52 protein-coding genes, 1 tRNA gene and 2 riboswitches are annotated in these 56,075 nt (G+C 66.8%); of the genes, 7 read left to right on the top strand and 46 right to left on the bottom strand.

Annotated features, from left to right (window positions below; translation table 11 throughout):
* Positions 1–205: 205 nt before the first annotated feature.
* The 6 genes from rplA to AC07U1_RS12140 all read right to left on the bottom strand — a co-directional run bounded on the left by rplA (position 206) and on the right by AC07U1_RS12140 (position 4,730).
* Positions 206–904, bottom strand: coding sequence for a 50S ribosomal protein L1 (gene rplA, locus AC07U1_RS12165; RefSeq protein WP_056348398.1), 699 nt, complete (start codon positions 902–904; stop codon positions 206–208).
* A gap of 4 nt (positions 905–908) precedes the next feature.
* Positions 909–1,340 (bottom strand): 50S ribosomal protein L11, encoded by a 432-nt coding sequence (gene rplK / locus AC07U1_RS12160; protein ID WP_056348400.1) that lies wholly within the window; start codon positions 1,338–1,340, stop codon positions 909–911.
* A 156-nt stretch (positions 1,341–1,496) separates the two neighbouring features.
* On the bottom strand, positions 1,497–2,426 hold the full coding sequence (locus tag AC07U1_RS12155; RefSeq protein ID WP_492739053.1) for an acyl-CoA thioesterase: 930 nt from the start codon (positions 2,424–2,426) through the stop codon (positions 1,497–1,499).
* 40 nt (positions 2,427–2,466) lie between these two features.
* Positions 2,467–3,003, bottom strand: a complete 537-nt coding sequence (nusG, locus tag AC07U1_RS12150; RefSeq protein WP_056348403.1) for a transcription termination/antitermination protein NusG — start codon at positions 3,001–3,003, stop codon at positions 2,467–2,469.
* Positions 3,004–3,033: 30 nt separating this feature from the next.
* Positions 3,034–3,231, bottom strand: a complete 198-nt coding sequence (gene secE, locus AC07U1_RS12145; protein WP_056348406.1) for a preprotein translocase subunit SecE — start codon at positions 3,229–3,231, stop codon at positions 3,034–3,036.
* Positions 3,232–3,413: 182 nt separating this feature from the next.
* Positions 3,414–4,730: an MFS transporter gene (locus AC07U1_RS12140; protein ID WP_495176334.1), complete on the bottom strand. Its 1,317-nt coding sequence runs from the start codon at positions 4,728–4,730 to the stop codon at positions 3,414–3,416.
* A gap of 193 nt (positions 4,731–4,923) precedes the next feature.
* Here AC07U1_RS12140 and AC07U1_RS12135 point away from each other — a divergent pair, with 193 nt between their 5' ends.
* Positions 4,924–6,552, top strand: coding sequence for an alkaline phosphatase family protein (locus AC07U1_RS12135; protein WP_495176335.1), 1,629 nt, complete (start codon positions 4,924–4,926; stop codon positions 6,550–6,552).
* A gap of 251 nt (positions 6,553–6,803) precedes the next feature.
* On the opposite strand, the gene AC07U1_RS12130 is transcribed toward AC07U1_RS12135, so the two are convergent.
* Positions 6,804–6,879: transfer RNA gene (locus AC07U1_RS12130), tRNA-Trp, on the bottom strand.
* Positions 6,880–6,976: 97 nt separating this feature from the next.
* Here AC07U1_RS12130 and AC07U1_RS12125 point away from each other — a divergent pair.
* The 3 genes from AC07U1_RS12125 to AC07U1_RS12115 are packed head-to-tail and all read left to right on the top strand — an operon-like array spanning position 6,977 to position 9,339.
* A complete protein-coding gene (locus AC07U1_RS12125; protein ID WP_495176336.1) occupies positions 6,977–7,909 on the top strand; it encodes a DMT family transporter in 933 nt (310 codons plus the stop codon).
* A complete protein-coding gene (locus tag AC07U1_RS12120; protein ID WP_495176337.1) occupies positions 7,906–8,526 on the top strand; it encodes a glutathione S-transferase family protein in 621 nt (206 codons plus the stop codon). The genes AC07U1_RS12125 and AC07U1_RS12120 overlap by 4 nt, the downstream gene beginning before the upstream one ends.
* 12 nt (positions 8,527–8,538) lie before the next feature.
* Positions 8,539–9,339 carry an SDR family NAD(P)-dependent oxidoreductase gene (locus AC07U1_RS12115; protein WP_495176338.1) on the top strand — a complete coding sequence of 267 codons (801 nt, stop codon included), beginning with the start codon at positions 8,539–8,541 and terminating at the stop codon, positions 9,337–9,339.
* Here AC07U1_RS12115 and AC07U1_RS12110 read toward each other — a convergent pair.
* The 3 genes from AC07U1_RS12110 to AC07U1_RS12100 form a co-directional block, all read right to left on the bottom strand.
* Entirely contained in the window at positions 9,271–10,893 is a 1,623-nt protein-coding gene (locus AC07U1_RS12110; RefSeq protein ID WP_495176339.1) for an energy transducer TonB, read from the bottom strand. The genes AC07U1_RS12115 and AC07U1_RS12110 overlap by 69 nt on opposite strands.
* A 94-nt stretch (positions 10,894–10,987) precedes the next feature.
* Positions 10,988–11,407: a GFA family protein gene (locus AC07U1_RS12105; RefSeq protein ID WP_495176340.1), complete on the bottom strand. Its 420-nt coding sequence runs from the start codon at positions 11,405–11,407 to the stop codon at positions 10,988–10,990.
* On the bottom strand, positions 11,404–12,960 hold the full coding sequence (locus tag AC07U1_RS12100) for a fatty acid--CoA ligase (protein WP_495176341.1): 1,557 nt from the start codon (positions 12,958–12,960) through the stop codon (positions 11,404–11,406). The genes AC07U1_RS12105 and AC07U1_RS12100 overlap by 4 nt, the downstream gene beginning before the upstream one ends.
* A 281-nt stretch (positions 12,961–13,241) precedes the next feature.
* Here AC07U1_RS12100 and AC07U1_RS12095 point away from each other — a divergent pair, with 281 nt between their 5' ends.
* On the top strand, positions 13,242–14,462 hold the full coding sequence (locus AC07U1_RS12095; RefSeq protein WP_495176342.1) for a hypothetical protein: 1,221 nt from the start codon (positions 13,242–13,244) through the stop codon (positions 14,460–14,462).
* Between the two features lie 70 nt (positions 14,463–14,532).
* Positions 14,533–15,804 (top strand): hypothetical protein, encoded by a 1,272-nt coding sequence (locus tag AC07U1_RS12090; protein ID WP_495176343.1) that lies wholly within the window; start codon positions 14,533–14,535, stop codon positions 15,802–15,804.
* On the opposite strand, the gene AC07U1_RS12085 is transcribed toward AC07U1_RS12090, so the two are convergent.
* The 31 genes from AC07U1_RS12085 to AC07U1_RS11935 form a co-directional block, all read right to left on the bottom strand.
* Complete coding sequence (locus tag AC07U1_RS12085; protein WP_495177457.1) at positions 15,801–16,418, bottom strand: DUF938 domain-containing protein; 618 nt, start codon at positions 16,416–16,418, stop codon at positions 15,801–15,803. The genes AC07U1_RS12090 and AC07U1_RS12085 overlap by 4 nt on opposite strands.
* Before the next feature lie 14 nt (positions 16,419–16,432).
* Positions 16,433–16,888 (bottom strand): ABA4-like family protein, encoded by a 456-nt coding sequence (locus AC07U1_RS12080; RefSeq protein ID WP_495176344.1) that lies wholly within the window; start codon positions 16,886–16,888, stop codon positions 16,433–16,435.
* Between the two features lie 42 nt (positions 16,889–16,930).
* A complete protein-coding gene (locus tag AC07U1_RS12075; protein ID WP_495176345.1) occupies positions 16,931–17,269 on the bottom strand; it encodes a hypothetical protein in 339 nt (112 codons plus the stop codon).
* On the bottom strand, positions 17,266–18,858 hold the full coding sequence (gene gcvPB / locus AC07U1_RS12070) for an aminomethyl-transferring glycine dehydrogenase subunit GcvPB (protein ID WP_495176346.1): 1,593 nt from the start codon (positions 18,856–18,858) through the stop codon (positions 17,266–17,268). The genes AC07U1_RS12075 and gcvPB overlap by 4 nt, the downstream gene beginning before the upstream one ends.
* Positions 18,855–20,213 carry an aminomethyl-transferring glycine dehydrogenase subunit GcvPA gene (gene gcvPA / locus AC07U1_RS12065; protein WP_495176347.1) on the bottom strand — a complete coding sequence of 453 codons (1,359 nt, stop codon included), beginning with the start codon at positions 20,211–20,213 and terminating at the stop codon, positions 18,855–18,857. The genes gcvPB and gcvPA overlap by 4 nt, the downstream gene beginning before the upstream one ends.
* Before the next feature lie 118 nt (positions 20,214–20,331).
* On the bottom strand, positions 20,332–20,703 hold the full coding sequence (gene gcvH / locus AC07U1_RS12060; protein WP_056346911.1) for a glycine cleavage system protein GcvH: 372 nt from the start codon (positions 20,701–20,703) through the stop codon (positions 20,332–20,334).
* A gap of 3 nt (positions 20,704–20,706) precedes the next feature.
* Positions 20,707–21,852: a glycine cleavage system aminomethyltransferase GcvT gene (gene gcvT, locus AC07U1_RS12055; RefSeq protein WP_495176348.1), complete on the bottom strand. Its 1,146-nt coding sequence runs from the start codon at positions 21,850–21,852 to the stop codon at positions 20,707–20,709.
* 56 nt (positions 21,853–21,908) lie between these two features.
* Positions 21,909–22,015: riboswitch (glycine riboswitch) on the bottom strand.
* Positions 22,016–22,117, bottom strand: a riboswitch (glycine riboswitch). It lies immediately after the preceding riboswitch.
* Positions 22,118–22,174: 57 nt separating this feature from the next.
* Positions 22,175–22,834: a Rossmann-fold NAD(P)-binding domain-containing protein gene (locus tag AC07U1_RS12050; RefSeq protein WP_495176349.1), complete on the bottom strand. Its 660-nt coding sequence runs from the start codon at positions 22,832–22,834 to the stop codon at positions 22,175–22,177.
* An 11-nt stretch (positions 22,835–22,845) separates the two neighbouring features.
* A complete protein-coding gene (locus AC07U1_RS12045; RefSeq protein WP_495176350.1) occupies positions 22,846–23,418 on the bottom strand; it encodes a hypothetical protein in 573 nt (190 codons plus the stop codon).
* Between the two features lie 36 nt (positions 23,419–23,454).
* A complete protein-coding gene (locus tag AC07U1_RS12040; RefSeq protein WP_495176351.1) occupies positions 23,455–24,630 on the bottom strand; it encodes a deoxyguanosinetriphosphate triphosphohydrolase in 1,176 nt (391 codons plus the stop codon).
* Positions 24,631–24,789: 159 nt separating this feature from the next.
* Entirely contained in the window at positions 24,790–26,700 is a 1,911-nt protein-coding gene (locus AC07U1_RS12035) for a tetratricopeptide repeat protein (protein ID WP_495176352.1), read from the bottom strand.
* A 65-nt stretch (positions 26,701–26,765) separates the two neighbouring features.
* A complete protein-coding gene (gene ftsZ, locus AC07U1_RS12030; RefSeq protein ID WP_187138934.1) occupies positions 26,766–28,220 on the bottom strand; it encodes a cell division protein FtsZ in 1,455 nt (484 codons plus the stop codon).
* Between the two features lie 150 nt (positions 28,221–28,370).
* The gene (gene ftsA, locus AC07U1_RS12025; protein ID WP_056346903.1) at positions 28,371–29,627 is read right to left on the bottom strand and encodes a cell division protein FtsA; all 1,257 of its coding nucleotides are present in this window, start codon (positions 29,625–29,627) and stop codon (positions 28,371–28,373) included.
* A gap of 4 nt (positions 29,628–29,631) precedes the next feature.
* Positions 29,632–30,570: a cell division protein FtsQ/DivIB gene (locus AC07U1_RS12020; RefSeq protein ID WP_495176353.1), complete on the bottom strand. Its 939-nt coding sequence runs from the start codon at positions 30,568–30,570 to the stop codon at positions 29,632–29,634.
* The gene (locus AC07U1_RS12015; protein WP_495176354.1) at positions 30,567–31,490 is read right to left on the bottom strand and encodes a D-alanine--D-alanine ligase; all 924 of its coding nucleotides are present in this window, start codon (positions 31,488–31,490) and stop codon (positions 30,567–30,569) included. The genes AC07U1_RS12020 and AC07U1_RS12015 overlap by 4 nt, the downstream gene beginning before the upstream one ends.
* Entirely contained in the window at positions 31,487–31,975 is a 489-nt protein-coding gene (locus AC07U1_RS12010; protein ID WP_495176355.1) for a DUF4262 domain-containing protein, read from the bottom strand. Before AC07U1_RS12010 ends, AC07U1_RS12015 begins: the two co-directional genes overlap by 4 nt.
* Positions 31,972–32,871, bottom strand: a complete 900-nt coding sequence (gene murB, locus AC07U1_RS12005) for a UDP-N-acetylmuramate dehydrogenase (RefSeq protein ID WP_495176356.1) — start codon at positions 32,869–32,871, stop codon at positions 31,972–31,974. Before murB ends, AC07U1_RS12010 begins: the two co-directional genes overlap by 4 nt.
* A 115-nt stretch (positions 32,872–32,986) precedes the next feature.
* Entirely contained in the window at positions 32,987–34,420 is a 1,434-nt protein-coding gene (gene murC, locus AC07U1_RS12000) for a UDP-N-acetylmuramate--L-alanine ligase (RefSeq protein WP_495176357.1), read from the bottom strand.
* A complete protein-coding gene (murG, locus tag AC07U1_RS11995; protein WP_495176358.1) occupies positions 34,420–35,604 on the bottom strand; it encodes an undecaprenyldiphospho-muramoylpentapeptide beta-N-acetylglucosaminyltransferase in 1,185 nt (394 codons plus the stop codon). The genes murC and murG overlap by 1 nt, the downstream gene beginning before the upstream one ends.
* 10 nt (positions 35,605–35,614) lie before the next feature.
* Positions 35,615–36,853, bottom strand: a complete 1,239-nt coding sequence (locus AC07U1_RS11990) for an FtsW/RodA/SpoVE family cell cycle protein (RefSeq protein ID WP_492739074.1) — start codon at positions 36,851–36,853, stop codon at positions 35,615–35,617.
* Complete coding sequence (gene murD / locus AC07U1_RS11985; protein ID WP_492739075.1) at positions 36,850–38,166, bottom strand: UDP-N-acetylmuramoyl-L-alanine--D-glutamate ligase; 1,317 nt, start codon at positions 38,164–38,166, stop codon at positions 36,850–36,852. The genes AC07U1_RS11990 and murD overlap by 4 nt, the downstream gene beginning before the upstream one ends.
* Positions 38,163–39,233 carry a phospho-N-acetylmuramoyl-pentapeptide-transferase gene (gene mraY / locus AC07U1_RS11980; RefSeq protein WP_495176359.1) on the bottom strand — a complete coding sequence of 357 codons (1,071 nt, stop codon included), beginning with the start codon at positions 39,231–39,233 and terminating at the stop codon, positions 38,163–38,165. The genes murD and mraY overlap by 4 nt, the downstream gene beginning before the upstream one ends.
* Complete coding sequence (locus tag AC07U1_RS11975; RefSeq protein ID WP_495176360.1) at positions 39,233–40,612, bottom strand: UDP-N-acetylmuramoyl-tripeptide--D-alanyl-D-alanine ligase; 1,380 nt, start codon at positions 40,610–40,612, stop codon at positions 39,233–39,235. Before AC07U1_RS11975 ends, mraY begins: the two co-directional genes overlap by 1 nt.
* A complete protein-coding gene (locus tag AC07U1_RS11970; protein WP_495176361.1) occupies positions 40,609–42,048 on the bottom strand; it encodes a UDP-N-acetylmuramoyl-L-alanyl-D-glutamate--2,6-diaminopimelate ligase in 1,440 nt (479 codons plus the stop codon). The genes AC07U1_RS11975 and AC07U1_RS11970 overlap by 4 nt, the downstream gene beginning before the upstream one ends.
* Positions 42,048–43,739 (bottom strand): peptidoglycan D,D-transpeptidase FtsI family protein, encoded by a 1,692-nt coding sequence (locus AC07U1_RS11965; RefSeq protein WP_056346884.1) that lies wholly within the window; start codon positions 43,737–43,739, stop codon positions 42,048–42,050. Before AC07U1_RS11965 ends, AC07U1_RS11970 begins: the two co-directional genes overlap by 1 nt.
* Positions 43,736–44,338 carry a hypothetical protein gene (locus tag AC07U1_RS11960; RefSeq protein WP_495176362.1) on the bottom strand — a complete coding sequence of 201 codons (603 nt, stop codon included), beginning with the start codon at positions 44,336–44,338 and terminating at the stop codon, positions 43,736–43,738. Before AC07U1_RS11960 ends, AC07U1_RS11965 begins: the two co-directional genes overlap by 4 nt.
* Positions 44,332–45,324 (bottom strand): 16S rRNA (cytosine(1402)-N(4))-methyltransferase RsmH, encoded by a 993-nt coding sequence (rsmH, locus tag AC07U1_RS11955; RefSeq protein WP_495176363.1) that lies wholly within the window; start codon positions 45,322–45,324, stop codon positions 44,332–44,334. Before rsmH ends, AC07U1_RS11960 begins: the two co-directional genes overlap by 7 nt.
* A complete protein-coding gene (locus tag AC07U1_RS11950; protein WP_492739082.1) occupies positions 45,321–45,842 on the bottom strand; it encodes a division/cell wall cluster transcriptional repressor MraZ in 522 nt (173 codons plus the stop codon). Before AC07U1_RS11950 ends, rsmH begins: the two co-directional genes overlap by 4 nt.
* A gap of 285 nt (positions 45,843–46,127) precedes the next feature.
* Positions 46,128–47,291 carry a Gldg family protein gene (locus AC07U1_RS11945; protein WP_495176364.1) on the bottom strand — a complete coding sequence of 388 codons (1,164 nt, stop codon included), beginning with the start codon at positions 47,289–47,291 and terminating at the stop codon, positions 46,128–46,130.
* Positions 47,288–47,668, bottom strand: a complete 381-nt coding sequence (locus AC07U1_RS11940; RefSeq protein ID WP_495177458.1) for a hypothetical protein — start codon at positions 47,666–47,668, stop codon at positions 47,288–47,290. Before AC07U1_RS11940 ends, AC07U1_RS11945 begins: the two co-directional genes overlap by 4 nt.
* A gap of 2 nt (positions 47,669–47,670) precedes the next feature.
* Positions 47,671–48,642 (bottom strand): cysteine synthase A, encoded by a 972-nt coding sequence (locus tag AC07U1_RS11935; protein WP_495176365.1) that lies wholly within the window; start codon positions 48,640–48,642, stop codon positions 47,671–47,673.
* A 363-nt stretch (positions 48,643–49,005) separates the two neighbouring features.
* On the opposite strand from AC07U1_RS11935, the gene AC07U1_RS11930 reads away from it, so the two are divergent.
* On the top strand, positions 49,006–51,084 hold the full coding sequence (locus AC07U1_RS11930; RefSeq protein ID WP_495176366.1) for a TonB-dependent receptor: 2,079 nt from the start codon (positions 49,006–49,008) through the stop codon (positions 51,082–51,084).
* 70 nt (positions 51,085–51,154) lie between these two features.
* Here the strand turns inward: AC07U1_RS11930 and AC07U1_RS11925 are convergent, their stop codons facing one another.
* The 5 genes from AC07U1_RS11925 to fabD form a co-directional block, all read right to left on the bottom strand.
* Positions 51,155–51,694, bottom strand: a complete 540-nt coding sequence (locus AC07U1_RS11925; RefSeq protein ID WP_056346868.1) for a hypothetical protein — start codon at positions 51,692–51,694, stop codon at positions 51,155–51,157.
* 44 nt (positions 51,695–51,738) lie between these two features.
* On the bottom strand, positions 51,739–52,482 hold the full coding sequence (fabG, locus tag AC07U1_RS11920; protein WP_187138950.1) for a 3-oxoacyl-[acyl-carrier-protein] reductase: 744 nt from the start codon (positions 52,480–52,482) through the stop codon (positions 51,739–51,741).
* Positions 52,483–52,488: 6 nt separating this feature from the next.
* Positions 52,489–52,959 carry a GxxExxY protein gene (locus AC07U1_RS11915; RefSeq protein ID WP_495176367.1) on the bottom strand — a complete coding sequence of 157 codons (471 nt, stop codon included), beginning with the start codon at positions 52,957–52,959 and terminating at the stop codon, positions 52,489–52,491.
* A 46-nt stretch (positions 52,960–53,005) separates the two neighbouring features.
* On the bottom strand, positions 53,006–54,958 hold the full coding sequence (locus AC07U1_RS11910) for a beta-propeller domain-containing protein (protein WP_495176368.1): 1,953 nt from the start codon (positions 54,956–54,958) through the stop codon (positions 53,006–53,008).
* Between the two features lie 71 nt (positions 54,959–55,029).
* Positions 55,030–55,968, bottom strand: coding sequence for an ACP S-malonyltransferase (gene fabD / locus AC07U1_RS11905; protein ID WP_495176369.1), 939 nt, complete (start codon positions 55,966–55,968; stop codon positions 55,030–55,032).
* Between the last annotated feature and the right edge of the window lie 107 nt (positions 55,969–56,075).

Raw genomic sequence — 56,075 nt, 5'->3', positions numbered from 1 at the left:
GCAGCGGTGGTGGAGGGGCTGCGGCCTTGCGCCAGCCTTTGACGGCGTCGGCCCCTCCGTCAGCGCTTCGCGCTGCCACCTCCCCATCGCCGCGCGACAGGGAGGATCGGCAAAGTCCGCTTTCCACCCCAAAGCGGCCTTTCGCGCATAAGAAAAGGGCCGGAGTTTCCCCCGGCCCTTCCCTAAATCGTTGCGGTGCCTGAAATCAGGCGCCGGTGACGTCGGCCGTATCGACCTTGACGCCCGGACCCATCGACGACGACAGCGCGATCTTGCGGACGTACTTGCCCTTCGCGCCGGCCGGCTTGGCCTTGACGATCGCGTCGACGAAGGCGTCGAAGTTCTGGCGGAGCTTTTCCTCGCCGAACGACAGCTTGCCGAGGCCGGCGTGGATGATGCCGACCTTTTCGACGCGGAATTCGATCTGACCGCCCTTGGCGGCCTTCACGGCTTCGGCGACGTTCGGGGTCACGGTGCCCAGCTTCGGGTTCGGCATCAGGCCCTTCGGACCCAGCGTCTTGCCGAGGCGGCCGACGATGCCCATCATGTCCGGCGTCGCGATGACGCGGCCATAGTCGAGGTTGCCCGCGAGCATGTCTTCCATCAGGTCTTCGGCACCGACCTTGTCGGCGCCGGCGGCGAGCGCCTTGTCGGCATTGTCGCCGCGCGCGAACACGGCGACCTTGACGTCCTTGCCGGTGCCGGCAGGCAGCGTGACAACGCCGCGGACCATCTGGTCGGCGTGGCGCGGATCGACGCCGAGGTTGATCGCGACCTCGAGCGTTTCGTCGAACTTGGCCGAGGCCAGTTCGCGAACGGTCTTGATCGCTTCGTCGACGGCGTGAAGCTTCAGCGCGTCAACCTTGCCCTCGAGGGCCTTCTGCTTCTTGGTCAGCTTTGCCATCGGATCAGCCCTCCGTCACTTCGAGGCCCATCGAGCGCGCGCTGCCCTCGATGATCTTCGTTGCCTGTTCGAGATCGTTCGCGTTGAGATCCTTCATCTTGATCTCGGCAATTTCGGCGAGCTTCGAGCGCGCGATCTTGCCACCGCTGATCTTGCCGGGTTCCTTCGAGCCCGACTTCAGGTTCGCGGCCTTCTTGATCAGATAGGTCGCCGGGGGAGTCTTGGTGACGAAAGAGAAGCTCTTGTCGGCAAAGACGGTGATGATGGTCGGGGTCGGGGTGCCCTTTTCCATGGAATCGGTCGCAGCGTTGAACGCCTTGCAGAATTCCATGATGTTGACACCGCGCTGGCCGAGTGCCGGCCCGAGCGGCGGCGAGGGGTTTGCGGTCCCTGCCGGAACTTGCAGCTTGATGTAGCCGCTAATCTTCTTAGCCATGATGGCCTCCTATCTTTCTGTCGACTTTCCCGAGGGGAAAGCCTCAAAATTAGCGGTCAAGCAGAAGGGCATCACCCCTTCCTCCCGCGCGGAATCACGCCCGTGTCTGGCGCGAAGCGGCGCCGTTAGACGGAAACGAGCACGAAAGCAAGGTTTTTAGCCCTGCGGAACAAGGCGCAGCAGCCCCTCCTGCACCGCCGATGCGATCAGCGTGCCATCGCGGCGATAGATCGAACCGCGATTGATGCCGCGACTGCCGCCCGACCAGTCGCTGTCCATCACATAGACGAACCATTCGTCGACGCGCACATCGTCGTGGAACCACATTGCATGGTCGAGGCTGGTCGAAAACAGGCCGGGCGTCGACCAGTTGAGCCCGTGCGGCAGCATCGCCGACGACAGCAGCCCCATGTCCGAGGCGAAGGCGAGGAAACCCTGATGGACGAGCGGGTCGTCGCCGATCGGCGCGGCGGCGCGAAACCATTGATAATGCTGCGTCGCCTTCGCCGCGGCGGGCGGGCGATAGTTGCGCAGTTCGAACGGACGGCGCCGCGCCATATGGTTGAACGACTCCTCCGACACATTCGGGTCGGCGGCGATCGTTTCGAGGAAATCCTGGCACTCTTCGGGCGGCAACAGATCGGGCATCGCGACCTGATGCGCGAAGCCCGGCGTCGGTTTCTGGAACGAGGCGGTGAGGTTGAAGATCACCTTGCCGTCCTGTCGCACCACGACGCGGCGGTTGGCGAAGCTGCGCCCGTCGAAGTCGCGGTGAACACGGAAATGCAGCGGCTTGGTCTCGTCGCCGCCGCGCAGGAAATAGGCGTGCAGCGAATGGACCCGCTTGTCGGGATCGACGGTGCGCGCCGCCGCGACCATCGCCTGCGCGATCACCTGACCGCCGAAGATGCGGTCGCGCGCGGTGGTTGCGAGCGCGGGAAAGGTGAATTCGTCCTCGACCCCGGGCACGGCATCGAGGTCGAACAGACGCGCGACGGCACCCACCACGTCGCCGACATCGACGCTGGCGTTGATCGCGCGGGCACGGTCGATGCGGGCCTGAATCGCGTCGGGAGTCAGCCCCATAAACCTGTCCGTTCCTGAAGGAGAGCGACGGCGCGAGCCGTCACTTCATGCGCTCAACCTGCTCGAAGTCGAGTTCGACCGGGGTCGCACGACCGAAGATCGACACGCTGACCTTGACGCGTGCCTTTTCGAAATCGAGCTCCTCGACCAGCCCGTTGAAGCTGGCGAAGGGACCGTCGAGCACCTTGACCTGGTCGCCGATTTCGTAATCGACGCGGATTTCCTGCTTCGGACGGGCCGCGGCCTCTTCCTTGCTGTTCAGGATGCGCGCGGCTTCGGCTTCGCTGATCGCCTGCGGCTTGCCCATCGAACCGAGGAAGCCCGTCACCTTCGGGGTGTTCTTGACGAGGTGATAGACGTCGTCGGTCATCGTCAGCTTGGCGAGCACATAGCCGGGGAAGAATTTCCGCTCGGCCTGCACCTTTTTGCCGCGCTTGACCTCGGTGACGGTCTCGACCGGGACCTCGACCGATTCGACGAGTTGGGTCAGGCCCATGCGCTCGGCTTCGGCGATCACCGAATCGCGGACCTTGTTCTCGAAACCCGAATAGGCGTGAATGATGTACCAGCGCGCCATGTCTATACTATCCCTGTAAGCCTGCGCGGATCAGCGCGCGAGCGACGTCAGCCAGGTGACGATCGCGTTGAAAACCGTGTCGACGCCGAGGAAGAAGAACGCCAGGATCGTGGTCATGATCAGCACCAGGATCGTCGTCTGCATCGTCTCGCGGCCCGTGGGCCAAACGATCTTGCGCGCTTCATCCTTCACCTGATTGATGAATTGGCTCGGGCTGGTCTTCGCCATGATCGTCCTAATCCTCTAAGCGTCCGAATATCGGGCAGATGGGTTGCCGCCCGCCGCGCGTCAACCGTGCTTTGGGCAATAGTCCGCCCACCCTCCCCGAGCATGTCGGCGAAAGGCGGAAGGAAAACGGCGCATCTGTCCGAATGCTGCGGCCTTTACTTGCGCCCGGGAGCGATTGCAAGTCAAAGGCGGGGTGCGGCGTGGGACATGTGGCGGCGCATGAAAAGCAACAGCACGATCATGATCGCCCAGCTGGCCACCGGCTGGAACACGAACAGCAGATGCAGCGCGCCCGCCGATGCCCTGCCGTCCTGCGGATCGAAACCGACGAGGCCGAGCAGCGCGTAGCTGACCGCGATGGCGGCGGCGACGCCGAACTTCTGCATCAGGTTCAAAAGCGCGAACAGAAAGGCCGAGCGGCCGCGCCCGCAGCGCGCCGCGTCGCGCGGAACGAGGTCGGCGAGCATCGAATAGATGAACAGCAGGCCGACGAAGCCGGTCCCGAGCAGCAGCGAGAAGCCCGCCGCCTGCGCCAGCCCGCGCGGTTGCTGGGCCAGCGTCGCGAGCAACAAGCCCGAAATCAGCAGCGCCATCGCGATCATCGTCACCGGCTTGCCGAACCGACGCGCGAGGAAGGTCCACACCGGCGAGGCGATGGCACCGCCGATGAAGCTCGCGAACAGCAGGATCGCACTTTGCGCATCGAGGTCGAGCACCGCGGCGGCGAAAAAGACGAAGAGCGAGGTCAGGGATCCGAAAGCGAAGCTGTTGAGGAACTGGACCCCGAACAGCAGCATCAGCGGCGGAAACCCTAGCGAAACGCGAATCTCGTTTCGCCAGCCGATCCCCGGTTCGGCGACGATGGTGCGCGGCGGCACGCGCCCGATCGCGAACAGCGCGATCGGCACCATCACGAGGAACAGGCTGGCATAGGCCATGATCCGTCCCTGCAGACTGATGCCCGGCATCGCGATCTGCGCCGCCGCCGGAGCGGCAAAGGCGGCGATCAGCGCGATCTTCGCGAACCAATCGCGCATGCCATAGAGCAAGGCGCTGTCGGCGGGCGAACGCACCAGTGCCGAACCCCACGACAATTGCGCGACCTCGTAGAGGCTGTAGCTCGAATAGAAGAAGACCATCAGCAGGAACAGCGCCGCGAACGGCAGGCTGTCGCCGACCGTCACGATGGTGACGAGCAGCAGCGCCAGCGGCACCAGCGCGAGCAGCATCCAGCGCCGATGGGCGCCGAGGCCGGTGCGGACGCGGTCGATCATCGTACCGATCAGCGGATCGACCACCCCGTCCCAGATGGTGGTGAGCGAAAAGAGCAGCCCGACGAGGCCCACCGCGATCACGCCGCCTTCGGCGATATAGGGCGGCAGATAGACGCTGAACGGCAGGCTCAGGATCGCAGTCGGCCCCGCAGTTGCGGCATAGGCGGCAACGGTGCGCGGGCGCAGCGACGCCTCGGGCGCGTCGCCGGCCGGCGCGGGAATCACGGAGACGGACGGCGCCGTCGAAGCCTGCTGCTCTGCCACGTCGCCTTGTCTCCGATCCCGCCGCGAAGCTTTCAGCAATTGACACTCATGTCAACAAACGAACGGTGCCATTTTCGATTGCCGTGCCCGGCACATCGGCCCACATGTCGATGAAAATATCGGGCGCATGTGTTTCATTCCGGGGGGATCAACCATGTCCGACGCCGCCAAGGCCGCGATCACCAACATCTTCGTCCTGATGCTGGAAAATCATTCGTTCGACAATATGCTCGGCCGGTCGGGGATTCCCGGGCTGCGCGTCGCGCCGGCGGACGCCAGCAACAGCTATGACGGGCAGACCTACAAGGTCAAAAGCCCTGCCCCCTGGTGCATGACCACCGATCCCGGCCACGAATATCTCGACGCGCTGCAACAATTATGCGGCAAGGACGCGTTCGGCCGCTTCGTGAAGAAATGCGGCAGGGAGGCGCGCGGCTTCATCGAATGCGCGGGGTGCAGCTATCCGCCGGTCGACAATTCGGGCTTTGTCAGCAGCTATGCAACATCGGTGAGCGAAGACACGGGGACGCCGCAGCCCGGGAATATCGGCGACATCATGGCCTGTTTCGACACGCCGGCCCAATTGCCCGTCCTGTACACGCTGGCAACCGAATTTGCGGTGTGCGACGCATGGCATTCGGCGCTGCCCGGACCGACCTGGCCCAATCGTTTCTTCGTCCACGGCGCCTCGTCGTCGGGAATGAACATCAGCCCCAGCTTCGGCGACGAAGCCGAATGGGAGGCGTGGCGCGGACTGGGTTTCGAATATGCCAATGGCTCGATCTACGACGCGCTCGATGCCAGGCAGCATCAATGGAAGCTGTACCAGGACAAGGACAATGGTTTCAGCGACCGGCCGTCGCACTGGGATCAGGGCGGCTGGATTTCGCAGGTCGCGGCGATCAAGAACATTGGCCTCGAACGCATCGATAACCTGACCAAATTCGCGGACGACATCAACGCGCGGGATGACGACGGCAAGCCGAGCTACATCCGATACCCCTATACCTTCATCGAGCCCAATTTCGGCGCCAGCTTCTTTTCGCCGCAACCCGGCGGCGACGGCAAGGGCCCGCGCTACACGGGGGGATCGTCGCAGCATCCCGAGGATAATTGCTATGGCGGCGAGGGGCTGATCAAATATGTCTATGAGACGATCCGCAATTCGCCGGTCTGGGAGACCAGCCTGCTGATCATCGTCTATGACGAGCATGGCGGCTTCTATGACAGCGCGGGGATCCCAGAAGCGGCCGAACCCGGCGACCATATCCATGCCAAGGACCGCAAGCTCAACGAATATTGCTTCGATTTCAGCGTTCTCGGCGTCCGCGTCCCGGCGGTGATCGTGTCGCCCTGGATCGCGAAGGGTCATGTCGATCACACCCGCTATGACCATAGTTCGGTGCTCGCCACGCTGACGCGCAAATTGGGCATGGGGCCATTGACCAAACGCGATACCGCCGCCGCCGACCTGTGGCCGCTGCTGACCGAAAGCGCGCCGCGCAGCGATTGCCCGACGACGCTGCCCGACCCGGTCCTCCCGCCGCAGGGAAGCGACTATGAGACCGGCGCGGCGCCCGACAATCGGCACGAACAGCCGCTGCCGCGATCGGGCAATGCGGTCGGTTTCCTGCATGTGCTGCTCAAGACCGAGATCAAGCTCGCGCAAAAATGCGGCGGCCGCGCAGCCGAGGACATCATCGCCGATTTCCGGAAGATCGAGACCCACGCCGATGCCAGCGCCTATGTCGGCAAGGTGAAGGCGATGCTTGACGCGCTTTAACTCGGCGACGCGACCTGCATCAGCACGAGGCCGGCGACGATCAGCAGCGCCGCGACGATGGTCAACGCCGATGCGGCGGGACGCGTGAGCCGTCCGATTGCTTTATCGAAAAAGCCCAGACGATTACGAGCAGGCCGGCGATTGTCAGATAGATCCAGGCCTTGGGTGGCAGCCTATTCAACGGGCTGCCGGGCTGTTCCGGCCTTGAAGGACCGTGAACGCGGGCGAGGACGTGACCTCCGTCGGCGGCCTGGCAGGGGCAGTAGGACTCGAACCTACGACCCTCGGTTTTGGAGACCGATGCTCTACCAACTGAGCTATACCCCTAGGCCGGAGTGCGCCATTAGCGGGACAAGGCGGGCGGGGCAAGCCTTATGGCGATGCATAGCTTGCAAAGCATCGCCGCCCTGATATGCGCCCCTGCATGACCGCCGTCGCCGCATCCGATCCGCCACAACATTATCTCGGCGGTATCGCGCTCCGGCTGCTCGCGATGCTCAGCCTGTCGGTGATGTTCGTGCTGGTCAAATATATCGACGCGGCGGGCATCCACCTCGTCGAAAGCCTGTTCTGGCGGCAGGCGCTGGTGCTGCCGCTGCTTGCGATCTGGGCGATGGCGCACGGCGGACTCGGCCTGTTTCGTACCCGGCGCATCGGCATCCATGCGCGGCGCGCGATGATGGGGCTGACCGGCATGGCTCTCAATTTCGGCGGCATGATCTTTCTGCCGATGGCCGAGGCGACGACGATCAACCTGTCGGTGCCGATCATCTGTGTCTTCCTCGCCGCCGCGCTGCTCGGCGAGCGAGTCGGCTGGCAGCGCTGGGGGGCGGTGGTCGTCGGCTTCGTGGGCGTGCTCATCGTACTCAACCCGACGACCCTGCTGATGCAGGGATTCGAGGGCGACCATGGCCTCGGCACGCTGATCGCGCTCGGCGGCGCTGTGATGACCGCGCTGATCACGATCCAGGTCCGCGACCTCGGCCGCACCGAAAGCGCGATGACGATCGTCTTCTGGTTCAGCCTGATCTCGATGATCCCGCTCGGCATCGCCCTGCCCTTTGTCTTCACACCGCACAGCGCGGGCGAATGGGGCCTGCTCGTCGGACTCGGACTGCTCGGCGCGGTGGTGCAATTGTCACTGACCGGTGCGCTGCGCCTCGCGCCGGTGTCGGTGGTGACGCCGATGGACTATTCGAGCCTGCTGTGGTCGATCGCCTGCGGCTGGTGGTTCTTCGGCACCCTGCCCGCCGACACGACCTGGATCGGCGCGCCGCTGATTGTCGCCAGCGGGCTGTTCATTGCCTGGCGCGAGCATCGCCTGCATATCGAGCGACAGAAGGACATCGCCGCATGACGCTTCCGATCCTCTATCATTGCGCCGACGCGCGTTCGCTGCGCTGCCTGTGGGCGGTCGAGGAGGCGGGGATCGACGTCGACCTGCGTGTCCTGCCTTTTCCGCCGCGCGCCTTTGCCCCCGATTACCGCCCTGTAAACCCGCTGATGACGGTGCCGGGCTGGGTCGAGGACGGGCGACTGATGACCGAGTCGGCCGCCATCTGCGAACGCGTCGCGGAGGGAACACCGCTCGAGGTACGCCGCGACGAAGCGGATTATTGGGACTATCGCAACTGGCTCCACCGCAGCGACGCGACGCTGACCTTCCCGCTCGCGATCATGCTGCGCTACACGCGCGTCGAGGCCCCGGAGCGGCGGCTGGCGCAGGCGGTCGACGATTATAAGGCCTTCTTCGGTGGCCGTGCGAAGAGCATCGAGGCGGCGCTGGGCGATGGCCGCGAGTGGCTCGTCGCGGGACGCTTCACCATCGCCGATATCGTCATCGGCTATGCCGCCTTTCTCGCCACCACGCTGAAGGCCGACGATGTGCTGGGCGAGGCGACCAAGGCGTGGCTGGCGCGCTGCATGGCGCGCGACGGGTTCGTCCGCGCGCGCGAACGGCAAAAGACGGCATAGGGAAGCGCCGCGATGAATCTCGAACTGGCAGGCGAGCCGATCGTCATCGTCGGCGGGACGCAGGGCATGGGTTATGCGACCGCGCGGCAACTGGCCGAGGAAGGCGCGAAGCTGGCGCTGGTCGCGCGTGACGTCGAACGCGGCGAGGCGAAGGCTGCGGCGCTGCGTGCGCTCGGCGCCGAGGTGATCGTGCGCGGCGCCGATGCGACACGGCCGGGCGAGGTGGAGGACGCCATCGCGTCCGCCGCCGATCATTTCGGCCGCCTTTATGGTCTCGCGGTCACCGCGGGTCCGGTGCTCAGCCACGGCAGCTTCGAGGAAGACGGCGAAGCGGACTGGAACGCCAGTTTCCAGGCGGTGCTGATGACCAGCGTGCGCGCGTGCCAGGCGGCGCTGCCGATCATCGCAGCGTCAGGCGGCGGCGCGGTCGTACTCACCGCCTCCTATTCCACCCGCGCGGCGGCGGCGCATCTTTATCCCTATGTCGCGATGAAGTCGGGGATCGCGGCGCTGTCGAAGAATCTGGCGATGGCATATGGTCCCAAGGGCGTGCGCGTGAACTGCGTCGCGCCCGGCGCGGTGGCGACCGAAGCGCTGGCGTCGGCGACCGAGCAGGCGGTCGCGGCCTATGGCGGCGATCCCGAGGCGGCGCTCGACCGCTGGATGACCGAGCAATGGGGGATGAAGGTCGCGCTGGGACGCGTCGGGCGGCCGCACGAACTCGCCGACCTCTTCACCTTCCTGCTATCGCGGCGCGCTGCCTATATGACCGGCGCGATCATCAACCAGGACGGCGGCACGCAATTCTTCTGAGGCGTCGCCGGCCGTCGTCACGGACAGCGGCACGTCCTGGATTGGATGGGGGCAATAATCGCCGTCGACCATGATCGCGGCCTCTACAGCTGGCGTGCGGTCGGCGCCGGTGTCGCAATTCGGCAGGCGAAACTGGATCGACGGCAGCTTCGCGCGCACATAGTGCCCCGCAAATTCCGGCTTGTCCTTGAGGCGGAAGCGGCGAACGACGAGCCGCTGGACAATGTCGTCGAGTATCGGCGACGCCGAGCGCGTCACCACGACGTGGAGGACGCGACCATTGGGCGCGATCACGGCTTCGGCCTCGACGACACCTTCGCTTTCGTCGCGGAGGGCGCGTGCCGGATAATCGTCGGCGGTGATGAACGGCTGGAAATTTGCCGGTTGGAGTGCCCCGCCGTCGAGCAAGCCGCCCTCCCGTTCATAGGCCGCGGCCATCACCTCGGCGGCGCCCGGCTCCTGCTTCATCATCAAACGGCCCAGATTTCCCCAGCTGGCGGTCTTTTCCGCGTCGCTACCGTCACGCAACGCCGTGTCGAGCCAGCGAAGCAAGGGCGCACGGTCGGCCTCGGCCCCCAGAATCGCATATTGGGTCAGGTCGCGGGCCGCGGCTATTTGCACGTCGGGCGCGGGGGCGGAGAGCTTCTGCACCAGGCGCGGCCACAGGAGCACGCGGGTGGCCGCACCGCCTGCCTCGGTCTTGGACGCCCAGGCCTGCATCGCCTTGAGCGCGGCCTGAGCGGCGACGGGATCGGAGCCGTCGAGGCGCGGCGCCAGGATCGGCAGCAACAACAGGCGGGCCGCGTCATCATATTCGGCGGCCCGGATAAGTAGCCCTTCGGCACGCGTGGGATCGGCGGGCAACTGCTGGCCTTCGAGCAGCAGCCGCGCCGCACGCGTCCAGTCGCGGCTGTCATTCCCCTCCTCGATCATCGACACCGCACGCGCAGCGTCGTGACGCGGCGACAAGGGGTCGAGCAACGCCTCCAGCAGCATCGCCCGATGCTTCCATCCTTCGCGCCGCTCGGGACTGTCGATGAAGGCCCAAACATCGTTGCGCGCGACAAAATCGCGCTTTTCATCGGCCGACCAGGTCGGGGAATCGCCGACGCCATAATAGTCGCCGCGCACCCACATTATGCGTCGAAGCTCGGCGAGTTCGCTCAGGTCGGCGGGTTCGCCGCGCGACTGGAGAAACATGGCGAGCTGCGCGACCGTGTCGACATCGGCGGCGGTCAGCGCCTTACCGTCGATGACACGGCGCGTCACATCGATCGCCAGCGCCCGGTCCCGGCGACAACCATCCTCGCCATCCCAGAGCTGCCATGCGACTTCGGAAAGCGTGTCGCCATCGGCGCCCTTGGCGACCAGCAATTTGTCGAGGGTGTTGCGATGACGCGCGGCGCTCCGGCAGAGTGCGACCAGCCGCCGGTCGCGCCATTGCATCGCGCGAATTTCCTTGGGTGTGAGGTCGCGGACGGTGATGACCGTAACCGGAACGGCGGAGGCCGCGACCGGTGCGGTCATGAGCGCATACGCCAAGCCGATCGACATCCGACCTCCCCGCCGCCCCCTGTTCGAATGGCTGGGGCGTCTCGGCTATCCTAGGCGCGCCGCCCCTGTGTCGCAAGACGGCGGCCGGGCCGCACTAGCTCCACATATCGCGCACGCAGCGGCCATCGTCCGGCAAGTCCTCGAAGCTGTCGAGGCCGTCGAAATGGTCGATCGGAAGGCCGGCCACCGCGTCGGGTTCGGCGAGGCGGATGTTGACCGCCATGCGGCGCCGTCCATCTTCCTCCGGCCGCAAACCGCGCCAGCTCAGCAAGCAGCCGCAACTCGGGCAGAAATGGATTTCGAGTGCCGGATCGGCTTTGCCGCGGCGCGCGAAAGTAGCCGTCGGCCCGGTAATCCGAATGCGCTCATTCTCATAGTCATAGGCCCACAGCGCGCCATAGCGACGGCACAAGGTGCAATTGCAGGCCGTGATCGAACCGGGATCGCCGGTAAGCGTCCAGCCGGCATCGCCGCACAAGCAGCGGCCTTCGAGGAGGGCCTCGCCGTTGGTCAATTCACCATCCGTTCGCGCCCTTCCCAATAGGGCGCGCGCAGGTCCTTGCGCAGGATCTTACCGCTGGCGTTGCGCGGCAGCGCCTCGATCACGTCGATGCTGCGCGGCGCCTTGAACGCGGCGATGCGTTCGCGCGCCCAGGCGATGATGTCGGCCTCGTCGATACTCATGCCCGGCTTGGGCACGACGACGGCCTTCACCGTCTCGCCCCATTTCTGATCGGGGATGCCGATCACCGCGACCTCCTGCACCGCCGGATGGCCGAAGATCGCGCTCTCGACCTCGGCCGGATAGACATTCTCGCCGCCCGAGATGATCATGTCCTTCATCCGGTCGTGGATATAAAGATAGCCGTCCGTGTCGAGATAACCCGCGTCGCCGGTGTGGATCCAGCCGTCGGCGGTCATCGTTTTCGACGTCGCCTCGGGCAGGTTCCAGTATCCGATCATATTGTTCGACGAGCGGGTCACGACCTCACCCACTTCGCCCACCGGCACCGCCTGCCCGTCGTCGCCGAGGATGCGGATTTCGACTCCCGGCAGCGCCTTGCCCGCCGAGCGCATGCGCTGATTGCCCTCGGGATCATGGTCCTCGGGCGGCAACATGCAGATCGTGCCCGTCGTTTCGGTCATGCCATAGGCTTGGATGAACTGGGCGCCGAACATCTTGATGCACTGGCGCAGCAGTTCGAGCGGGATCGGCGCGGCGCCGTAGAGGATATATTTGAGCCGGCTGAAATCGGTCTCGGCGCAGCGCGGGTGGAGCAGCAGCATCTGCAGCGCCGCGGGCACGATGAAGAAGCGCGTCACCCCATGATGCTCGACCGCGTCGAACACGCCGTCGGGGTTGAATTCGGCGAGGACGACGCCGGGAAGCCCCGCCGCGAGCGCCATGATGCCGAGCCCCGTGCCGCCGATATGCGCGCAGGGCATGGCGACCAGCACCGCCTCGTCATCCTCCCATTTGGTATAGGGCAGGTCGAGGTCGCTGGAATTGCGGCGCAGCGCGAAGAGGTTGCGGTTCGACAGCACCGCGCCCTTGGGATTGCCGGTGGTGCCCGAGGTGTAGAGTTGCAGCACCGCGTCGTCGGGACCCGAGCCCTCGAAGGCCGCGCGCGGGGTCGCGGCGATCAGCGCACGGGCTTCGCCATCACCCACGATGCGCGGATCATGGTCGAGCTTGCCGGCGAGTTGCTGCGCCACCGCCTCGAAGCCGGGGCCGGTGAACAGAATCTTGGCGCCGGTGTCGTTGAGGACATAGGCCCATTCGGTGGGCGACAGGCGCCAGCCGATCGGCGCCATCACGATCCCCGCGCGCGCCGCGCCGAAGAAGAGCTGGAAATAGAGGTCGCTGTTCTTGCCGATCCACGCGATGCGGTCGCCCTTCGTCAGGCCCGCACCGATCAGCGCGCTCGCGACCCTGGCGGTCAGATCGTCGAGTTCGGCATAGCTGAACTCGCGGTCCTCCTCGCGCAGCGCAAGCCGGCCGGGACGGTCGGCCGCCCAGTGGTTGAGGAACTCGTCAAAGGTCAGAAGGTCGGCCAGCGCTTTCATAAATCTCTCCCGGATGCCGTTCTCGGCAATTCTCAAGCCTGATAACAACGTCGCGGGCGGTTTGACAAGCCGTCCGCGCGTCGCGTGTCGTCCGCCATCTTGCGGATAGTTCGCTCTCTATGCAATCCCGCACGACGTCCGGCGTTCGTCGAAGCGCGCGGTGCATTGGGCGGGCGACCATTGCATCGCGGCGCCCCCAACTTATTGCGACACCTGGGCAATCCCTCTATGGTGGATTATCAAAATAATACAGCCGGGCCATCGCCCGCACGGAGACTCATGTGACCAAGACCCGCCTGTCGATCCTGCTGCTCGCCTCGGCCTTCGCCCTTCCCGCCGCTGCGCAGACCAACGGCGACCCCGAAATCGTCGTCACCGGCCGTTCGCTCAAGGACACCGCCGACGCGCTCGCGGCATGCCTCGCGCGCAATTGCCCGCCCGACGAGGATGTCGCAGCCTCGCTCGCCCATGCCGAAAACCAGTTGCTGCAGGGCGAATACAAGGATTCGCGCACGACATTGCTCAAGTCGATCGGCCGCAACCGCAAGTTCGGGACCAAATATCCGGTCGAGGTCTCCGACCTGTTCCGCGCCAACAGCCGCGTCGCCGAACATGTCGGCGAGGCGAAGAATTTCCAGCTGTCGGTGCTCGACATGCGCAACACGCTGAAGGCCGGACTCGGCGAAAAGGACCCGCGTGTGATGGTCGCGCAGATCGAGGTCGGCGACAGCCGCGCCAAGCTGGGTTTCCCCGACGAAGCGAAACGCATCTATCAGGATGTCGAAAAGGATGCGCTGGCGGGTGGGCAGAACCGCGTCGCGATGTTCTCGCGCGTGCGCCAGGCGTTGTTGCTGCAGACCGAAGCCGAAGCCTCGGGTCTCGACGCCGACTATGCCAAGGCCCGCGCAAAGCTCGACGAGATCACGGCGCAACCGCTCGCCGGGGGCGAGGATTTCGCGCTCGTCGCGACGGTCATGCGCGCGCGCATGGACCGCAAGAAGGGCGACGCAAGCTCGACCGAGGCGATCCTGAAGGATTTCGCCGCCAAGGGCGGCGCGACGCGCCCGCTGCTGCTGTTCAGCGAACCGATCAAGCGCATCGACCTGACCCAGGATTTTGGCAACGACCAGCCGCAGGCGAACACGCTACAGCGGCTAACCGCGCTCAACAGCATCGCCAAATGGGCCGATGTCGGTTTCTGGATCAACGCCGACGGCCGCGTCGGCGATATCGAGGTGCTGCGCGGCGAAGGCACGAAGCAATGGTTGAAACCCGTGCTCAAGCAAATCCAGACCCGCGTCTATGCGCCGCTGCGCCGCACCGACAATGATGCGACCCCCGGCTTCTACATGATCGAGCGCTATACGCTGACCGCGCGCTGGACCGACGACGCGACGGGCACCAACATGCGCCGCCGCGAAGCGACCCCGCGTATCGAACGGCTCGACATCACCCCCGAAAATTACCAGCGGCCGATCATCGACGACGACAAGACGGGTTGACCGGGTCCGATTGACGAAGAGCGCCTTTCATGAGACCCTTCGCACACAATAGCGTGAAGGGAGAAGGTCGATGCGTCGCCTTGTTATTCTCGCCCCGCTCGCCGCGACCCTGTCGGTCGCGCCTGCGCTTGCCGCCGAAACCGACGGCCCCATCATCGTCACCGGCCAGCCGCTCGGCGAGACCGCCGCGGCGCTTGCCGCGTGCCTCGCCCGCGCCTGTCCGCCCGACCAGGACGTCGCGGCGACGCTCGCGCATGCCGAGAACCAGTTTCTCGCCGGCGCGTACAAGGATGCACGCTCGACGCTGTTGAAGTCGATCGACCGCAACAAGGCGCAGGCCCGGGCCTTCCCGGTTCCGGTATCCGACCTCTATCGCGCCAACGGCCGTGTCGCCGAACATGTCGGCGAAGCCCGCAGCTTTCAGTCGTCGGTGCTCGCGATGCGCGATACGCTGCGCGAAGGACTCGACCGCGACGATCCGCGGATACTCGGCGCGCAGATCGAGGTGGGCGACAGCCGTGCCAAGCTCGGCTTCCCCGATGAGGCCGCGCGTATCTATGCCGACGTCGAAGCGCAGGCGCTGGGCCGTGGGCTGAACCGCATCGCCATATATGCGCGGCTGCGGCAGGCGGTGCTCGCACAGGTCGCGGCAGAGGACAGCAATCTATCCGCCGACCGCAAGCGCGCCCGCGCGATGCTCGGCGACATCATCGCCGATCCGCTTCCGGGCACCGACGACCTGCGGCTCGTCGCGCAGGTATCGCTGGCGCGCATGGACCGGAAAGCGGGCCGGTCGGATTCGACCAGCGCCCTGCTGCGGCAATTCGCCGCCGAGGGCGGCGCCGCGCGGCCGATCCTGATCGCGGCATCCCCGATCAAGCCGCCGGGCATCGACACCATGCGCAACCCCGCCACCCAGAGCATGGCCGATAGCGTCACGAGCGCCGGCTTCCTGTCCATTGCGGCTGGCGATACGTCGCGTCGGCTGGTCGCGCTCAATTCGATCGGCAAATGGGCCGACATCGGATTCTGGGTCACGCCGTCGGGCAAGGTATCGGATATCGAGGTGTTGCGCTCGAGCGGCGGCACCCAGTGGCTGGCCCCTGTGGTGACGCATCTCGAAGGGCGCGTCTACGCTCCGCTCAAACCGGGAAGTGACGGCGTGAATCCGGGTTTCTACATGGTCGAGCGCTATTCGCTGACGGCCCGTTGGACCGACGATGCCACCGGCACCAACATGCGGCGCCGCGAATTCACGCCGCGCATCGAACGGCTGGACATCACGCCCGAGGATTATGCGCGCCAGCCACCCGAGGGGCAGGGAACGCCGCAGGGCGCCTAGGCCCGACGGAAGAGCAGCATCAGGTTGTTCGCGGGCATCGCCCGCCGCTCGGCGAAATCCAGCCCGGCATCCGCCGCTGCAGCCCGGACCGCATCGAGGTCGCGCAGCCCCCATGCCGGGTTGCGCGCCCGCAAACTGGCATCGAAGGCGAGATTGCTTTCGGCGGTCGACACAGCGGGATCGAAATAAGGTCCGTAGAGGATCAGCGGCGCGCCGGGCGCCAGCAGCCGGCCGGCACCCGCGAACAGGCCAAGCGTCGCCGCCCACGGGCTGATATGCACCATGTTGATGCACAGGATCGCATCGGCGTTCGCAATCGGCCAGCCGGCCGCCGACGCGTCGAGCGCGAGCGGCGGCGCGATATTCACGAGGCCCGCGTCGGCGCTCCAGGCGGCGATCGAAACCAGCCCGGCCGGGTCGGGGTCGCTCGGTTGCCAGTGCAGACGGGGAAAGACGGCCGCGAAATGCACCGCATGTTCGCCCGAACCGCTCGCCACCTCCAGCGCCTTTCCGGCGGGCGGCAGCCAGTCGGCGAGCACCGCGGCGATCGCGTCGCGGTTGCGGGTCGTTGCGGGGGCGTGACGCTTGGCCGCTTCGCCGCCGTCGCCCGGCATCCAGGGTCGCGGTGTCACTTCGCGGCTTTGGCGTGCGCCCGCGCGCGGCGCTCGCGAACGATCAGCCACAGGAACAGGCCGACCGGCCCCGCCATCAGCGTCAGGAACAGGAAGGGAAATTGCACGACGCGGCTGAAGCCTTTTTGGTCGGCATCGCGCGCGATCCACATGCCGGTGAACAGATCGAAGGCGAGATAATGGATCCAGCCCATCGTCGTCCCGCCGGGGGTATCGAATAGCTTCATCACCCCGGCGAGCGAGGTCAGGTTACCGTCGGTGCCCGGTCCGCCGGGATCGATCGCTCCGCTGAGAAAGCCGACGATCAGCACCGCATAGGTGAGGCACAGGAGAAAGACGCCGGCATACATCACCAGCGACAGGAGGCGCGGCCCGCGCGGCGCAAAGGCGAGGACGATCCAGCCCGCAATCGCCCAGTAATTGGCCAGCAGAAACAGTGTATCCCAACTCATCGATCGTCCCCTCGTTCGCGGTGCCCCCGTGCCTTGCCAGCGTCAGAGCAGTCCGCCAAGCCCGAAGAGCAGGATGCCCGCGAACAGCGCGATCAGCCCGGTGACGACGATCAACAAGGTCAGCCGCGCCGCCGAGAAGCGCCGGGTCGCGAAGAAGGCCGCGACGAATCCGAGGCCGGCGGCAATCAGCGGGGCATAGAGAAACACCCAGTCATAGCTGAATTCGCGCCGCACGCGCACGAGTTCCCATTGCTCGACCACCAGCCCGTAGAGGGTGATCGCGGCAAGCCAGACCGCGACGAAGACCACCGCGAACAACGCGCCGCCGATCAGGCATCCGGCCGGACCCGACGGACGCGCGCTGGCGGACGCCTCGCTCAACTGCCGCCGATCTCGCTAAGCGACGGGGTGCCGGAGGCGACGACCGGTTCGCTCCAGGTCAGGATGGGCTTGCGCGCCGCCGCCGTTTCGTCGAGCCGCGCGCGCGGGGCAAAATGCGGCGCCGATTTGAGCGCCGGATCGCCATTCTTGGCGCGCAGCGCGACGCTGCGCAGTGCCCCGACGAACTGGTCGAGTACCGCCTTGCTCTCTGTCTCGGTCGGTTCGATCAGCATCGCGCCATGGACGACGAGCGGGAAATAGACCGTCATCGGGTGATAACCCTCGTCGATGATCCCCTTGGCGATGTCGAGCGTCGAGAAGCCTTCGGCCAGGCCGTTGTCGGTGAACAGCGCCTCATGCATGCACGGACCCGAACCGCCGAACGGCGCCTCGAGCACATCGTCGAGGCTGCGCAGGATATAGTTGGCGTTGAGCACCGCATCCTCGGCGACCTGCTTCAGCCCGTCGGCACCGTGGCTGAGCATATAGGTCAGCGCGCGGGTGAACATGCCCATCTGACCATGAAAGGCGGTCATGCGGCCGAAGGTGTCGGGATGTTCGGCCCCCGCGCTTTCTTCCTCGACCAGCTTGAACGAGCCGTCGGCGTAGCGCGCGGCATAAGGAATCGGGCCATAAGGCGCGAGCGCCTCCGACAGCACGACCGGGCCCGAGCCGGGGCCGCCGCCGCCGTGCGGGGTCGAGAAGGTCTTGTGCAAATTGATGTGCATCGCATCGACGCCGAGGTCGCCGGGGCGCACCTTGCCGACGATCGCGTTGAAATTGGCGCCGTCGCAATAGACATAACCGCCCGCCGCATGCACCGCGTCCGAAATCGCCTTCATGTCGCGCTCGAACAGGCCGCAGGTGTTGGGATTGGTGATCATCACGCCGGCGACGTCGGGACCGAGGCGCGCTTTCAGCGCTGCGAGGTCGACGCGGCCTTCCGGGGTCGCGGGGATATCCTCGACGCTGAAGCCTGCGAAGGCCGCGGTCGCGGGGTTGGTGCCATGCGCGCTTTCGGGGACGAGCAGCACGCGCCGGTCCTCGCCGCGCGCTTCGAGCGCGGCCTTGATGCAGAGGATGCCGCAGAGTTCGCCATGCGCGCCGGCCTTGGGGGTCATCGCGACCCCGTGCATGCCGGTGAGCTTGATCAGCCACATCGCCAGTTCGTTGATCACCGCGAGCGCGCCCTGTACCGTTTCCTGCGGCTGGAGCGGGTGGATGTCGGCGAAGCCCGGCATCCGCGCGACCCGTTCGTTGAGGCGCGGATTGTGCTTCATCGTGCAGCTTCCGAGCGGAAAGAGGCCGAGGTCAATGGCGTAATTCTGGCGCGACAGGCGCGTATAGTGGCGGACCGTCTCGCCTTCGCTGAGTCCCGGCAGGCCGATCGGCGCCGAGCGTGCGAGGCCGCCGAGGTCGAACGCCGAGGGCGCCTCGTCGAAATCGACACCGGTGGTTTCGGTCGAACCGATCTCGAAGATCAGCGGCTCTTCGAGCATCAGCGCGCGGTTGCCGGTGAAGGTCGTGCTGTCGTCGGCGCCGCCCGCGTTCATTTCGGGGCGCCAGCCGGATGCGTTGGGCGTGCTCATGCCAGCACCTCCTTCAGCGCCGCGGCAAAGGCGCTGATATCCTCCGCCGTGCAGGTTTCGGTAACCGCGACGACGAGCCCATTTTCGAGGCCCGCATTGTCGGGATAGAGGCGGCCGAGCGAAACCCCGCCGAGGATATCGCGCTCGGCAAGCTGGTGAACGACCGGCCTTGCGGCGGTCGGCAGCAGCAAGGTGAACTCGTTGAAGAAAGTGGTGTTCAGCACCGACACGCCCGGCACCTTCGCCAGTTCGGCAGCGGCGGCCTTGGCGCGGCCATGATTGATCGACGCGAGCTGGCGCAGCCCCGCTTCGCCGAGCAGCGTCATGTGAATGCTGAACGCCAGCGCACAAAGCCCGCTGTTCGTGCAGATATTGCTCGTCGCCTTTTCGCGGCGGATATGCTGTTCGCGCGTCGAGAGCGTCAGCACGAAACCGCGCTTGCCATTGGCGTCGACCGTCTCGCCGCACAGACGCCCCGGCATCTGGCGGACATATTTCGCCTTGCACGCAAAGAGGCCCACATAAGGACCACCGAATTGCAGGCCGACGCCGATCGACTGGCCCTCGCCGACGACGATGTCGGCGCCCATCTCGCCGGGCGATTTGATCAGGCCGAGCGCGACGGGTTCGGTGACGACGGCGATCAGCAGCGCGCCCGCTGCCTGGCAGGCGCTCGCGAGCGCAGCCATGTCATCGATGCGGCCGAGGATGTCGGGATATTGCACGACGACGCAGCTGACCTCCTTGTCGACCGCGGCGGCGAGCGCGGCCCAGTCGGTGCCGGGAACCAGTTCGGGGTCGCCCTCGACCAGCGCGTCGCCGGTATATTTTGCCATCGTCCGCGCGACGCTGCGGTAATGCGGGTGGACGCCGGTCGAGAAGAGCGCTTTCGACCGTTTGGTGATGCGGCGCGCCATCACGACCGCTTCCCAGCACGCTGTCGAGCCGTCGTACATCGACGCATTGGCGACGTCGGTGCCGAGCAGACGCGCAACCTGGCTCTGGAATTCGAACAGCATCTGCAGCGTGCCCTGCGCGATTTCGGGCTGGTACGGCGTGTAGGCGGTCAGGAACTCGCCGCGCTGGATCAGATGATCGACGCTCGCCGGAACATGGTGGCGGTACGCGCCCGCTCCGAGGAAGAAGGGCCCGTCGCCCGCCGCGCGGTTGCGCCGTGCCAAGGCGCCCATATGACGCTCGACCGCGAGTTCGCTGGCATGTCCGGGCAGATCGGCAATCGGACCGTCGAGCCGCGCTTCGGCGGGGACGTCGATGAACAGGTCGTCGATCGTCGCAGCGCCGATGGTGGCGAGCATGGCCGAACGGTCAGCGGGGGTGAGCGGGAGGTAACGCATTGTCGATTCTCCCCCCTCCCGTTTGCGGGAGGGGTCGGGGGAGGGCTTGTTCGAAGGAAGGCGCGTCCCCTGACAGGCCCTCCCCTAACCCCTCCCGCTTGCGGGAGGGGGACTTGGATCAAAGATCGTCGCAGAAGGCCTTGTACGCGGTCGCGTTCATCAGCGCTTCGAGCTGGCTCTTGTCGCTCAGCGTCATGCGGAAGAACCAGCCTTCGCCTTCGGGGTCCGAATTCACGAGCGCGGGGTCTTCCTCGAGCTGACCATTGCCTTCGGTCACGGTGCCGTCGACGGGGGCGTAGACGTCGCTCGCCGCCTTCACCGATTCGACCACCGCGGCGTCGCCGCCCTGGGTAAGCTCGGCGCCGGTGTCGGGGACCTCGACGAAGACGATGTCGCCGAGCTGGCCCTGCGCGAAGTCGGTGATGCCGACGGTCGCGACATCGCCATCGACGTCAATCCATTCATGTTCTTCGGTATAATAACGCGGCATCGGTCAGCCTCCCTGTTTGCGCACATAGCGGTGTGGAATGAATGGCGTCGCGGCAACGGTGCAAGGCACGCGCTTGCCGCGGACTTCGGCGGCGACCGACGTGCCGGGGACGGCATGGTCGCGCGGGACATAACCCATCGCGATCGGCGCGCCGACACTGGGGGCGAAACCACCCGAGGTCACGACGCCGATCTCGTCCTCGCCGTCGAACAGCTTGGCGCCCTCGCGCACCGGCAGCTTGCCGTCGACGAGCAGCCCGACGCGTTTGCGCGGGCTTCCGTCAGTATAGTGGCCGAGGATGCGCGCCGCGCCGGGAAAGCCGCCTTCCTCGCGGCGGCGCTTCTGGATCGCGAAACCCAGATCGCCCTCGATCGGATCGATGGTCGGGTCGAGGTCGTGGCCGTAGAGCGGCAGGCCGGCTTCGAGGCGCAGGCTGTCGCGCGCGCCGAGGCCGATGGGTTTTACCTCGGGTTCGCCGCAGAGCAGGTCGGCGACGTACTGGACCTTGTCGGCGTCGACCGAAATCTCGAAGCCGTCCTCGCCGGTGTAGCCCGAGCGGCTGATCCAGGCATCGACGCCGCCGATCTGGTACGGACCACCCATCATGAAGACGAGGGCGTCGAGGCCCCATTTGCCGGTGGTGTGGCGCTTCAGCGCGTCGAACGCCTTGGGACCCTGCAGCGCGAGCAGCGCGCGTTCTTCGAAATGGTTGATCGTGATCGCGTCGGGAAGCGCTTCACGCAGATGCCCGATATCCTCCCACTTCACCGCGCCGTTGACGACCATATAGATGCCCTCGGGCCAGCGGCTGAGCATCAGATCGTCGAGAATACCGCCATCCTCGGCAAGCAGCAGCGAATAACGCATCCGCCCGACCGCGAGGCTCTTCACATCGCCGGGAATCAGCGCCTCGAGCGCCTCGTCGAGTCCTTCGCCCGAGAGGTAGAGCTGGCCCATATGGCTGACGTCGAACAGCCCGGCATTTTCGCGGACCCACAGATGTTCGGCCATGATGCCGTCATACTGGATCGGCATCCAATAGCCGGCGAACTCGACCATGCGGCCGCCCTTTTCGCGGTGCCAGGCGTCGAGCGGCAGGGTCTCGGTGGCGACCTCTACGACTTCACTATCTTCTCGATCATCGCGCATATCGCGAACTCCCGTTTCAAGCACGGCAAGGAGCGGCGCGGGTGCCGCCTTGTCGCCATGCCCCCTCTGTCACGGGAACCTGAGAGTTTTCCCCCATGATATCATGAGGTTACCCCTTCGGTGGCTCCAGCCTGTGGCTGGAACGCTTTCCAGAGTGTCCGTTCCGGCCTGCGCGGTCCGCTTGACCTGAGAGTTTCCGGGGCGGTTGCTCCTTCGGTGGCGAAGCACGGGTGACCCCGCCCTCGCGCTCTCCCGCGCGGCCGGTCGAATCTCTTGCGATCTTCGACAGACGCCCGAGCCTTGGCGGCCGCCTATCGCAGAGTCAATCGGCGAGCCGCCGCATCGCGTCATTTTCATGGATGCGCACGCCGGGCTGCGCATTTCCGGCCAGCGCGACGATCGCCCGCGCGACGGTTTCGCCGGGAATCGAACGATAGCGGCGCAGCGAGCCGTGCAGCAGCGCATCGGCGAGGGGCGCCGCGGCGATCGCGATCCCCTCCCCCATCCGTTTCGGCCCGGCGCGGTCGCCCATCAACAAGCCGGGGCGCAGGATGTCGAGCCGCTCGAAACCAAGCGCGCGCAGCCCGTCCTCGGTCTCGCCCTTGGTCCTGAGATAGAAATTTCGGCTCTTCGCCGCGGCACCGACCGAGCTGACGACGATCATCTGCGTCGCCCCCGCCATGCGCGCGCCGCGCGCCGCCGCGAGGATCAGGTCGTGATCGACGGCGCGAAACGCCGCTTCCGACCCCGCCTGCCGGATCGTCGTGCCGAGGCACGAAATGAGGACGCGCGGGCGCTCGATCGCGATGATGTCGGCCCAGCGCTCGGGCGGCGCGACGAGCAGCGCATGCGCTTCGGGCAGATCGTCCATTTCGCGGCGCACGAGAACGGTCAACGACAGCGCGCCCGCGTTGGCGATCACCGCGCCGCCGACCATCCCGGTCGCGCCGATGAGCAATGTTCTCCCACCGGACTCTGTCATGCGATCTTCCTTCAATCGGGCGCGCCAAATTCGGCGCTCTCAAGCATTCGCGCAAACAATGACAGATCGCGCCCGAAATGCCTGTCGGGGCTTTCCATCCGAAACGTGTAAAGAAAACGTGGCAGTGCTTCCTTACCTATCGCTTCGCGACCGGGCGAAAGAAGTTTCAGTTCGATGGTGCCGTTCCGGCTTCCGGCGGGCGCGCATTGCTCTACCTCCATTCCGAGTTTCCGCCATTTATCAACCATTGGCGTCAACGCGGCGTTCGGCACTTCCGGCGTGCAGCCGGCGTCTTTCAGCGATCGATGCTCCATCGCATTGTGGTCGGCCCAGACAGCGACCCAACGATCATTTGCGGCGGCGTCACGTGCGGCATCGCAATCGGCATAGCGTGCACCAACACGAAAGAAGAAACCGTGCGGATGCGTGTCGCTCATCGCCGCACAGACAAAAGCGTCCTTCGGTAATTCGGGCCTGAATGCATATTCGTCAAACGCCATCGCGACGCGTCCATCACGCTCATCCGCGCCATTTCGCTTCGGCGGCGCAGCAGGGTCCTCGCAGCCTGTCAGGATCAGGGTCATGGCGAGCAACGGGACAGCAAGAGCGCCCCGCATCGTTCAGACATGCGCCAGCGCGGGCGGCACTTCGCCGCGGCCGAAGATTTCGGCATAGCGGTCGATGGCGAAGCGGTCGGTCATGCCGGCTATATAGTCACCGATATGGCGCACTGTCGCGCATTCTTCGCCCGGCACCCGCGCCGACCAGTCGGCGCCCATCAGGCGCGGATTGTCGGCATAGGCGGCGAAGAGCCGGGCGATGATCTGGTTCGCCGCCTCGGCCGCCGCGACCTGTTCGGGGTGATGATAGAGATTGGCGTACATGAAGCGCTTGAGATCGCGCTCCTTGCGCGCCAGTTCACCCGAAAAGCCGCCGAGGGTGCGGCCGGCGGCGCGGACTTCGGCGGCGCTCGTCACGCCCGCGTCGGCGACATTGGCGCGCGTCGCAGCGATCACATCGTTGACCATGACGCCGATCTGGTCGCGGACCAGTTCGCGCAGCAAGCGGTCGCGCGGAGCGCCGGGAAAGCGATCCTCGACCGCCGCGAAATTGGCGGCGACGAACGGCTGGGCCATCAGCTGGTCGAGGCTGAGCAGCCCGGCGCGCAGCCCGTCGTCGATGTCGTGATTGTCATAGGCGATGTCGTCGGCGACCGCCGCGATCTGCGCCTCGAGACTGGCATGGCTGGAGAGGTCGAGCGGAAATTCGGCGTCGATCGCGGCGAGCGCCCAGCCGGGATATTTGACCGGGCCATTATGCTTGGCGAGCCCTTCGAGCGTTTCCCAGGTCAGGTTGAGCCCGTCGAACAACGGATAGGGGCATTCGAGGCACGCAAGCGTGCGCAGCGTGTGGTCGTTGTGGTCGAAGCCGCCATGGTCGGTCATCGCGGCCTTGAGCGCATCCTCGCCGGCATGGCCGAAGGGCGGATGGCCGATGTCGTGCGCAAGGCAGAGCGCCTCGGTCAGATCCTCGTTGAGCCCCAGCGCGCGCGCGATGCCGCGGCCGATCTGCGCGACCTCGATACTGTGGGTCAGGCGGACGCGATAATGATCGAGATCGGGGGCGACGAACACCTGCGTCTTGTGGCGCAGGCGGCGGAAGGCGATCGAGTGGATGATGCGGTCGCGGTCGCGCTGGAACGCGTCGCGCGGCCCGCGCACGACGCGGCCGACCTCTTCATGGCGGCGTCCGCGACTTTGCAGCGGATCGCTGGCGCAGTCAGAGACGGAGGCCATCGAGGTCCTCCCCATCGCGTAGCGTTGGGGAGGTGGCAGCGCGGAGCGCTGACGGAGGGGTAAGGACGCCAGCGTCGAAACCCCTCCACCACCGCTTCGCGGCGGTCCCCCTCCCCAACGCTTCGCGATGGGGAGGATCTATCTCGACCGCTGCCGTGCTCATCTGACCGGATCGACGTCTTGGCCCGCGTCGCTGTTGAAGAGGAAGCCGTCGCCGCCCGCCTTTTTGTAATCGGCGAGCCAGGTGTCGGCGCTCTTTTTGTCCTTGAACGGCCCGACGAGCAGGCGGCGGGTCTTGCCCCATTCGGTGGTGCCGCCCGCCTTGCCCTTGAACAGCGCCGGAGACTTTTTGGCGAATTTGCCGAAGTCGGTCGCCAGCGCCTTCGCATTGGCGCCGGTCGCGACCTGCACCCAGATGCGTGCCGGGTTCGCTTTCTTTTCAGCCGCTTCGGCCTTGGCCTTCGCATCGGCTTCCGCTTTGGCCTTGGCCGCGGCGTCGTCCTTGACGCGCTTCGCCTCGGCAGCGGCATCGGCCTTGCGCTTGTCGTCGCGCAGCTTGGCGAGGGTGGCCGCGTCGACCGCTTCGCTGGCGGGCGCCATTTCCTCGGCGGGGATTTCGAGCGAACCGACGATATCGGCGAGCGAGGCGAGCGGCGCCGAGGGCGTCGGCGCGAAGGTCGGCGATGCCGCGACGGCCGAGGTCGGCGGCGGCGGCGCGTCGGCCTGCGCCATCTCGGCGGACGCCGGAGCGGGAGCCGCGGCGCCGGGCGCCGGCGTCGCCGCGCCGGGCTGGCCGATGTCCGAGATCGAGAAGCCGGGACCGACCGGACCGCCGTCGCGGATCGCGACGCCGATCGGTGCCGACGTCGTCGCGGCGGGCGGCGGGCTGGCGGCCGGAACCGCCTGAGCCGGGGCATCGACGCGAGCGACCGTCGTAGCCGCAGGCGCAGGCGCCGGTGCAGGCGTGGGCGTGGGCGTGGGCGCGGGACGGGCCGGCACCGGCGTGGTCCGAACCGGCGTCGCGCTGGCGACGGCGACGCTCGGCGCCTGCCGTGGCGGCGTTGCGACGGGCGCCGGATCGGGGGCGCGGCGGACGGTTACCGGCGGCGGCGTCGCGCTGACGGGCGTCAGCGTCCCGCGTGCCCGATCGCGCTCGCTGGGGCGGCGGCGGTCGGGCCTGGACGCCGCAGGCTTGGTCGTCGACGGCGCCGCTGCGGGCGGCGGCACGGCCGCGGCGACCTGCACGGGCTTGCGCGGCGGGCCGAGGTTGCCCGACGGGAAGCGGCCGAAATGCGCGGCGGCGGCCTGCTGCGCCGGGTTGAGCCGGTCCATCTGGACCAGATAAGGCAGGATATTCTGCGCCAGCTGCGGCGGCATCGTCGCGTTGACGATCTCGGTCGCCTCGCCGTTGCGGCCGTTGATCGCGAGGATCATCGCGCGCATCCGCCAGGCGCCGCGATCCTGCGTGCGGAGCTGGCCCGACAGCAGTTGCACGCCGCGGTCGGCCTCGCCGGCGATCCCCAGCGACAGCGCGTAGCGGCGCAGCGTTTCATCGTTCGGTGCCAGCGACAGCGCGAGTTGATAGTCGCGCTGCGCCGCGTCCTGCTGCCCGAGCAGGTCGCGCGCAAGACCCCGGTCGGAGAGGAAAATCCGCTCAGGCGCGCCGAGCAATTGCGCCTCGCCGAAATAGTCGAGGGCGCGGGTCGGATTTTCCATATGGACCATCGCCGATCCGAGCGCAGCCTTGACCGCGCCGTCGCGCGGGTTCGCCTGTTCGGCGCGGGTCAGGAAACCGAGCGCGGCGCGATAATCCTCAAGCTCGATCGATGCGCGTCCGGCGTCGAGCAGCGCGGGGCCGTCGGTGCTGTTCGCGGCGATCCGCGCCAGCGCCGACGACAGCAAGGTTCGCGCCGCGGTGCGCTTTTCCATCGCGGCGCGCGTCGCCGCGTCGGGCGGCGTGACCTGGGCCTGCACGGCCGCGAGCGGCAGCACGCCAAGCCACAGCGCGGAAAGCGCGAGCGCATGACGCGCCGCGCGTCCCGGCCTGCCCGACTTCATCGTTCGCCGCATGGGCCAATTCATCCCGATTTCCGCGCCGCCCTGCCCTGAAGGACGGCGGCGGTATGATCGCCCCGTTACTGGTTGTTCTGGCGGTTAAGGAAGCGCGGGATATCGACCCCGTCTTCCTTGCCCTCTTCCTCACCCTCGGCCGGCGCGGCGCCGCGCGACAGGCGCGACATGCGTTCGAACAGGGTGCCGCCACCGATTGCGCGCGACGGCGCCTCGTCGGCGGCGGGTTCGGGCGCCGGAGCGGGCTGATAGGCCGGAGCCGCCGCTTCGGGCTGCCCGAGGACCAGCTCATCCGCCGTGTCGTCGTAGGTCGCGGCGATGTTCGACAGTTCCATCGGCTCTTCCTCGACGCGTGCCGCGGGCGCGGACGGAGCGCTGTCGCCGAGCGAGAAACCCGGCGCCGGATCGGCGGCAACGGGCGGAGCCTCGACCGCCGCTTCGAAGGGCGCTTCCTCGACAGGCTCTTCGACGACCGGCGCCGCGGCGGGTGCCGCGCTGCGCGCCGGAGCGAAGGAGAAGCTGCGCGTCGCGGCGGGAGCCGGTGCGGCTTCGCCGGTGCCGTCGATGCCGGTCGCGACGACCGACACGCGGATCTTGCCCTGCAGCGCTTCGTTGAAGGCGCTGCCCCAGATGATGTTGGCGTCGGGATCGACGAGTTCGCGGATGTGGTTGGCGGCTTCGTCGACTTCCATCAGGCGCATGTCCTCGCCGCCGACGATCGAGACGATGACGCCCTTGGCGCCCGCCATCGACACGCCGTCGAGCAAGGGGTTGGCGATCGCCTTTTGCGCCGCTTCGAGCGCGCGGCCGTCGCCTTCGGCTTCGCCGGTGCCCATCATCGCCTTGCCCATTTCGCGCATCACGCTGCGCACGTCGGCGAAGTCGAGGTTGATCAGGCCGGGCATGACCATCAGGTCGGTGATCCCGCGCACGCCCTGCTGCAACACTTCGTCGGCCATGGTGAAGGCTTCTTTGAAGGTCGTGTTCGGGTTGGCGACCAGGAACAGATTCTGGTTCGGAATGACGATCAGCGTGTCGACATGGTCCTGCAGCTCGGCGATGCCGGCATCGGCCGAGCGCATGCGCCGCGCGCCTTCGAACATGAAGGGCTTGGTCACCACGCCGACGGTCAGGATGCCGCGGTCGCGGGCCGCCTTGGCGATCACCGGCGCCGCACCGGTCCCGGTGCCGCCGCCCATGCCGGCCGCGATGAAGCACATGTGCGCGCCGTCGAGCGCGTCCTCGACCTGCGCGATCGTTTCCTCGGCCGCCGCGCGCCCGACCTCGGGCCGCGAACCCGCGCCGAGGCCCTGGGTGATCTGCGCGCCGAGCTGGATGCGGCGTTCGGCCGGCGACGCGTTCAGCGCCTGCGCGTCGGTGTTGGCGACGATGAAATCGACCCCTTCGACCTTGGCCGCGATCATGTTGGCGATGGCATTGCCGCCGGCACCGCCGACGCCGATCACCGCGATCCGCGGCTTCAGCTCATCGACCTGCGGCGGGCCAATATTGATGCTCATCAAATAATCTCCCTGCAGCGGCGAACCCTTGCCGCTTCCTCATCGTGCGACCCACGGGCGGTGGTCCCGCCGCCCCGATATCCGTTACCGCATTGCACTATTGTGACGCCGGAATCACTCAAAAAATTAACCCTTTCGCGCAACTCGTCGCTAGAAACTGTTTTTAAGTGCAGCCATCAGGCGATTGATAATTCCGGTACTGCGCGGACGATAGACGTCCTGCGACATCATCGGCAGGTCGCGCAGGTCCACCGGGTCCGACGCGGCGTAAAGCACCAGCCCGGCGAGCGTCGCAAAAGCCGGTCCCGAATGCGCGTCGGGCAGCCCGAGCAGCCCCTTCGGACGGCCGACCCGCGCGGCGCGGCCGAGCGCACTCTGGGTGTAGTCGGCGATGCCCTTCAGGTCGGCGCCGCCGCCGACGAGCACCACCTGGCGGCCGATCGGGCCGACGAAATGCAGGTCTTTCAACGTCCTGCCGATCTCTCCCATCATCGCGTCGAGGCGCTGGCGGATCACCGTGACAAGCTGGGCGCGGGTGATGCGCGGCGATTCCGATCCGCTCGGCGCGCCGGGTTCGAGTTCGATGATCTCGTTGTTGTCGCGCGGGCTGGCCGAGGCCGAGCCGTAGAAGCTCTGCAGGCGCTGCGCCTGGCTGCGACGGATGCCGAAAGCCGAGGCGATATCGTCGGTGATGTCGCTGGCGCCGAAGGGCAGCGACGCCATTTCGACGAGCATGCCGCCGGCATAGAGCGACACGGTGGTCACCGACGCGCCAAGCTCGACGAGCGCGACGCCGAGGTCGCGTTCTTCATCCGACAGGCACGACAGCCCGGCGGCGATCGGCGAGGCGACCACGGCGTTGACGTCGAGATGCGCCTGGCGCACCGCGGCCTCGAGGTTCCGCACCGGGGCGCCATCGGCCATGATGATATGGATGTCGACACCGAGCCGGTCGGCGTGGAGGCCGATGGGGTTCTTGACCCCGGTGAGGCCGTCGAGCGTGTAGAGCGCGGGCTGGGCGTGGAGGATCATGCGGCCTTCGGGATCGATGCCGGCGCGGCCCGCGGCGAGCAGGTCGTCGACATCCTCCTGTTCGATGCGATGGCCGCCGAGTTCGCTTTCGATCGGAGCGACGTCGCTCAAGAGGCTGCCCGCCGAGAAGGCGACCCAGACATCGTCGATGTTGAGCCCGGCGATGCGCTCGGCCTGTTCGATCGCCTCGCGCACGACATGTTCGGTCTGTTCCATGTCGGCGACATAGCCGCGCTGGACGCCGCGGCTTTCGCGCTGACCGGTGCCGAGGACGTGGAGCGCGCCGTCGGCGGTCTGCCCCGCGATCAGCGCGCACACCTTCCACGACCCGACATCGAGCGCGGTGATGATTTTCTCGATGCGCGGCGGCGCCATCGCCCTATCCTTCTTCGGCCGCGGTCGCCGCGGCCAGCGCGTCGGCGGCGGCGCGCGCGCCTTCGAGCTTCGCGGGCGCCACCTGACCTTCGTGCGGCAAGCGTAGCACAAAACGGTTGGGGTCGCGCATGTCGAAGCGCAGGATACCGCGTCCGAGCAACCGGTTGGCGCCGTCCATATGCGCGAATTTGGCGAGCGCGGCCTTGGCCTCGGTCTCGCCTTCGGGCAGCGACAGCGTCTCGCCGCTGCGGAAACGCAGATCCCAGCGACGGTTGCCGACCCAGGTCGCGCCGGCGAGCAATTCCTTGAGGCTGCTCGCCTCGGCGAGCAGGCGGTCGAGGTCCTGCGAGCGCTGGTTCGCCTTCGGCCCGATGACGAGCGGCAGGTCGGGCATCGTCGCGATGGTGACGGGTTCGAGGACGACGCCATTTTCGTCGATCAGCGACAGCCGGCCCGAGTGCTGCCAGATCGCCGCCGGGGTGCGCTCGACGATGTCGACGACGAGCGTGTCGGGCAGGCGGCGCGAGACGCGCGCATCCTTGATCCAGCCATATTTCATCAGGTCGCCGCGCACCCCTTCGAGGTCGAGCGCCGCCATCGAGCGGTCCTTTTGCGCCAGCGCGATGTCATAGACCTTGAGCCGGTCGATGCGGTCGGCGCCGACGACCTCGACCTTCTTGACCTGGAAGCCGGCGCGGCCGACCGCCTGCGCATATTCCTCCTGCACCTTTGCCGTCACGCCCGTCGCATGGGCGGCAAGGCCGACCACGGCGAACAGGCCGAGGCCGATCGTCCAGTTGGCGACCTGCTGCAGCCGCTGCGGACTGATCGGCAGCGCGTTGATCACCGCGTCGACGCGCGACGTCTTGATCGTCTTGCGCTTTTTCGGCGCGCGCGCCGGGCGGCGCGGCGCGGACGTCGGCCGCTTGATCTTCTGGCTCATAATGCTTCCCCCACGATGCGTTCGACCAGTTCCGCATAATCCATGCCGATCGCGCGTGCCTGTTCGGGCACGAGGCTGAGCGGCGTCATCCCCGGCTGGGTGTTGACCTCGAGCAGGAAGATGCCCGCAAGGCCCTGTTCGTCGTCCCAGCGAAAATCGGAGCGCGAGGCGCCCTTGCAGCCGAGCAGGCGGTGCGCCTGCACGGCAAGGTCCTTCATGCGCTCCGCGACGTCGTCGGGCACCTCGGCGGGGCAGACATGTTCGGTCAGCCCGTCGGTATATTTGGCGTCATAGTCGTAGAAGCCCGACTTCACCCGCAGTTCGGTGACCCCGAGCGCTTGATCGCCGAGCACCGCGACGGTCAGTTCGCGGCCCTTGATGAAGGGTTCGGCGAGCAGCCGGTCGAATTCCTGCCAGGGCCCGACGGCGCCGCGCGCGATCGGGTTGCCGTAGTTGCTGTCGTCCCTGACGATCGCGACCCCGACCGACGAGCCTTCGTTGACCGGTTTCAGGACATAGGGGCGCGGCAGCGGGTCGACCGAAAACAGGCTTTCGCTGTCGACCATCGTCCCCACCGGCATCGGGATGCCATGCGGGACGAGCGCCTGCTTGGTCAGTTCCTTGTCGATCGCGATCACCGAGGTGACGAGACCGCTGTGGGTATATTTGAGGCCCATCAGGTCGAGCATGCCCTGCACGGTGCCGTCCTCGCCGGGGACGCCGTGGAGCGCGTTGAACACGACGTCGGGATTGGCATCGGCGAGCCGCCGCGCGACGTCGCGGTCCATGTCGATGCGCGTGACCCGGTGCCCACGCGATTCCAGCGCGTCGGCGATGCCCTTGCCGCTCATCAGCGAGACTTCGCGCTCGGCGGACCAGCCGCCCATCAGGACGGCAACATGCCAGGGGCCGCGGGTCATTGCGCCGCCCCTTCATATAGCGCGGGCTGTCTCTCCATCACGATCGGATCGCAATCCGGCTCCCACGGAAACAAGCCCTGTTCTGCACCGGGCCAGACAATCTGGAAAGCATCGTGCATCGCCGCGTCACGTTGCGCATCGTGATACCAGAGCGCCCAACCGAAATGCTCGTGGATCGCCCCCGCGTCGGTGACGTATTTGGCCACGCAGTTCCAACCCTCGATCAGGCCGGATATTCGCAAGCCGTCCTGCAGCTTCAATCCCTCCACGCATTGGCGTTGAATTTCATTGATCATAAAGTGACGCACTTCTCGTTTGACGCCAAAGACGATGACTTCGGGCTGCTCGACCGTTTCGGGGAAGCCGATCGAGTAGCTGAACTCTGGCAAGTCGCCGTCGGCGTCAAAGACATGCATGACACTGCACCCGTAATCACGAATGTCGTCGACGACCTTTTGTTCGGACGCGTCGAGATGGCTGGTCACTTCGCCACTCCCACGCGCTGTATTTCCCATTGCAATTCCACGCCGCTCTTCGCCTTCACGCGGCGGCGCACTTCCTCGCCGAGTGCTTCGATGTCGGCGCTTGTCGCCTCGCCGGTGTTGATGAGGAAATTGGTGTGCTTCTCGCTGACCTGCGCGCCGCCGACCGCGAAGCCGCGGCAGCCTGCCTCGTCGACGAGCTGCCAGGCCTTGTGGCCGTCGGGGTTCTTAAAGGTCGAACCGCCGGTCTTCGAGCGCAAAGGCTGCGACGCCTCGCGGCTTGCCGAGATGCGGTCCATCTCGGCCTGGATGGCGGCAGGTTCGCCGGGGCGGCCGCGGAAAGTCGCGCCGACGACGACCGCGCCTTCGGGGAGTTCGCTGTGGCGATAGGTATAGCCGAGGTCGGTGAGCGGCAGCGTCCGACGCTCGCCCGAACGCAGCACGATGTCGGCGTCGATCAATATATCCTTGACCTCGCCGCCATAGGCGCCGCCGTTCATCCGCACGAAACCGCCAACGGTGCCGGGGATCGAACGCAGGAATTCCATGCCGGCGATGCCGGCGTCGCGCGCGGTCGAGGAAACGAGAATGCCCGAGGCGCCGCCGCCGCAGCGCAGCGTCGTGGCGTCGATCGCCTCGACCTTGGCAAAGGCCTTGCCAAGGCGGACGACGACGCCGGGGAAGCCGCCGTCGCGAACGATGAGGTTCGACCCGAGGCCGAGCGCCATGACGGGCGTTGCGGGGTCGAGGTCACGGAGGAAATCGGCAAGATCGTCAGCGTCTTTCGGCTCGAACAGCCAGTCGGCGGGGCCGCCCGACTTGAACCAGACGAGCGGGGCCAGCGGCGCCTTTGCCGTCAGTTTGCCGCGCACGGCCGGGAGGGTGGCAAGGTCGCTCACAACCGCATCCCTTCCCCGTTCGTCCCGAGCGAAGTCGAGGGACGCGTGGCGCTGCGCTGGCGTGTCTCGACTTCGCTCGACACAAACGGAGATGGGATGGGAACGGAGAAGCTTGTCACGCCGCGCGCTCCACCGCCGCGGCCAAACCCGCCGCCATCTTGGTGATGTCGCCCGCGCCGAGGCAGATGATCTTGTCGCCTGCACCAAGGTCACCCGCGACGATCGACCGGGCGATGGCGGCCGCCAGCGCATCGGCGTCGGCGACGGTCGACGCCTGGCGATGCCCGCGATCGCGCAGACCCGCCACCAGCGTGTCCGACGACACACCCTCGATCGGGCTTTCGCCCGCGGTATAGACCGGCAGCGCGAGCACGATATCGGCGTCGTTAAACGCCTGCTGGAAATCGTCCATATGGTCGCGAAGCCGGGTGAAACGGTGCGGCTGGACGACCGCGACGACGCGCCCTGCCCCGACACCTTCGCGCGCGGCCGAGAGCACGGCGCGGATTTCGACGGGGTGGTGAGCGTAATCGTCGATGACGGTCACCACGCCCTCTCCGGCTGCGATCTCGCCAACCTTGGTGAAGCGGCGCTTGACCCCGGCGAAACCGTTGAAGCCCGAGGCGACCTTCTCGTCCGACACCCCCATGTGCAGCGCCACCGCGATCGCGGCGAGCGCGTTCTGGACATTGTGGCGCCCCGACATCGGCAAATGGATGCCCTCGATCGTCCGGCTGTTGCCGTCGCGGTCGCGCACGACGACGTCGAAGCGATTGCCGTCGGCGCCGGGCGTCACGTTGGTGCCGCGCACATCGGCCTGCGCCGAGAAGCCATAGGTGATAATGCGGCGGTCGCGGATGCGCGGGATGATCGCCTGTACCTCGGGATGGTCGAGGCACAGCATCGCCGCGCCATAGAAGGGCACATTCTCGATAAACTCGACAAAGGCGTCCTTGATCGCGTCGAAGCTGCCATAATGGTCGAGATGTTCGGGATCGATGTTGGTGACGACCGCGATCGTGCCATCGAGACGCAGGAAGCTGCCGTCGCTTTCGTCGGCCTCGACCACCATCCAGTCCGACGCACCAAGCCGCGCGTTCGAGCCATAATTGTTGATGATACCGCCGTTGATCACGGTCGGGTCGATCCCGCCCGCGTCGAGCAATGCCGCGACGAGGCTGGTCGTCGTCGTCTTGCCGTGCGTCCCCGCGATCGCGACGGTCGATTTCAGCCGCATCAGCTCGGCGAGCATTTCGGCGCGGCGGACGATCGGGATGCGGCCGGCCAGGGCCGCCTCGACCTCAGGATTGCCGCGCTTGACCGCGGTCGAGGTCACGACGACCGCGACGCCGTCGACATTCGAGGCCTCATGGCCGATCGCGACCTTGATGCCACGCTTGCGCAGGCCTTCGATCACATAGCCGTCGGCGATATCGCTGCCCTGCACCTGATAGCCGAGATTGTGCATCACCTCGGCGATGCCCGACATGCCGATGCCGCCGATGCCGATGAAGTGGATGGTGCCGATATCGGTCGCGACGCCGCGCATCAGCGGTCCCCCGAACGCGTCGCGGCGACGCCGCCCGCGACCGCCGCCGAGCGCGACGGCGCACCGACGCGGATGACATCCATCATCGGCGGCGCGGCGAGCGATTCGACGAGGTCGGCGAGGTCGCGCGTCGCGTCGGGAAGCCCGCAGCTCGCGGCGCGCACCGCTGCTTCTTCGAGCGCGCCGGGTTCGAGCGCCATGCGCTGGATCTGCTTGGCAAGCGCCGCGGCGGTGAAATCGGGCTGGGCGAAGGACACTGCGCCGCCCGCTTCGACGAGGTCGGCGACGTTGTAGGTTTGATGGTCGTCCATCGCGTGCGGATAGGGCACGAACACCGCCGGGCGACCGGCGCAGGCGAGTTCGGACACGGTCGAGGCGCCCGCGCGCGCAATCACCAGATGCGCCCAGCGCATGCGGTCGGGGATGTCGGCGAAATAGGGGGCGCATTCGGCGGCAACGCCCAGCTCGGCATATTTGGCGCGCACGCCCTCGATGTCGGCCTCGCGCGCCTGCTGGACGATCTGCAACCGGTCTAGCAAGGCGCGCGGCAACATCGCGATGGCGGCGGGAACAACCTCGCTGAGCACCGTCGCGCCGAGGCTGCCGCCGACGACGAGCAGCCGCAGGATGCCGTCCTCGGGAAGCGGCGGATAACCTTCCTCGCGGATCGCGATGACCTCCTCGCGTACCGGGTTGCCGGTCAGGTGGCGCTTGAGCGCCAGCGCTTCGGGGAAACGATGGATGTTGCGATAGGCGACCGCGATCGCGTCGACGCGCGAGGCCATCAACCGGTTGGTGCGGCCGAGCACGGCGTTCTGCTCATGGATCACGCTCGGACGCCTGGTCGCCTTGGCGGCGAGCAGGCTGGGAAGCGAGGGATAGCCGCCGAAGCCGACGACGACCGCGGGGTCGAATTCATCGATCAACTCGATGCCGAGGCGCCGCCCCTTGCGGATCGCCAGCGCCGCCTTGACCCAGCCGACGGGGCCGCCAGCGACGCGCCCGGCGGGCAGGACATGGGTTTCGAGTTCGGCGGGGGCGCCGGGAATCTTGAGGCCGCGGTCGTCGCTGACCAGCGCGACGCGGTGGCCTCGCGAAATCAGCTCGCCCGCCAGCGCATAAGCGGGAAGCATGTGGCCGCCGGTCCCCCCGGCGGCGAGAAGATAGTGACGCGTTGCGGTCATTTGCGGGCCGTCATTTTTTGTTCCAGTTGCGGGTCATCGATACCCTTGCGGCATAGGGGTTCCGCCGGGTCAGCGACAAGAGCAAACCCATGCCGATCGACAGCGCGATCATCGACGAGCCGCCGTAGCTGATGAAGGGCAAGGTCATCCCCTTCGACGGGAATAGCTGGGTGTTCACCGCCATGTTGATGATCGCCTGTCCGCCGAACTGCGCGATCAGGCCGGCGACCGCGAGGATCAGGAAGCTGTCCTCTTCGTCGAGCAGGCGAACGAGGACACGGACGATGATCGCGAGATAGAGGATCGCGATCGCCATGCACGCGATCATCCCGAACTCCTCGCCGATCACCGAGAAGATATAGTCGGTATGCGCCTCGGGCAGCTGGAATTTGGCGAGGCCCGCGCCGGGACCGGTGCCGATCAGCCCGCCGGCGGTGAGCGTCGCGTGCGCCTTGTCGACCTGGAAGCTGTCGCCCTCGGCAAACAGCCAGATGTTGATGCGCTGCTGCGCGACCGGATAGAAGAAATAGGCGAGGACGATACCGGCAAGGCCGCCCGCCGCGAGCATGCCCATGATCCGCATCGACAGGCCGGCGACAAGGACGAGGACGAGCCAGGTCGCGATGAAGATGATCGTCTGGCCAAGGTCGGGCTGGCCCATCAGCAGCATCGCGATGATACCTGTGAGCACGAAGCTGAGCGGCACGACGGGCAGGCTCTGGTCCTGCAGCCGCAGCGACAGCACCCATGCGAGCGCGACCGCGAAGAAGGGCTTGAGAAACTCCGACGGCTGGAGGCGGAACATGCCGCTGCCGAGCCAGCGCTGCGCGCCGTTCACTTCGGTGCCGATCAGCGGCACGAGGAAGAGCAGCCCCATGAAGGTGATGGTGCCGTAGATCGCGAAACGCCGTGCCTGCTGTTTGGGCAGCATCGACACCGCGAGCATCACCGGCACGCCCACGAGCACCCACATCAGCTGGCGATAGAAATAATAGAGCGGGTCGAGGCTGGCGGTCGAGGTCGAGAGCTTCTGCGCCGCGACCGGCGAGGCGGCGGTGACGGCAACGAGGCCGACCGCGATCAGCATCGACACGAGCAGCAGCAGCACGCGGTCGATTTCCCAGAACCACAGGCCGAGCGGGGTGCGGTCGGCGCGGCTGAGCCGCGGGCCGCGCCGCTTGCTGCTGCGCGTCGTGGCGATGATCGGCCGTTCGTTCGTCGCGTCCATATTGTCGAGCCCCCCGCTCATGCCCCGAATGCCTTGACGATGGCGCGAAAGCGGTCGCCGCGCTCCTCGAAACTCTTGAACTGGTCGAACGACGCGCAGGCCGGCGACAGCAGTATGATGTCGCCCGGCTCGGCGACCGCCGCCGCGCGCGCGACCGCGGTCGCGAGGTCGCCCGAACGGTCGACGGGAATCGCATCGCCGATCTCGGCCGCGAAACCGTCCATTGCCTCGCCGATCAGATAGGCACGCTTGACGTGTCCGAACCAGGGACGGCAGGCGGACAACCCGTCGCCCTTGGCCTGCCCGCCGGCGATCCAGTGCAGACGCTGGTCCGGCGCCGGCGGAAAGGCCGCCAGCGCCGGTGCAGCGGAAGCCGCGTTGGTCGCCTTGCTGTCATTGTACCAGCGGACGCCAGCGACTTCGCCGACCAGTTCCATGCGATGCGGCAACGCCTTGTAGGTGGCGAGGCCGGCTTCGATCTGTTCGTCGTTCAACCCGAGGACGCGGCACACCGCGATCGCGCAGACCGCGTTCTGCGCATTGTGCGGCCCCTGCAGCGCCGGCCAGCGCATCTGGTCGACGGGGTCGACATCCTTGCCCGAGACGCGAAACAGGCGGTGATTGATCCGCCCCGCGATGATCTTCGACGGGTCGTCGTCGACCGCGACGATCGCGACCTGATCGCGGTGCTGGAGCGAGAACAAGCGCGCCTTCGACGCGGCATAGCCCGCGAAACCGTCGTAGCGGTCGAGATGGTCGGGGGTGAGGTTGGTGAGCAGCGCGACATCGCAGGCGAGGCTGTGCGACAGGTCGATCTGGTAGCTCGACAGTTCGAGGACATAGACCCCGACGCCGTTTTCATTGGGGGCGAGCGGATCGCGGCTGAGGATCGGCAGGCCGATATTGCCGCCCATCAGCGTCGGGATGCCCGCGCTTTCGAGCATATGGGTGACCAGTGCGGTGACGGTCGACTTGCCGTTGGTGCCGGTGATGCCGACGACCTTGTGCGGCGGCAGCTCCGCGCGCGCTTCGGCGAACAGCTCGACATCGCCGATCACCGGGACATGCGCCTCGCGCGCGTGGGCGGCGATCGGGTGGCGGTTGAGCGGGACGCCGGGCGACACGACGACGCCCGCGAAACCGATCAGGTCGATCTCCAGCGGATTGCCGATGTCGGCGCCGAGCGCCATCGCCTCGTCGCGCGCTTCCTCGCGGTCGTCCCACGCGGTGACGCCGGCACCGCTGGCGACGAGTGCCTCGACCGTCGCGAGCCCCGAGCGCGCCAGCCCCAGCACCGCGTAGCGGCGACCGGCAAAGGCGCGGCTGGTGATCACCGGAGCTTGAGCGTCGCAAGCCCTGCCAGCGCGAGAACGATCGACACGATCCAGAAACGGATCACGACGGTCGATTCGGGCCAGCCGAGCTGTTCGAAATGATGGTGGATCGGCGCCATGCGGAAGACGCGCTTGCCGGTGCGTTTGTACCAGGCGACCTGGATGATCACCGACAGTGCCTCGACGACGAACAAGCCGCCGATGATGACGAGCACCAGTTCATGCTGGGCGGTCACCGCGATCGTCGCGAGCGCGCCGCCCAATGCGAGGCTGCCGGTGTCGCCCATGAACACCGCCGCGGGGGGCGCGTTGAACCACAGGAAGGCGAGGCAGGCGCCGATGATCGCGGCGGCGAAGATCGCCAGTTCGCCCGCGCCGGGGACGTGCGGGATGCCGAGATATTCGGCGAATTTCACGTTGCCCGACAGATAGACGATGACGAGGAAGGCGAGGCTGGCGATGATCACGGGGAAGGTCGCGAGTCCGTCGAGCCCGTCGGTCAGGTTCACCGCATTGCCGAAGCCGACGATCATCACCATCGCGAAGAGATAATAAAAGGGCCCGAGTTCGAGCACGATGCCGCTGAAGAAGGGCAGATACAGGTCGGTACCGGTGCGCGACACGATCAGGAACACCGCGACCCCCGCGATGACGAATTCGATCAGCAGGCGGACGCGGCCCGGAATGCCGCGGTGGCTGGCCTTGGTCACCTTGTCGAGATCGTCGAGGAAGCCGACGACCGCGAAACCGCCGGTGACGAACAGGCAGGCCCAGACAAAACGGTTCGACAAATCCATCCAGAGCAGCGCCGAAATCATCAGCGAAATCAGGATCATCAGCCCGCCCATCGTCGGCGTGCCCTTTTTCGCGAGATGCGTCTGCGGTCCATCGTCGCGGATCGGCTGGCCCTTGCCCTGCCGCATGCGCAGCATCAGGATGAAGCGCGGGCCGATCCACAGGCCGATGATCAGCGCGGTCGCGACCGCGGCGCCCGAGCGGAAGCTCAGATAACGAATGAGGTTGAGGACCCCCGGAAAGTCAAGCCATTCCGCCAGCCAGTACAGCATCAATATTCCCCGTTGGTCAGCGCCGTCACCAGATGCGACAGGCCAACGCTGTTCGACCCCTTGACCAGCACGGCATCGCCGGCGCGGATCAAGTCTTTCAGCCGCTCTTTGGCGGCCCGATGGTCGGGCACATGCGCGAAATCGATACGCCCCTCAAGCGCTTTGGCGAGCGGCGTCATCTCTTCGCCGACGAGCAAGGCGAACTGCACGCCCGCTGCGACGAGCGGAGCCGCGAGGCCGGCATGATAGGCCTCACCGCCCGGGCCGAGTTCCTTCATAGCACCGAGAATCGCGACGCGGCGATCGGCGGATTCGCTGCCGAGCTGGTCGATCGTGGCGACCATCGAAGCGGGGTTGGCGTTGTAGCTTTCGTCGATCAGCAGGATATGGCCGCCGCCCGCGACGGGCAGGCGATGCCGCGCGCCGCGTCCGGCGAGGCCGGCCATTTCGGCAAAGGCGAGCCCCGCCGCGGGAAGGTCGCCGCCGACGGCTTTCACCGCGGCGAGCACCGCGAGCGCATTCGACACCCAATGGGCGCCCGCCTGCGCGATGTTGAAACAGAGCAAGGCTTCCTGAACCTGCGCGGTGACGAGCGAACCGCCCTGCCCGTCGGGCAGCCAGTCGACCGCACGCACATCGGCGCCGGCGCCGAGGCCGAAGCTGACGACATGCGCCGCATGCTGTTCGGCCTTGGTCCGGAGGCGTGCATAATGCGGGCTGTCGAAGGGCACGATCGCGGTACCGCCGGGTTCGAGGCCTTCGAAAATTTCGCCCTTGGCGTCGGCGATCGCCGCTTCGCTGCCGAAAAATTCCATATGCGCCGGCGCGATGGTGGTGACGATGGCGACGTGCGGGCGCACCATCCGGGTCAGCGCGGCGAGTTCGCCGGCGTGGTTCATGCCCATTTCGAACACGCCATAATCGGCGGTCGAGGGCATACGCGACAGGCTGAGCGGTACGCCGACATGGTTGTTGTAGCTTTTGACCGAGCGATGCGCCTTGCCCGGACGGAAGCGGTCGAGCGCCGCGAACAGCGCCTCTTTGGTTCCCGTCTTGCCCGCCGAGCCGGTCACACCGATGATCCGGCCATGGCAGCGCGCGCGCGACGCGATACCCAGCGCGTTCAGCGCGAGGGCGCTGTCGGCGACGCGGACATGCGGATGGTCGATAGCGGTTTCGCAGACGATCCCTGCCGCGCCCGCGACGATCGCCTTATCGATGAAGTTATGGCCGTCGGTCGCCTCGCCCTTCATCGCGACGAACAGGTCGCCCTTCCCGACTTCGCGCGAGTCGAAGGCGACGCCGTGCACGGTGAAGTCGGCGCTGGCGGTGCCGCCGGTCGCAGCGGCGATGGCGCGCGCGGTCCACAGCGGGTTCATGCCGCCTCCTCGCGCGCGACGGTCACATCGTCGAAGGGAATGACGCGCATCGCGTCGCCTCGGCCGACGATCTGGCCCTGTTCATGCCCCTTGCCCGCGATGCAGACGATGTCGTCGGCGCGCGCCTCGGCAATCGCGGCAGCGATCGCTTTGCGGCGGTCGCCGATGACCTGCGCGCCCGGCGCGCCGGCGGCGATGGCGGCGCGGATCGTCGCGGCATCCTCGCCGCGCGGATTGTCGTCGGTGATGATCGCAATGTCGGCCTTCGCGGCGGCGACCCGGCCCATTTCGGGGCGCTTGTCCTTGTCACGGTCGCCACCGGCACCGAAGACGAGGATCAGGCGGCCCGTCGCGTGCGGGCGAAGCGCGTCGAGCGCCGCCTCGATCGCGTCGGGGGTGTGGGCATAATCGACATAGACCGGCGCGCCCGTTTTGGTGATCGCGGCGCGTTCGAGGCGCCCGCGCACCGGCTGGAGCCGCGCGAGATTGCCGAGCGTCTGCGCCACGTCGCCGCCTGTCGCGATAACGAGGCCCGCCGAAACCAGCGCATTGGCGACCTGATAGGCGCCGATCAGCGGCAGCGTGACTTTCTGCACCACCGGCCCTGCGGCGATGACGAGCGATTGGCCGAGTTGGGTCGGCTCGCGCGAGACGAGACGCAGGTCCTCGCCATGCTGGCCGACGGTCAGGATGCGGACGCCGCGCTGTTTCGCTTCATATTCGGCGGCCGGCGACCACATGTCGTCGTTCCAGATCACCACCGTGCCGTTCGGGTCGACGACCTCGCGGAACAGCCGCATCTTCGCGGCCATGTAGCTGTCCATGTCGCCATGATAATCGAGATGATCGTGGCTGAGGTTGGTGAAGGCGGCGGCCTTCACGGGCAGGCCCTCGGTCCGATACTGGTCGAGGCCGTGGCTCGATGCCTCGAACGCGGCGTGAGTCACCCCCTCGGCGGCAAGGCCCGCCATGTTCGACAGGAAGGTGACGATATCGGGGGTGGTCAGCCCGGTGACGACGCGGTCGTCGCCGGCGGTGACGCCGAGCGTGCCGATCGAGGCGGCGTGGAACCCCGCCATGCGCCACAGCTGGCGGGTCATTTCGACGGTCGAGGTCTTGCCGTTGGTGCCGGTGACCGCGACGCAGGTCGCCGGGAATTTGTTAAAGAAGCGCGCGGCGATATGCGCGAAGGCGCGGCGCGGATTGGCGTCGGCGATATGGACCGCGCCGTCGACCTTCGCCTCGGGCCGCGCGACGATGGCGATGGCGCCAGCCTCGATCGCGGCGGCGATAAAATCCTCGCCGTTGAACTTCTCGCCGACGAAGGCGCCGAAGATCGTCCCCGGCGCAACCTTGCGATGGTCGATCGCGAGCCCGGTGACGACAGGGTCGGCGCCCGACAAAGCCTGATTTTCGATCAGCGCCGCGAGACGCATTACTCGGCTTCCCCGTTTCTCCAGAGCAGCGGGGTCAGTTCGGACACGTCGACGTCGCGGCTTTCGTCGGGGAAGACGCCGAGCATCGGACCCGCGCGCATCACGACTTTCTTGACCACCGGCGCCGCGGTCCAGCCTGCGGTGCGCTGGCCCGAACTATAGGCGTTGCCCTTGGGCTGGTCGATCATCGCGATAACCACGTAACGCGGGTTATCCATTGGAAATGCCGCGGCAAAGGTCGCGACGACCGACGTCCGGTTGTATCCGCCGATGCCGGGCTTTTCGGCACTTCCGGTTTTCCCGCCGACGCGGAAGCCGGGCGCCTCGGCCTGCTTGCCGGTGCCGTCGGACACGATCAGACGGAGCAACTGGCGCATCCGCGCGCTGGTCGACGCCTTGAAGACGCGGCGGCCCTGCGGCGGCGCCTTGTCGCCCAGCTTGAGCATCGTCGCCGGGCGGTAGATGCCGCCGTTGACGAGCGCGGCATAGGCGCTGGCGAGGTGCAGCGGGGTGACCGCGATCCCGTGACCATAGCCGGTCGTCATCGTGGTCAGCCGGCCCCAGTTTTTAGGCCACAGCGGAAATGCCCGTTCTTTCAGCTCGATGCCCGGCCGTTTGTCGAAATCGACGCTGCGGAACATCGCCTCCATCTTCTCGCGGCCCAGTTCGTCGGCGATCTGCGCGGTGACGATGTTCGAGCTGTGGATCAGCGTTTCGGGCACATTGTACCAGCGCCCGGCGGGATGGCTGTCGCGGATCCGGAAACCCGCGATCGCGAGCGGCTGGGTCGCATCGTAGCGCCGCGCCATGCTGGTCACCGTGCCGGCGTCGATCGCCGCCGCGACGGTCAGCGGCTTGAAGGTCGAACCCAGCTCATAGAGATTATAGGTCACGGCGTTGCGGCGCGTCGCGGGGTCGCTGCCGGTCAGCTTGTTCGGGTTGAAGGTCGGGAGCGACGACATCGCCAGCACTTCGCCGGTGTGGACGTCGAGGATGATCCCCGCGCCGCCGATCGCCTCGAGGTTCGTCACCGCGCTGCCGAGTTCGCTTTCGAGCACGCCCTGCACCCGCGCGTCGATCGACAGCGCGAGCGGCTGGCCGCGCGTCGCGGCGTCGGTCAGGCGCTTGTCATAGGCGCCCTCGATCCCGGTGACGCCCTGCCCCTCGGCGTTGATGAAACCCAGCGTGTGGGCGGCGAGGCTGAGCTGCGGATAGAGCCGCTCCTTCTCGCGCGGGAAATCGAAGCCGATCTCGCCGATCGCGTTCACCGCCGCGACCTGGTCGGGCAGCGCGCGGCGGCGAATATAGGTGGCGCGCGGGCCGGTCAGCTTGGCGAGAAATTCCTCGCGCGGCGTGTCGGGGAAGATCTTGACCAGTTCGTCGGCCAGATAGGCACGGTTGTTGAGCAGCTTCGACGGCACGACGCGGATCGAATAGCCGTCGATGGTGCGCGCCAGCGGCACGCCGTTGCGGTCGACGATGTCGGCGCGGGCCGGAACGAAGGCCGCGGCGGCGCCGCGCTGCGGCGTCGTGTCGAACGCCGCGAAATAGAGCAGACGCAGCGACACGAAAAAGATCGCCGCCGTGAACAGCAGCATCAGGATCATCAGCCGCTGCTGTGCGGTGAGCAGCAGTTGCTGCCGCACCCCGGCGGTACGGACGCGTGTCGGACGGACGACCAGCGTGTTCATCGGCCCCTGGCTTCCCCTGCTTCGGCGGCGGCGGCCCGCTTGAGATCGGCGAGCGTCGATTCGGCGAGGAGTTGGTCCTCGATCATCTTCAATTGTTCGCGGCGGCGGGTCGGCGCCATGCGCGGCGGCGTGTCCGACTGGACCGCGGCAAGCTTGATCGCCGCCGGCTTCACCGCCGCGGCCGGGGCGGCGGGGGCGTCCGGCGCCGTGGCGGCGGCGGGCTTGGCCTTTTCGGGCAGCGCGACCGGCGACACCATCGCCATCAACACCGGCGCGACGTCGTTGGCACCGCGCGCGCGCGGCAGGCGGCCGACCGAGGCGAGCTGGCGCTCGTTGGCGAGATACTGGCTCGCCGACGGCGCCGAATAGCCGAAGGTTTCGGCGTTCCATTGCTCGAGCTGGCGCATCGAGGCGCGCACCGCGAGTTCGGATTCGAGGTAGCGGATATTGTCGCGGGTGCGATTGATCTTCTGGTTGATCTGCGCGAGTTCGCTGCGCGTCGCCGCGACCTTCAGCGACACCGGATAGAGCATCATCGCGAACACCAGCACGAGCAATACCAGCCCGATACCCTGCAATTTGCGCGCCGCCATCAGCATGAGATCGCCTCCTGTGTCGTCGAACCCGCGGACCATGCCGCCGCTTCGGTGCGCACCGCGCTGCGCAGCGTCGCCGAACGGGCGCGGGGGTTGCGGGCTTCTTCATCCTTGCCCGGGCGCACCCGGCGCGCCGGGGGCAGGAAAGTTGCGGCCCGCGCCGGAGGGGCTAGCGCGGGCCGGTGGCGCGAACCGGCGGCATCGCCTCCGCTCCGTTCGCGCAGGAAGTTCTTCACGATGCGATCCTCGGTGCTGTGGAACGACACCACGGCAAGCCGGCCACCGGGACGCAGCAACCGTTCGGCGGCGTCGAGCCCGGCTTTGAGCTCGTCGAGTTCGCCGTTGATGTGGATGCGGATCGCCTGAAAACTGCGCGTCGCCGGGTCCTTGGGGGCGCCGGGCGGGTGGCGCAGCGCCTTGCGGATCACCGTCGCGAGTTCGCCGGTGCGGGTGAGCGGGCGCGCCGCGACGATCGCGCGCGCGACGCGGCGCGACTGGCGTTCGTCGCCATAGTGAAAGAGGACATCGGCGATCGCACCTTCGTCGGCGCTGTTGAGCCAGTCGGCCGCGGTCTCGCCATCCTGCGCCATTGTCATGTTCAGCGGGCCGTCGTTCTGGAACGAAAAGCCGCGTTCGGCGCGGTCGAGTTGCATCGATGAGACGCCGATGTCGAAGACGATGCCGTCGACGGCATCGATCCCGCGCTCGGCGAGCAGCCGGTCGATTTCGCCGAAGCGACCGTGGACCAGCGTCAGCCGGCCGGCGGCTTCGGCGACGAGTGCCTGGCCCTCGGCGATCGCATCGGGATCGCGGTCACAGGCGACGACCTGAGCGCCCGCCGCGAGCAGCGCGCGGGTATAGCCGCCGGCGCCGAAGGTGGCGTCGACGTGGCATTCGCCGGGCGTGATCGCGAGCGCGGCGACAATCTCGTCGCGGAGCACGGGGTCATGGCGCGGATCCCTGAAGACATTGGGGGCAAGGTCGGTCATTTCCGCCCCCTCGCCTTGCTGGCTTCCCATGCGGCGGCGACGCGGCGCAGGCGCGGGTCGGCCTCTTCGCAGGCGGCGAGCAGCGGCAGCCACCAGATTTCAAAGCGGCGCCCCGCACCGACGAAGGCGCAGGCGCTGCCGTCGAACGCCAGCACGTCGGGATCGTAAGGATTGTCGCGGTGCGAGAAGGTCGGCAGGAAGCGACCGCTTTCGTCGAGCGTGTAGTTCTTCGTGAAGTCGAAGCGCTTCTTATATTCGGCGTCTTCGTCATAATCGCGGTCACGGTCGCGCGCGATGTCGCGATCGCGGGCGATTTCGTCGTTGAGGCGGTCGAACTGGTCCTGGCCATAAGCGACCAGACAGGGCAGCTTTTCGTGAAAGCCGACCCAAAGCACGCGCTGGCCATCCGCATTGAGGGGCACATTGTTGCGGAATTCGGAGGGGACGGCGATGCGTCCCTTGCCATCGATCGCGGCGAATTCGGTGCCGGAATAGCTGCCGGGCGTGATAACCGCCATCGATTTGCCCCCAGCCTAGCACCCCGGGCAAAACTTCCCCGACCCCGGAATCCAAAAATTCCGAATCCAGTGACTCAGGTGGAGATTGCCCCTCTCCGATTCCTGCCTACCAAGTCTCGGTCGGGGTGAAAAGGGGTAAATTAGGGCCTGACCGGGTCAATTCACCACATTTCTAGGGCAGATCGGGGCGAAAGGAGCGCAAATGAGCGGCAATGGCCCGCGACGCGCACGCCGCAGACCGCTGTGGATAAGAATCAAGGGGCGGAAAAACGCCGGTTCCGGCGGTCAGCGGATCCAGATCGGCTCGAAATAGGCCCTGGAGGGGCCGCCCAAGGCGGAGACCAGCCATTTCATATTGTCGGACCGGCGGAGCCATAGCGCATCGGGGATCGGCGACTGCCACAGGCTTTCGTGGAGCAGGTCGGCGTCGCCGACGAGCCAGACGGTCGCCCGACCGATCGGACAGCGCGCGACGCGGCGGTCGCCCCAGGTGACGCACGCCGCAGGCAGGCGCGTGAAACGTCCCGCCGAATGGAGCCGGAGCTTCTGCCCCGCCGGGTCGAGGAAGACATCGACATCCCCTGCCCGCTCAGGGTCGACCGCCGCGAGCGCGATCCCCCAATGGTCGAGCAGCGGGGTGAGCAGGCTGGTCACCGGCGGATTGCGCGGATCGCCGAGCGGGTAGGCGGGCGTCCAGCTCGACAGCGCGTCGGCGAGGATGACGATGGTGCGCGGCTGCGCGGTGAGTGTGTCGAGCCGGACAAGTTCCTCTGGCGCAAGCGCGCGTGGATGAGCGACGAGCAAGGCATCTTCATCGCGGACATCCGCGAGACTATCGACGACATGAACGTCCAGCCTCCGGTATAATTCCGAAAGCGCCTGCGCCTCGGAAGGCCCCGCCTCCAGCATCGCCGCAAAATCGCCGCCCTGCCCGGCCCAGCGCAGCGGCAGGCCCGTTATCGTAGCAACGGGCTGCGAAAGCGGCTTGGTCCATGTTGCATAGGCTGGGCCGATCAACGCCTGCCCGGCGACAAACCACAAAATCAGCGTGAGAAGCATTGCCGGCCAACGCAGCGCCGCATGCCAATTACCGGTGCGCCCGATGAGGATTGCCGCAATGCCGCATCCTACGCCACCACATAGCAAGGTGGCGACGAGTTGGAGGCCACCCATTCGCTCCGCCAGTCCATAGTGCAGCGCCAACTGCGTCATGGCCAGGATCAGCAACGCCGCCGCAAAGGTCCGGGCGCGCGCCCGCAGGCTCTCGCCCCGGATGAGCCATGCAAGGAGCAGCGCGCCCGGCATGAGCAGAGGGATTGCCAGCGCCGCGTCGACCCTTCCGAGCAGCATCTGGCCACCGCATATCCAGGCCAGCGCCAGCGCCGGAAGGACATAGGCGGCGGACAGTCGGAGCGTCGGCGCCAGCCCGGCAAAACGCGCGCGCGTCACTGTGCCGATTTGTTCCGTGCGCGCTGCAGTTCGGGATCGGGTTCGAGGTCGGGAACCTTTGCCGTCGCGGGCGGCAAGGGCGCGGCCTTGGCCGCAGACGGGGCCGCCTTTGCAGCGTCGGCCGTCGGCGTCACCGGCTGGACGCCCAGTTCTTCGAGCGGGGCGCCGCTGCCCTTTTCGGCCGTGCCGGTCGCAGCGGGATCCGCGGTCACCGCATCGCTCGCGACCTGTTCGCGCGCCCGCTCCCCGATCAGCCCGGCGAGACCGACGAGCAGCAGCACCGCCATCACCCCGGCGATGCCGATCTGCAGCCGGCGCATCGAATCATTGGGACCCAGCGGTTCGGGCGACACGGGCGAGGGCCTGGGCTTTTTCATGTTCACGCCGCCAATCCTTTGCTCGCCAGCCACTCGGGGTTGTAGAGCGTCGAGAGATAGCGAAACCCGCTGTCGCACAGGATGGTTGCAATGCGCTTCCCGGGGCCAAGTTGGCGTGCCAGCGCCATCGCGCCCGCGACATTGATCCCCGACGACAGGCCGAGGCACAGCCCTTCCTCGTCGAGCAGCTGGCGCACCACCGCGAGTCCTTCGGCATCCGAGATGCGGAATTGCGTATCGATCGGCGCGCCGTCGAGATTGCCGGTGATGCGGTTCTGGCCGATCCCCTCGGCGACGCTCGATCCTTCGGGCTTGAGTTCGCCGCACTGGTAATAATTATAGAGTCCGGCGCCATGCGGGTCGGTCAGCGCGATAGTGATTTTCTCGTCCTTCGCTTTCAGGCCGAGCCCGGTTCCCGCGATCGTGCCGCCGGTGCCCGCGGCACAGGTGAAACCGTCGATGCGGCCGTCCATCTGCTCCCAGATTTCCTCGGCGGTGCCGAAGATGTGCGACTTGCGGTTGGCGATATTGTCGAACTGGTTCGCCCAGATCGCATTGTCGGTTTCCTCGGCGATGCGGCGCGAGGTGTGGACGAAATGGCCCGGATTGGCGAAGGGCGCCGGCGGCACGAGCACCAGCTCGGCGCCGAGCGCGCGGATGGTGTCCATCTTCTCGGCGCTCTGATTGTCGGGCATGACGATGATCGTCCGGTACCCGAGCGCATTGGCGACGAGCGCGAGGCCGATCCCGGTGTTGCCCGCCGTCCCCTCGACGATCGTGCCGCCGGGCTTCAGGTTGCCGTTCGCCTCGGCATCGCGAACGATATACAGCGCGGCGCGATCCTTCACCGAGCCGCCGGGGTTGGCATATTCGCATTTGCCCCAGATTTCGCAGCCCGTGGCGGCGCTGGGACCTTTCAGAAGGACGAGCGGGGTGTTGCCGATCAGCTCGAGGCTGGTGTGCGCAATGGTCATGGCGCTTGATCTAGGGCGCCGTCCCGCAGCCCGCAAGACAGCTTCTTTTGGGAGGACGAAGACGGGGCTTTGCCGGGAGCGGCGGCTTTGGGGTGGGGAGCGGACGCTTATGCCACCGTCATCCCGGGCTTGACCCGGGACCCGCCTTTCTTCGTCAACCGTCGGATAAAAGAAAAGGCGGGCCCCGGATCAAGTCCGGGGTGACGACAGGGGCACGCCCGAAACCAACCGCTCCCCTCCCCCCTCTTCATCGACGGACGGCGCCGTGGTCCCGACGAACGGCGGGAACTGGCCCTTGCCTCTGTAACAATATATCATTACTGACGCCGCCACAGTCGCCAACGAAAACAGGATTTCCTCTCCATGCGCTTGCTTTGCTCCGCCGCTTCGACCCTCGCCCTGATGCTGACCGCGCCCGCCTTTGCGCAGGACACCGCACCGCAGACGGGCGACGACGATTATCACACCGACCAGCCGATCATCGTCACCGCGCCTTATGTGCGCAGCCTCGACATATTGGGCAATGTGTCGGTCATGGAGGGCGAAAAGCTGGCGCAGGATATCCGCGGCCAGATCGGCGACAGCCTGACCAGCCAGCCCGGCGTGTCGGCCAGCAGCTTCTCCCCCGGCGCCTCGCGTCCCGTGCTGCGCGGTTTTTCGGGTGAGCGCGTCAGCGTGCTCGTCGACGGCCTTGGCGCGATCGATGCGTCATCGACCTCGGCCGACCATGGCGTCAGCATCGACCCGCTGACCGCCGAACGCATCGAAATCCTGCGCGGCCCGTCGGTGCTGCTGTTTTCGAGCCAGGCGATCGGCGGCGCGGTCAACGTCTTCGACCGCCGCATCCCGCGCGGCATCCCCGAAGCGCCCTTCCACGTCGACGCGCTCGCCAGCTATGGCAGCGCAGCCGACGACAAGAGCGTCGGCGCCTCGGTCGACGTCGCCCTGACCAAACAGCTCGTCTTCCACGTCGATGGCAATTATCGCGATTCAAACGATGTCCGCGCCGGCGGGCTGATCTATGCCGAGCCTTTGCGCCAGCGCCTGCTCGGCCTCGCCGCCGATGCGACCGCCGACGGCGATGCCGACGAGGCCGCACGGCTGACCGGCGCCGCGAACAGCCGCGGGCGCATCCCCAACAGCGCGAACACGAGCACGAGCGCGGGGGTCGGCGCCGCCTATATCAACGACGGCGGCATGCTCGGCCTGTCGTTCGGCTATCTCGAAACCGACTATGGCATCCCGCCGCGCGCCGACCTGGGCGAGGAACCGACGATCTCGTCGCGCCAGTACCGCGTCGACCTGCGCGGCGAGGTCGAACTGGGCGACGGCCTGTTCGAAAAGCTGCGCGTGCGCGGAGCCTATGGCGATTACGCCCACACCGAATTCGACGACGGCGTCCCCGGTACGACCTTCCTCAACAAGGGCATCGAGTTCCGCACCGAGCTGGCGCAGAACGACCGCGGCGGCTGGCGCGGCGCGAGCGGCTTGCAGTACAGCTTCCGCGACTTCGCGGCGATCGGCGACGAAGCCTTTTTGCCGCCCAACGAAACCACCCGCCTTGCCGCCTTCACGCTGCAGGAAAAGGAAATGGGTCCGCTGACACTCGAGGGCGCGCTGCGGTTCGAAAAGAGCAATATCAAGGCGAGCAGCATCGGTTACGACCGGTCGTTCAACGCTTTTTCGGGTGCGGGCGGTTTCAGCTATGCCCTCGCCGACGGGATCAAGGCGAGCATCTCGGTCTCGCACAGCGAACGTGCACCCTCGGCCGAGGAGCTGCTGTCCGACGGTCCGCACGCCGCGACCCAGACCTTCGAACGCGGCAATCCCGATTTCGACAAGGAAACGAGCTGGGGCGGCGAAGCGTCGCTGAAGTTCAACCGCGACGGCTATTCGGTCGCGCTCACCGGCTATGCGAGCTGGTTCGACGGCTTCATCTATGAAAGCGATACCGGGCTGATCGAAGACGATCTGCCGCTGTTCCAGTTCCTGCAGGACAAGGCGCGCACCTACGGCTTCGAGTTCGAAGCGGCGGCACCGATCGCACAGATCGCCGGTTTCAACATCGTCGGCGACGTCACCGCCGACATGACGCGCGCCAAGATCAAGGGTGCCGGCGTCGACGGAAACGTCCCGCGCATCCCGCCGCTGCGCGTGCTGGGCGGACTCGAAGCGCAGGGCGACCGGATCGACGCGCGCGCCGAGGTCGAATGGACCGACGACCAGAACCGCATCGCGACCTTCGAAACCCCGACCAAGGGTTTCACCCTCGTCAACGCGTCGCTGACCTGGCGTCCGCTGCCCGAGACGAAGAATCTGTCGCTGACGCTGGCGGCGAACAATATCTTCGACGTCGATGCGCGCCGCCACGCCAGCTTCACCAAGGATTATGTGCCGCTCGCCGGCCGCGATATCCGCATTACCGCCCGCGCGAGCTTCTAATCCCTCTTCCGGAAGGGTCGCCCGGGGAAGCCGGGTCCGGCACCGCCGCCGGACCCGGCTCATTGTCCCGTCAGAAGGGCAGCAGCTTGCGCTTGTTCCAGTAGATCGAGGTCGCCGCGGCGTATGCGCCGACCTTTTCCCACACCCCCGAATCGACCTTTTCGATGTCGACGCCGGTGTCGATATAGGCCTGGACGATCGACATGATCTGGTCGTCGGTCATGTCGGCCGACAGGTCCGGATTCGTGCCGCTCGGACCGAAATCGAGCGCCTTGTCGACCGGCGCGTTCGACAGGCTGTTGCGCGCAAGGTCGCCGATCAGCCATTCGCGCGAAATCCGCGCGAGGCCGTAGTCGAAATAGTCGGCCTTGTTCGCCTCGTCGATTGCGTGGCGCGCGACGCAGGTGTCGGTGATCGTCGCCAATTGCTTGAACAGCGCGTCGCGCGACACATCGTCGCCGACGCCGGTCATCGCCGCCCCGATCGACGCCTTCAGCGTCGCATTGGCGTCCTTCGTCACACAGTCGAACTTGGCGCCTTCCTGCGCCATTGCGGCGCCAGGCATGGCGGTCCATGCCAGCAAGGCGCCCGCCATGATTCCCTTCAACATAGGATCGTCCCTTCCACCCGAATTTCCCTCGGCAACACAGTCCCCTAGGACAGCATGGCCATGCCGCCGTTAACATGCAACGTCTGGCCGGTGACATAGCCCGCCTCTTTCGAGGCCAGATAGACCACCGCCGCGGCGATGTCGCTGCCCTCGCCCATGCGCCCCGCCGGGATGCGGGTGTTGAGCGCGTCCTTCTGCGCGTCGGGCAGTTCGGCGGTCATCGCGGTGGCGATGAAGCCCGGCGCGACGCAATTCGCTGTGACCCCGCGGCTCGCCAGTTCCTGCGCCAGCGCCTTGGTCATGCCGGTGACCCCCGCCTTCGACGCCGCATAATTGGCCTGCCCCGGATTGCCGGTGGCGCCGACGACGCTGGTGATCGAGATGATGCGCCCGAAGCGCGCCTTCATCATCGGCTTGGCCGCCGCACGCGCGAGGCGGAAATTGGCTTCGAGGTTGATGCGGATGACGTCCATCCATTCCTCGTCCTTCATCCGCATGATCAGATTGTCGCGCGTCACCCCGGCATTGTTGACGAGGATGTCGAGCTTGCCGCCGAGCGCCTCGACCGCCGAAGGGACCAGCGCATCGACCGCGGCGCTGTCGCCAAGGTTGCACGGCAGCGCGACATGGTCGCCGCCGAGGGTGTCGCGAAAGGCGTTCAGCTTGTCGGCATTGGACCCCGAAACCGCGAGCCGCGCGCCCTGCGCCGCCAGCGCCTGCGCAATGGCCGAACCGATGCCGCCGCTGGCGCCGGTAACGAGGGCGGTCATGCCGGTGAGATCGAACATCAATATCTATCCTTGCAATGGTCCGGTTTTTCCGGACGTCGGTGTATCAGTTTTTTCGCGCAGAGACGCAGAGGACGCAGAGTCTTTGCGGTCGTTTACGAGGCGGCGAATTCCCTGCTTCAATGTCGGCTCGCCAAAATTGATCAGCAGGCCGACGGGCATATGCATCAACCGCAGATATGTGAGAACCTGTTTCGCGTGCACCGGATGCAGATTCTCGGTGGATTTGATTTCGACGACCAGCCGGTCGTCGATCACCAGATCGGCGCGCGCAACCTCGCGAAATTCGATCCCGTCGAAAACGACGTTGATCGGCCATTGCCGATCAACCTTGTATCCCATGGCGGCCAGGCGACCGGCAAGGAGCGTCTCATAGACACTTTCCAGAAGCCCCGGACCGATCTCGCTATGTAGCCGCATCGCGACGCCGATCACGTCATGCGATATCTGGTCGATATGGAGCGCCGCCTCGCCCATCCCCAGCCAACTCTCCGCGTCCTCTGCGCCTCTGCGCGCAAATCTTCTACCCCGACCGGCCGCCTTTCCTCGGAGTAAAGTCGATGCGCGCCGTTTCGCGTATCTTCCCGTCCTGCCAGCGGCCTTCGACAAGTTCATAGCCCATCAATGCGAAGATGCGACCGCCAAAAAACACCGGACGCGCGTTGCCGTACCAGTCGACGCACGAGGCGAGACAATGATCGTCGCCCTGCCCCGGGCGGGCGTCGAGCGTGCCCGCGAGCGACAGGTCGCGCGCGGCGCGGCGGAGGTAGAGGATCGACGCCGCGCTGCCGAGGAACTTCGTCCCGTCGTCGCTGCCGCGCATCACCGGCAGGCCGAGCAACCCGTCGTCGCCGTTGCCGTCCGGGTCGGGGCGATAGAAAAAGGCGTGGCTGCGATTCTCGCCCTCCGCCGCGGCCGGGAAGGCATAGCGGCTCGCGAGCTGCGGCGTGCCGTCGAGCGCCACCGTCGTGAAGGTCAACGCGCCGTCGCCGCCCGAGCCGACGATGATCGCGTCGCGGCCCATGATGTCGATCCGCCCGACCTGATGACCCGGATCGAGCGGGACGACCTCGCCGCCCTTCACCGGGACGGCGTAGAGCGCGGCCTGCCCGCCGCCTTCCTTGCGCAGGTCGCGGCGTATCTGACCGCCCGCATAGAGCAACCAGTCGCCGACGAAGCGGTTCTGCCGCTCCCAACCCTCGACGCCGGGCAGCGCGCGGAAGTCGGCGGGCTTTACCTTAGCCCCGCCGTCGCCAAAGCGCGATGCCGCAAGGTGGAGCAGCGCCATGTCGCCCTTGTCATTCGCCTCGGCCTGCCACATCGCATCGCCGCCGCCCTCGTCCATCGTCAACACGTTGAGCGCGCCGTCGCTTTCTTCGCGGAAGGAGAATTGGTCGAGCGGCATACCGGCGACCTCGACCGCCTGCGGTGCGCCGCCGCCCAGCGGGATGCGATAGAGCATAGCGCGGTTGTCCGCCGGATCGCTGCTCCATTCGGACCCCATGCCGGCCCAGACATAGACGGCGTTCTGCGAGACATAGAAGCTGCGTGACCAGCTGCCGAGCACGTTGGTCGCATCGCAATCCATATCGTCGCTGCCGAGGTCGCAGATCATCACGCTGTGCAGCACATCGCCGGCGAGCCTGTCGTCGGCCCATGCCGGCTGCGGCATATAAATGTCGCGCGCGCCGGTGAACGGCTTGAAGGCGCCGACCTTGCCCTTCTGCCAAGTCGCAAGCGCGGGCAGGCTGTCGACGATCCCCTCATAGGTCGGCAGCGGCGCATAGAAGATCAGCCTGTCGCCGATCAGCCGCGAGGCATAGTTGCGCGACGAATAATAATCGCCCGAACGCAGATAATGGGTGTCACGCCACGTCAGCTTGCCGTCGGCGGAGAGGTGGAAGCGGTTCACCTCGGTGCCGCTGCGCGCATAGCTGTAACCGAGCACGACGACGGTATCGTCGCTAACCAGCATCTCGTCATACCAGGTGCCGTCGGCATCGCTCTTGCCCGGAAAGACATCGACCGCCGCGATCGGTCGCATGCCGCCGCCCGAGGCGTCGATCGTGAAGATGCGCCCACGGCGCAGCACGATCAGCAAATCGCCCTGTTTCTTGACGATGCCACCCTCGTCGACCCCGGCGGTCTGGACATTGGTGATGCCTTCGGCGGCTTTGGTCGCGGGCGGAGGTTCCTCGACGTCGAGGGCCATGGCGGGAGCCGGAGCCGCATCGGCCGAAGCGGCCGATGCGTCCATCGGTGGTGGCGGATTGAGCCGCTCAGCGGCTCTTCTTCGGTCCAGGAATGTCTTTAGTTCCGCCTCGCTCGCAAAGGCGCGCATGCTGCTGGTCGCGCCCGTCGCGGCGGCGATCTGCTGCGCGACCGGCGCCGCCGCGCCGGCCCACAAGGGCGACGCAAAGAGCGCCGCAACGAACGCCCATTGGCCAAAAGCCCAAATGCGTGTGAATCCGCTCATCGCCCTCTCCCCGGCTTGAACCAAGGGAGTTATGATACCTTATCTCTTTAGTAGAGAAAAGTGATATTTCGTCAAAGCGTCTTCAGCAGCGCCTCGATATCGTCCATCGAGATCACGCTCGTCACCTCGACCTCGCCGCTTGCGCTACGCTTGACCATCGGGCCGAGCACCTTGCCGCCGAATTCGACGAACTGGCCGACCCCGATAGCCTCCATCGCACCGACGCTTTCGCGCCAGCGGACGCGGCCGGTGACTTGTTGGATCAGTAGATCGCGGATCGTATCGGCGTCGCCCACCGGGCTGGCGGTGACGTTGGCGACCACCGGGACCAACGGCGCGGCGGGCGGATTGGCGCCGAGCGCTTCGGCCATCGCGTCGGCGGCGGGCTGCATCAGCGGGCAGTGGAAGGGCGCCGACACGGGCAGCAGCACGCCGCGCTTGATGCCATAATCCTTGACCAGCGCGACCGCGCGCTCGACCGCGCCCCTGTGGCCCGAAATCACGACCTGCGACGGGTCGTTGTCGTTGGCGACGGTGCAGATTTCGCCCTCGGCGGCGGCGTCGGCGAGCTTCTGCGCGGTGTCGATGTCGGCGCCGAGCAGCGCCGCCATCGCGCCGATGCCGACGGGCACCGCCGCCTGCATCGCCTGCCCGCGCGTCTTCAAAAGCCGCGCGGTGGTCGCGAGGTCGAAGGCGCCCGCGGCGCAGAGCGCGCTATATTCGCCGAGGCTGTGCCCCGCGACATAATCGGCCTTGGCCGACAGCGTGACGCCGCCTTCCTTTTCGAGCACGCGCAGCGTCGCGATGGCGTTCGCCATGATCGCGGGCTGGGCATTTTCGGTAAGGACCAGCTGGTCCTCGGGGCCCTCGGTCATCAGCTGGAACAGTTTCTGGCCGAGCGCGTCGTCGACCTCCTGGAACACCTCGCGCGCGACCGGCGACGCGTCGGACAAGGCCTTGCCCATGCCGACCGCCTGGCTGCCCTGACCCGGAAAGATGAATGCGCGCATGACCCTGTTCTCCTTGTCTCGCCCCCGCGCAGGGCGTTCAGAGGCACGTGACTCTGAACGCGGCCGTTGGCGTTCGAACTCTAGCGGCCCCCGCCTTCGCGGGGGCG

This window comes from Sphingopyxis sp. GW821-FHT02C12 (assembly GCF_059421785.1).
Note: the sequence above shows the minus strand (reverse complement) of the source record. Positions and strands in the feature narration are given on the sequence as shown.

What these genes read in the sequence shown, in the direction of transcription:
- rplA (WP_056348398.1), bottom strand. Translation starts at nt 904, where the DNA reads ATGGCAAAGCTGACCAAGAAGCAGAAGGCCCTCGAGGGCAAGGTTGAC.
- rplK (WP_056348400.1), bottom strand. Translation starts at nt 1,340, where the DNA reads ATGGCTAAGAAGATTAGCGGCTACATCAAGCTGCAAGTTCCGGCAGGG.
- AC07U1_RS12155 (WP_492739053.1), bottom strand. Translation starts at nt 2,426, where the DNA reads ATGGGGCTGACTCCCGACGCGATTCAGGCCCGCATCGACCGTGCCCGC.
- nusG (WP_056348403.1), bottom strand. Translation starts at nt 3,003, where the DNA reads ATGGCGCGCTGGTACATCATTCACGCCTATTCGGGTTTCGAGAACAAG.
- secE (WP_056348406.1), bottom strand. Translation starts at nt 3,231, where the DNA reads ATGGCGAAGACCAGCCCGAGCCAATTCATCAATCAGGTGAAGGATGAA.
- AC07U1_RS12135 (WP_495176335.1), top strand. Translation starts at nt 4,924, where the DNA reads ATGTCCGACGCCGCCAAGGCCGCGATCACCAACATCTTCGTCCTGATG.
- AC07U1_RS12125 (WP_495176336.1), top strand. Translation starts at nt 6,977, where the DNA reads ATGACCGCCGTCGCCGCATCCGATCCGCCACAACATTATCTCGGCGGT.
- AC07U1_RS12120 (WP_495176337.1), top strand. Translation starts at nt 7,906, where the DNA reads ATGACGCTTCCGATCCTCTATCATTGCGCCGACGCGCGTTCGCTGCGC.
- AC07U1_RS12115 (WP_495176338.1), top strand. Translation starts at nt 8,539, where the DNA reads ATGAATCTCGAACTGGCAGGCGAGCCGATCGTCATCGTCGGCGGGACG.
- AC07U1_RS12110 (WP_495176339.1), bottom strand. Translation starts at nt 10,893, where the DNA reads ATGTCGATCGGCTTGGCGTATGCGCTCATGACCGCACCGGTCGCGGCC.
- AC07U1_RS12100 (WP_495176341.1), bottom strand. Translation starts at nt 12,960, where the DNA reads ATGAAAGCGCTGGCCGACCTTCTGACCTTTGACGAGTTCCTCAACCAC.
- AC07U1_RS12090 (WP_495176343.1), top strand. Translation starts at nt 14,533, where the DNA reads ATGCGTCGCCTTGTTATTCTCGCCCCGCTCGCCGCGACCCTGTCGGTC.
- AC07U1_RS12085 (WP_495177457.1), bottom strand. Translation starts at nt 16,418, where the DNA reads ATGCCGGGCGACGGCGGCGAAGCGGCCAAGCGTCACGCCCCCGCAACG.
- AC07U1_RS12080 (WP_495176344.1), bottom strand. Translation starts at nt 16,888, where the DNA reads ATGAGTTGGGATACACTGTTTCTGCTGGCCAATTACTGGGCGATTGCG.
- gcvPB (WP_495176346.1), bottom strand. Translation starts at nt 18,858, where the DNA reads ATGAGCACGCCCAACGCATCCGGCTGGCGCCCCGAAATGAACGCGGGC.
- gcvPA (WP_495176347.1), bottom strand. Translation starts at nt 20,213, where the DNA reads ATGCGTTACCTCCCGCTCACCCCCGCTGACCGTTCGGCCATGCTCGCC.
- gcvH (WP_056346911.1), bottom strand. Translation starts at nt 20,703, where the DNA reads ATGCCGCGTTATTATACCGAAGAACATGAATGGATTGACGTCGATGGC.
- gcvT (WP_495176348.1), bottom strand. Translation starts at nt 21,852, where the DNA reads ATGCGCGATGATCGAGAAGATAGTGAAGTCGTAGAGGTCGCCACCGAG.
- AC07U1_RS12050 (WP_495176349.1), bottom strand. Translation starts at nt 22,834, where the DNA reads ATGACAGAGTCCGGTGGGAGAACATTGCTCATCGGCGCGACCGGGATG.
- AC07U1_RS12045 (WP_495176350.1), bottom strand. Translation starts at nt 23,418, where the DNA reads ATGACCCTGATCCTGACAGGCTGCGAGGACCCTGCTGCGCCGCCGAAG.
- AC07U1_RS12040 (WP_495176351.1), bottom strand. Translation starts at nt 24,630, where the DNA reads ATGGCCTCCGTCTCTGACTGCGCCAGCGATCCGCTGCAAAGTCGCGGA.
- AC07U1_RS12035 (WP_495176352.1), bottom strand. Translation starts at nt 26,700, where the DNA reads ATGCGGCGAACGATGAAGTCGGGCAGGCCGGGACGCGCGGCGCGTCAT.
- ftsZ (WP_187138934.1), bottom strand. Translation starts at nt 28,220, where the DNA reads ATGAGCATCAATATTGGCCCGCCGCAGGTCGATGAGCTGAAGCCGCGG.
- ftsA (WP_056346903.1), bottom strand. Translation starts at nt 29,627, where the DNA reads ATGGCGCCGCCGCGCATCGAGAAAATCATCACCGCGCTCGATGTCGGG.
- AC07U1_RS12020 (WP_495176353.1), bottom strand. Translation starts at nt 30,570, where the DNA reads ATGAGCCAGAAGATCAAGCGGCCGACGTCCGCGCCGCGCCGCCCGGCG.
- AC07U1_RS12015 (WP_495176354.1), bottom strand. Translation starts at nt 31,490, where the DNA reads ATGACCCGCGGCCCCTGGCATGTTGCCGTCCTGATGGGCGGCTGGTCC.
- murC (WP_495176357.1), bottom strand. Translation starts at nt 34,420, where the DNA reads ATGCGCGGCGTCGCGACCGATATCGGCACCATCCACTTCATCGGCATC.
- murG (WP_495176358.1), bottom strand. Translation starts at nt 35,604, where the DNA reads ATGACCGCAACGCGTCACTATCTTCTCGCCGCCGGGGGGACCGGCGGC.
- AC07U1_RS11990 (WP_492739074.1), bottom strand. Translation starts at nt 36,853, where the DNA reads ATGAGCGGGGGGCTCGACAATATGGACGCGACGAACGAACGGCCGATC.
- mraY (WP_495176359.1), bottom strand. Translation starts at nt 39,233, where the DNA reads ATGCTGTACTGGCTGGCGGAATGGCTTGACTTTCCGGGGGTCCTCAAC.
- AC07U1_RS11975 (WP_495176360.1), bottom strand. Translation starts at nt 40,612, where the DNA reads ATGAACCCGCTGTGGACCGCGCGCGCCATCGCCGCTGCGACCGGCGGC.
- AC07U1_RS11970 (WP_495176361.1), bottom strand. Translation starts at nt 42,048, where the DNA reads ATGCGTCTCGCGGCGCTGATCGAAAATCAGGCTTTGTCGGGCGCCGAC.
- AC07U1_RS11965 (WP_056346884.1), bottom strand. Translation starts at nt 43,739, where the DNA reads ATGAACACGCTGGTCGTCCGTCCGACACGCGTCCGTACCGCCGGGGTG.
- AC07U1_RS11960 (WP_495176362.1), bottom strand. Translation starts at nt 44,338, where the DNA reads ATGCTGATGGCGGCGCGCAAATTGCAGGGTATCGGGCTGGTATTGCTC.
- rsmH (WP_495176363.1), bottom strand. Translation starts at nt 45,324, where the DNA reads ATGACCGACCTTGCCCCCAATGTCTTCAGGGATCCGCGCCATGACCCC.
- AC07U1_RS11950 (WP_492739082.1), bottom strand. Translation starts at nt 45,842, where the DNA reads ATGGCGGTTATCACGCCCGGCAGCTATTCCGGCACCGAATTCGCCGCG.
- AC07U1_RS11940 (WP_495177458.1), bottom strand. Translation starts at nt 47,668, where the DNA reads ATGAAAAAGCCCAGGCCCTCGCCCGTGTCGCCCGAACCGCTGGGTCCC.
- AC07U1_RS11935 (WP_495176365.1), bottom strand. Translation starts at nt 48,642, where the DNA reads ATGACCATTGCGCACACCAGCCTCGAGCTGATCGGCAACACCCCGCTC.
- AC07U1_RS11930 (WP_495176366.1), top strand. Translation starts at nt 49,006, where the DNA reads ATGCGCTTGCTTTGCTCCGCCGCTTCGACCCTCGCCCTGATGCTGACC.
- AC07U1_RS11925 (WP_056346868.1), bottom strand. Translation starts at nt 51,694, where the DNA reads ATGTTGAAGGGAATCATGGCGGGCGCCTTGCTGGCATGGACCGCCATG.
- fabG (WP_187138950.1), bottom strand. Translation starts at nt 52,482, where the DNA reads ATGTTCGATCTCACCGGCATGACCGCCCTCGTTACCGGCGCCAGCGGC.
- AC07U1_RS11915 (WP_495176367.1), bottom strand. Translation starts at nt 52,959, where the DNA reads ATGGGCGAGGCGGCGCTCCATATCGACCAGATATCGCATGACGTGATC.
- AC07U1_RS11910 (WP_495176368.1), bottom strand. Translation starts at nt 54,958, where the DNA reads ATGAGCGGATTCACACGCATTTGGGCTTTTGGCCAATGGGCGTTCGTT.
- fabD (WP_495176369.1), bottom strand. Translation starts at nt 55,968, where the DNA reads ATGCGCGCATTCATCTTTCCGGGTCAGGGCAGCCAGGCGGTCGGCATG.